The organism is Bradyrhizobium sp. WSM4872 (genome assembly GCF_055811715.1).
Map to the genome: position 1 here is coordinate 229,952 of NZ_JBVVPT010000008.1, position 55,477 is coordinate 285,428.

Consider the following 55,477-nt stretch of genomic DNA (forward strand, 5'->3'; position numbering starts at 1 on the left):
TCATCATTTTCGACACCACCCTGCGCGACGGCGAGCAGTGCCCCGGCGCCACCATGACCTTCGAGGAGAAGCTCGAGGTCGCCGAGATGCTGGATGATATGGGCGTCGACGTCATCGAGGCCGGCTTCCCGATTACCTCGGAAGGCGACTTCCAGGCGGTCAGTGAGATCGCTCGCCGCTCCAAGAACGCCGTCATCGCCGGTCTGTCGCGCGCCCATCCGGCCGACATCGACCGCTGCGCAGAGGCGGTGAAATTCGCCAAGCGTGGCCGCGTCCACACCGTGATCGCGACTTCGCCGCTGCATATGCGGGTGAAGCTGAACAAGACCCCGGAGCAGGTGCTCGACACCTCGGTTGCCATGGTCGCGCGCGCCCGCAACCAGATCGACGACGTCGAATGGTCGGCCGAAGACGGCACCCGCAGCGAGATGGACTATCTGTGCCGCATCGTCGAAGCCGTCATCAAGGCCGGCGCCACCACGGTGAATATTCCGGACACTGTCGGTTACACCACGCCCGACGAATACACCCAGTTCATGAAGACGCTGATCGAGCGCGTGCCGAACTCGGACAAGGCGGTGTTCTCCGTGCATTGCCATAACGACCTCGGCATGGCGGTGGCGAACTCGCTGGCCGGCGTCATTGGCGGCGCGCGCCAGGTCGAGTGCACCATCAACGGCATCGGCGAGCGTGCCGGCAACGCCGCGCTGGAAGAGATCGTGATGGCGATCAACGTCCGCAATGACAAATTCCCGTTCTGGAACAAGATCGACACCACGCAGCTGACCCGCGCCTCCAAGGTGGTGTCGGCGGCGACCTCGTTCCCGGTGCAGTACAACAAGGCGATCGTCGGCCGCAACGCGTTCGCGCATGAGAGCGGCATCCATCAGGACGGCGTGCTGAAGGACGCTTCCACCTACGAGATCATGCGGCCCGAGATGGTCGGCCTGAAGCAGTCCTCGCTGGTGCTGGGCAAGCATTCCGGCCGCCACGCCTTCGTGCACAAGCTGGAGGAGATGGGCTACAAGCTCGGCCCGAACCAGCTGGAAGATGCGTTCACCCGGATGAAGGCGCTGGCCGACCGCAAGAAGGACATCTACGACGAGGACATCGAGGCGCTGGTCGACGAGGAGATGGCGGCTTCGCACGACCGCATCAAGCTGACCTCGCTGACCGTGATCGCCGGCACCCATGGCCCGCAGCGCGCGACCATGAAGCTCGACGTCGACGGTCAGATCAAGATCGAGGAGGCTGAGGGCAACGGTCCGGTCGACGCGGTGTTCAACTGCATCAAGCGCCTGGTGCCGCACGAAGCCAAGCTCGAGCTGTACCAGGTCCACGCAGTGACGCAGGGCACCGACGCGCAGGCCGAAGTCTCGGTGCGGCTGTCGCATGAGGGACGTGCGATGACCGCGCGCGCGGCGGATCCTGATACGCTGGTGGCCTCGGCAAAGGCCTATCTCGGCGCGCTCAACAAGATCGTCATGAAACGCCAGCGCGACACCGTGACGACCGCGGCGGCGAGCTGACTTAACTTCGCCTCTCCCGCTTGGGGGAGAGGGCGACACGCCTGGGTGATGCGACGCATCGTCCCAGGCGTTGCCGGTGAGAGTTCTCTCCACGCGGGGCGTGTCCCGACCTGGAGGTACCGTTGGCCTCATCCCTCTCCCGCAAGCGGGCGAGGCAGCGCAGCGGTATTCATGATGAATACCTGCCCTGCTAAGGGCCAATAGCGGCTCCGCCTCCCAGCCGCTATTGATGCAACCGGCATAAGGATCGGCCACCCGCGCGAGGAGTGGCCCAAATAACAAAGGGAGAGATTATGCGCACCTTCGCGATCGCTGCGTCCATGGCGGTCCTGGCTCTTGGCTTGACCGGGCCGGCATCGGCCCAAGCGCCCATCATCATCAAGTTCAGCCACGTTGTGGCTACCGACACGCCGAAGGGCAAGGCGTCGGAGAAATTCAAGGAGCTCGCCGAGAAGTACACCGGCGGCAAGGTCAAGGTTGAGATCTATCCGAACTCGACGCTCTACAAGGACAAGGAAGAACTCGAGGCGCTCCAGCTCGGCAGCGTGCAAATGCTGGCGCCGTCCAACTCCAAGTTCGGCCCGCTCGGCATCCGTGAGTTCGAGGTATTCGATCTCCCCTACATCCTCCCTGATCTGAAGACGCTGCGGAAGGTGACGGAAGGTCCGCTCGGCGCGAGGCTGCTCAAGCTGCTCGAACCGAAGGGCATCACCGGCCTTGCTTATTGGGACAACGGCTTCAAGGAGATGAGCGCCAACAAGAAGCTGGTGACGCCGGCCGACTATCAGGGCGTCAAGTTCCGCATCCAGTCCTCGCGCGTGCTCCAGGCCCAGTTCAAGGCGCTTGGCTCGCTGCCGCAGGTGATGGCGTTCGGCGAAGTCTACCAGGCGCTGCAGACCGGCGTCGTCGACGGGCAGGAGAACACCTGGTCGAACATCTATACCCAGAAGATGCACGAGGTGCAGAAGTACATCACCGAGAGCAACCACGGCTACATCGGCTACGTCGTGATCGTGAACAAGAAGTTCTGGGACGATTTGCCGGCCGACATCCGCGACCAGCTGACGAAGGCGATGAAGGAAGCGACCGACTTCAACAATACGCAGTCGCAGAAGGAGAACGAGGACGCGCTCGCCGAGATCAGGAAGAGCGGCAAGAGCGAGATCATCAAGCTCACGCCGGAGCAGGACGAGGCGATGCGCAAGGCCATGGAGCCGGTCTACAAGGACGCCGCAGGCCGCATCGGCCAACCGTTGATCGACGAGTTCCAAAAGGAAGCGAAGAGCACGACGAACTGATTTGAACGGACGATGAATGGGGGCTTCCGTGCCGGGCGCGGAGCCCCTTTTGTTGCGAATGATTTCCGATTGCGACTGAATGAAAATTCAGGAGCGTTATATCTTCGAAAGAAGGCGCTCCCTGTCCAACTTGTAAGTTGCACGTAAGCTGCGCTGCGCCCATCCTCACGGCATCCTTCCAGAGGAGAGTTCGCATGAGGAAGTTCACCATCGCCGCCATCGCCGTGCTCAGCATCGCCGGCTCGGGCGCGGTCTATGCCCACTATCATCGCCCGTGGATGCACGAGCACATGCGCCACATCCGGATGAACCCGGAAGATCGCGCCGCCATGGTCGACGCGCGGATCGCCGCCGTCCATGCCGGGCTGAAGCTCAACGCCGACCAGGAAAAGCTGTGGCCGCCGGTCGAGGCCGCCGTGCGCGACTTCGCCAAGCTGCGCATCGACCGCGCCAATGCGCGGATGAATGCCGGTCCCGGCGATGCCGGCAGGGACGCGAATAGAGACGCCAACAAGGATGCCGACAGGCCGGAGGATCCGGTCGCCCGCCTACGCCAGCGCGCCGAGGACATGGGGGCGACGTCGGCGGCCCTAAAGAAGATCGCCGATGCCGCCGATCCGCTCTACAAGACCCTGGACGAGGGCCAGAAGCGGCGCCTCGCCGTGCTGACCCGCCACCGCGGCCCGTTCGGCGGCGGCGAAGACGGCCCGCGCCGCCACTTCATGGAGGGTGGCATGGACCGCATGATGGAGCGCGGCATGGACCATTTCCACCGTGACCGTTTCGACCGCGACGGCGGCCCGGACCGGGACCGCGAGGGCCGGCTCTGAGCCTGCAAGGATTGCTCCGGTCACCCTTGGCGAAGCCGCTGGAATCCAGCGGCTTTTCGCTTTTTTGGGGAGGTGGGCACGCCCTTGGCATACCCTTGTCATAGCCTTGGAAAACTTACGTGCCATCGCTTGCCAGACCCGGATCGCTTTGCTAAACGACCGGCCTCGCAAGGCTTTAACCGCCTTTCGGGCGCATAGCTCAGTTGGTAGAGCAGCTGACTCTTAATCAGCGGGTCCCAGGTTCGAGCCCTGGTGCGCCCACCATTTAAATCAAGACCTTAGCGAGAGAAACCGTTCGAGAAGGCCGAACTAAAACGGTTTTTCAAGCGGCCGGGCGGCGACTCTCGGCATTGTGATGTGCTCTCCTCGTCTCCGCGGAGGCCAAAGGCGTCTCGAAGGCCGCCCGACAGAACTGCTCCATCAATGTTGTGCATCTGGGGCAGAGCCGCCCGACATGGTCGGCATCTTCCCACTTCCTTTCAATGTCATCGGCGGCGCATCGGGGCAGCTGCGCCGCGCTCCCATCGAAGTAGTGGTTGAAGTCGACGTGGACCCTCATGTTGTCCGGGCGGTAGGCCGCCATGCGATCGTAGAGAAGAACGGACGCTGCTCCGAACGCCGATAGACCGATTTGTGCATCGGTGATCTCGAGTCTTCCGTCTCCGGGTCGATCGGCAGGTCACGAACCCCGGCCTTGAGGAAGCCTCCCGCCTGCTCATGTGCACCCGCGGGATTGGGCGACAGCCGTAGCATACTGCCGTCGTGTTTCAGGCAGGAGGGATGAGCGAAGCTCCTGCGAGCAACCAGTTGAGCGCGACGAAATTCGCCCCTCCTTTGCTTTGGCGTTGCGTTCGGCAGCATACTCTCGGCACTGTTCTGCGCTTGGCACTGCTGTTGCTCCTGTCAAGAAGCTTAGCTTACGTCCGATAGCCAGAAGAGAATTGAAGCAGATCAAGCAGGCAGCTCGCAAATCGATTTTTGCCATTACCTGTTACATTAGGCCAGTTACCGCCGGCGAATGAGAACAGATCGCAATTGTCGTCGCATCGTGAGAAAAGCCGCTCCCTGGGCGGTGGACAGAGCCACCGCGCAAGGACAAACGCGGCCTAGCGCGGCATGCTTATGTTTAGCAAAGCCCCTTGCAAAACCGACCGCCAAGTCAATGTCCGATCGGCAAATATCAATGAGCGACCTGCACATGCTGCGGGGACCCGCTGGCAGGGAGCACACCGAAGCACAGCATTGCAACGTGTTTGGCAAGACGGGATTCCACGTGACATCAGTCACAACGGTGACACGATTTGCAGTTTATCGCGTCCCGCGCAGCGGGCTGACTCTCCTCGTTACCTGGTAGGTTGATCTAGATCAAATCGAGCACTTGCCACTATGGTGACTACTCTCGGGAGCCGCGGGATGCCGGTCCTGTGAAAGCAAATCGCGATTAGTCTGTCGGTCACTCGTTACGGGAGTCATCACAATGAGGTGCAGGTTCAGTATCGTTACGTTCGTCCTAATCGCCTCAGCGTTCGCCACTGAGGCGCTTGCCACGACGGCCGATATTCGCAGCATCACCTGTAGTGAATATCTCGCCATGCCGGCTACGCCGTCGAGCAAATTTTCGGCTTGGATGACCGGCTGGTTTAGTTATGAAAGTCGGAGGACGTTTGTAGATTTTGACCTGCATCGGGCAAATGTCACAAACGTAAGAGGGTGGTGCCAGTCCAACCCGAATGCCAGCGTGATGGTAGGACTGGAAAAATCGATAGGCGTAACTGCGGTGCCTAACGCTACGCTGGATTTTAACAAGATCACCTGCGGAACTTGGTTGGCATACGGTCCGGCGGATCAAGATTTTGTAAGATACTTCATGAGCGGCTACTATAACGCAGCAGCAAGCAACAGTGTATTGGACTACGAGCGCCTGCAGAGGAACTCCAGCGCGGTCGTCGCATATTGCAAGAAGAACAAATCCCGCACTCTACCAACGGCCATTCAGAATAGAGCTAGTTAGCTGGGCCAGTCTCCCGCCGCTTGCGAGCAACAGAGCGCGCCCTGTATTGGTTTGGCTCCTGTTGATGGCCGTCAGCCGAGTAGCGGCGCATTTCATCGAGGTTCGCTCAGTGACGCATGTCGGACAAGATTTGCGAAGGTTGGAGTTCTTCGCAGTTTCTCTCCTTTGATACTTCGACCGACCGCAGCCGACCTTCCAGTTCGGAAGAGGTTTATCTCACAACCAAATGCTTCCTGGGCGCGACGGCGGCAGGCGCGGACGGGGAAATAGTGAACGTCAGCCAGGTGTTCCATCCCGACGGACGGTTGGCTGCACCAAATTCGCCGTATCCCCTTAGACCAAGAGAGCCCTGCATATCTCCGATCGGGAAGCTGTACCCGATTTGCGGACCGAGGCCGAAAACGCGTGATCTAAAGCCACCGAGGATCGGGTTTTGGCCGGAGTCGTCGGTGATTTGCTGATAGGCGTATCCAGCAAGGCCGACGAAAAGCTGCTTGGTGAGGTAGTGCGATGCGCCCCAGTCGAAGTGGAAATTGATGCCGCTCTGGTACTGGGTGTCCGGATTCCTGAAATTGTAGGTGAGGCCGACGACGCCCGAGATTTCGTTTCCTGCCGCCGGGTTGAAGTAGGTATAGGCGCCTCCAATGTCGATCGCGCCATGACCGAGCCCGGTATTAGGGATCCGCGTCAGATCGTAATCGCCGACGGGAATATTGCCTGTGACGTAAGCCATGTAATTGTGGACGCCATCGTTCCAAAACACCTCCGCGAATGGCGCGAGGTCGCCGTATGAGACAAGCGAGCCTTCGAGCGTCCCAGTGCGCGTCACCACAATCGGTCCAGCCATCGCTGTCAGTGTTCCAGCGAGACTGGCGGCGGCTCTGCCGTATTGGCCGGACATGCCCACGACCAACTGACCGCCAAGCACCGTCGCCGCGAAAGTATACGATGGCGCGAGGGCGACTAGATCAGTCCGTCCGCTCAGACCCAGATTCAAACTGACGTTGACATTGGCGGGGATTCTGCTGGCTTGGATCTGTTTGGCCACAGCAGCGCTCCCCGAGGCGGCGACGCTGGAATGGTAATCGATGACACTGAGCGCCCAGCCCGGTGTCTGCTGCACGGCGGCGAGACTTGCAAACTGGCCCGGAAACCAGAATGAGCTACCCCCCTGGTCGGCATACGAAACATCAGTGCAAAGCACGAGTACAGCAATCGCGGCCGCATGGTTGATGACACAGTCTTCCGGTTTGTTTGATCTCATTTGCAAACTCTGGGCAGACGGCATTCACTACTAGGCACAAGCAACGTCCAAATGCGCGACAGAATGGTAACAGCTCGGGACATTTGCCTTAGGACGATGACGCAGTCGCAGCCCTCTCAAGGTGCTTGCGCTGGAGATGTTCGGCTTCTTGAGCGCCAAGATTTCATAAGCACAAAAAAGCCCCGGCATGCCGGGGCTTTGGTTTGGCAGGGTGAGTGCATTAATATCTGGCCGCGACCGGTGCGCCGTATCCACCGAAACGGTAATTCAACCGAAGCGTGACCATGTCCACATCCTGGCTGACCCCGCTGCCGGTGAGGACGAACCCTCCGGGAGTGACTACGCCTGCGAAGCCGGCATTATCACGCCCCATCCAGAGATGGTCGTATTCGATACCGAACGACCAATTGGGCGTGAAGCCGTACTCCCAGCCGACGCCAAGGGCGCCGCCCCAGCGTGTGTGCCCTGCCGATGCCAAGCCGACCCCGGTGACGTTGTTGAATATGTCGAACCGATTGCGCGTCACGGCGGCGCCGCCCTTCACGTAGAACAACGAGGCGTTCCATGCCCAGCCGAGCTGCGCCGTGAAGAGTCCGATGGCGTCAATCTTACCGGTTGTCGAAATCAGCGGGTCGATCAGACTGACGCGCGTATTCTTGATTTCTGCCCAATCTCCCTGCGCTTCCAGGCCGAGCACAAACTGATTGGTTTGCCAGCGGTACCCGATCTGTCCGCCAGCGAGGCCGCCGGAGCGATCGGCGCAACCACCTGCGACCGTCCCTGCTGGCGTGACGAAATCCACACAGCCGTGGCTTTGTCCCCAACCGCCGTTGGCGCCGATGTAGAACCCGGTCCAATCATAGATCGGCGCGATCACCGGGGGCGGGGCCTTGACGTAAGGTTTCGCAGCCAGATCAGCCGCTGACGCGGGTGCCGCCATGCTCACCGCCAGCAAGGCGATGCCACTCAACCAAATCTTCTTCATTCTTTTTGCTCCATCCACGTTTCACCCTAACGATGCCGGCTCTTTTCTTGGCAGTCCGGCATTCCATCTCGAAGCTAGCTGAGCCGACTGGAATTCGGTGTGCTTGCGCGGCAACAGCTGGGAAAATTGAGCAATTTGCTCGCTTCAGTTGTGTCAGGAATATTGACCAGTCAACTGGCCGCCTGAAATTTTCCGCGATGGGGCAAGGGCGCTTGGTCTCATCCCCGCACCCTTATCCTGACATCCTAGGCCCCGCGCCAGACGTGCAACACGCCTTCGCGGAAGCCGCCGACGAACTGATCAGATGCGTCCGCTGGCAGAATTTCGCCGAGATCGTCAAACGAGCCGCTCACCATGGTGGCAAGCTCGTGCGCCGAAGCATGCTCTGCCCAGCGGCGACCCAACTCCAACCCTCGTTGCCGTTCTGCCTCTGTGTCCATAGTCCTGGACCATCCCCGCGTCCGTGGCCCCGGCGAAGCTGATGCCGCGCCGGGGCCTGTACGATCTCGCCAATCCTGGAAGCTTGGGGGCTAGAAAGAATCGGCAAGGCGCGCTCTAGACAAGCAGATGCGCAGCGCTTGGCCAGTGCACTTTGTGCCAATGGGTGAATGCCCCGGCCGGCAATAGCTTTTCGGGCTGTCGGGATAACAGGCTGATCAAGGCTCGTTATCCGAAACAGCCAGTGCGATTCAATGTGCCTGAGAGCCACAGAGGTGTTCGCGGCGGCGGGCTCGTCGAGCCATCTGCAGACTTCGATCGAGGTTGCCTGGTAGCGTCTGGTCTTTGAAGCACGGAGTTAGGTTCGTTGTCGGGATGGCTCTCTCAGTCATTAATGGCGGCGCGTCCAACTTGGCATTGGGGCGGACAAGCCGCGCAAATCCGACCAGACGCCTCGCGCGTGATCAACCAGCTCCTCGGGCAGACGAACTGCCCGCTTCCACGAGCGCTAGTGTCCGCTTGAGAGCCTTAGTAGCCGTTCGGGCAAATCCAGTTTCCGTAGGCATCGTATCCGCAGCCGCCTCTGTAGTACGCGCCCGCTGCAGCGGCGCCGACTGCCGCAGCGCCTACAGCGGCTGCGCCGTAGCGGTAGCCTCGGTAGGCGCCGTAGCCGCCTCGATAGCCATAGCGTCCGCCGCGCACAGCAACTGCACCGCCTCGATAGCCTCGAACGGCCACGGCTCCGCCGCGGTAGCCGCCCGCTCGCATCGCGCCGCCGCCGTGATAGCCTCCGGCTCGCACGCCTCCACCACCACGACGGGCGAAGGCTTCGTCAGAATGCAAACTAGCTACAAGCAGCGCGGTCGCGGCTGAAGCTGCAATAAGGACTTGGCGGAGCATGGCATTCTCCTTCTGGAGCAAGAGCCGCAGCGCGCTGATGCGGCCGCGACCTTCCTGAAGTGCAATGCAGATGGCACCATCGCCGATTGACGCAGATCAAACATCTCTGTTCATCTATGTTAACTCGAGCGTTCTGGCAGGATGCAAGAGCGCTCAGGGAACACATCCACTTACGAGTGCAGACCCGAGCCTAGAAATCTATAGATCCACAAGGCGCGGAGGAATTCCGGCAACAAGTTGCCGCAACAAGTGCTGCGCTTCCTGCCAAGACCGAGGCCATGCGTAATTGTCTGGGAGTTCGCTTCCGATGGGCCAGCACCATCGGCCGAACTAGTCATTCGGCAGCGAGCGTCTAACAAGTTCAATCGCTAATACTTGCAAGCCAGCCGGAGCACACGCCGGGGAAACCACCATCTCAACCCGACATCGGGTGCAGCGCGCGCTAGTCCCCACGATCTCGCATGCTGGGTCAGCTGGCACGATGCCCCGGCAGCACTTCGGGCACGTATATCCCGCGATCTTTGGCATGAAGTCATACTCCGGACCAACATAGGCGCAGATCATGTGGTGGAATACTGGAAACAATTCTAGCGCGGAGGAGCCGCAAGCCGGGCAACCCGTTTGGTTCGCTTCGACCTGCATGCTGCACCTCGCTCCCTCTCACAACTCATCGAGCCCGAATAGTCGCACCAGCATGGAAGCGATCCGCGCGCTCAGTTGTGTGTAGTGCATGTGAACGTCGACGGCCGAGTTCAGCGCCGGGGGATGCGCGCCTGGGCTGAACCGAATTCGCGCGATTTGCGAGGCGGTACGCTCGCGCGCCGCCGACGAGCCCGCTCCGGGGTATACATCTGACACCGGCAGGATTTCAATGATCTCGCCCAGAATTCGCCGGTTGCCGAACAGCACAAAGACTTCGTTGCCGACTTTTGGATCGGACAGGCGTTCGTTAGGAACGTACCAGTCGACAAAGACATCCGTGGGGTCGAGAATTTCTGCAATCGGAGTGCCCGCCACGAGGGATTGACCGGCGCGCGCAGGATTGTTCGCGACGATGCCAGCTATGGGCGCGAAGACTCTCCCGTCTGCAAAGCTGCTTTCAACCTTTTCGAGGCGATCACCGAGTTGCCGGCTGAATTCGTCGAGAGCGGCCAACTGAGTGCTGGCTTCAGCGGCTTCCGCCTCCTGCGAGACCACGGCTTTGTTCGCCAGGGCGCGCTCCCGGGACATGTCTATGCGGTAATTCAGGCTCGCGGCCGACGAGTTTGCGATAAGTTCGACAGCTTCCTCTGCAAGCCGCAGATGTGAGCGCGCCGCGTCGAGAGATTCGCGCGCAACCCGGGCCTTGACACGCAAGTCCGCTCTGCGGCCGGCGATGTCCGCGAGCGAGCGCATATAGGTGGCGACAATTTCATCGTGCTGCGGAGACCGAACCCTTCCGATTTCTTCGCCGGCCTTGACCGACGCACCTCTCAGCACGGTGATGCTGTTGATCTGCACGATGTAAGGCAGTGAAATCAAATATCTCGGTGAGGACACGCTGCCCGGGCCGCCGAGATAAAGAATTGGCCTCCCGAAATAGACGACAAAGAATGCGAGTATGCCGAATACGATCGTCGCATAGGCGGCGCGGACAGCCCGTCCGGCCGCGCGCCGACGGCTCTCGATGGGGTCGGGGATATGGGGATCGAGCCGTGTTAGGGTGATGGTCATTTGGCCACTTCCTTCGTCCGATCGCCGAACAGTGCGCGGCGAACGCGCGGCGGCACGAAATCATCGTTCCGCGACGAGGCAAAGATGATTTCCGAAGAGTAGGAAAAGAACCGGGCGCACTTCAGATAGACACCCTGGTAAAAGGGAAAGATCAGAGCCATCTTCCAGCCAAACGTTCCGACGGATCGATGGAAGAGGGCGAACACAAGTGCCGTATTGAAGACCGAGATCCAGAGGAGCAGCACGTAGATCGCCGAGAGAAACAACACGGCATCCGAGCCGAACAACAGCACAATGTAGGCCAAGTAGAACGGCAGGCTGAGCGTCGGAACGAGATCGAAGACGATGAAATCCAGCCGTTGGATTGTGTCCGGTAAACGTTCCAGCGGATGGCGAAAACTCAGCTCGCCATACATCATGAAGCGGATGCGCAGAGCATCGCGATCCCAGCGCGCGCGCTGGCGCAACAGACTTATGCCGCTTGCGGGGCCGGCTGTTTCCGCCCAGGCGTCGGACACGAACCGAATGACATAGCCGAGTCTGCGGAGCCGCAAGGTGTACTCCATATCCTCTCCCGGGCCGACGTCGAGCCCGCCCTGCCGCGCAAAAATATCCCGGCGATACATGGAACAGGCGCCGGACAGACACGCTATCGCATCGACCGCGTCGAGGATCGACCGCCCCGCGGTGATCGACACCAGGTATTCGACGCTTTGAAGCCCTGTCCATATCGAGTCGCGTTCGTTGCTGATCGCGATGCTGCAACTTGCGCCGGCGACGAGCGGGTCGCCGAACGCAGCCGCGAGGCGCTCAACCGCGTTTGGTTCGAAGACAGTGTCGGCATCTACGGTCAAGAGTAGATCGCCGCGGGCAAACCGTGCTGCAGCGTTGATGGCAGCGCTGCGGCCGCAGCGGGTCCCATGGCAGATGACCATGTCAACCAGGCCCTGCGCTCTCGCCCGCTCCGCGACCGCGCGTGTCGCGTCCGTGGAGCCGTCGTCGACGACGATGATTTCGACAGGTCGCAGGGTTTGCCGGCGCAGCGAGTTGATCGAAGGAGCAAGCCCGGAGCCGCCGTTGAATGTCGGGATAATCACGCTTACCGTCGCTTGGCAAACCGTCCCACTGGCGCTTCGCCGCTTCGAGCTGAACAGAGCAAGAGACACCAGCGATAAGGTGTAGCGGGGGATGTCGAATATCAGCAGCGAGAAGGCGAGTAGAAATAGACTCGTTCCGGCGAGCACTTCCACCATTTCGGACATGCCGGCCACCTCCGCTACGACAGGACCACTCCGAGCATCCGACCAAACAAGGCGCGCAAGGCAATTATCAGACGGGAAAATGAAGACGATCGCGTTGATGGTCGAGTGGTAAATTGCGTAAACATTTGCGTTTTGTGTCTGCGTTATTCACCTGCATCGTCGGCTTCGGCAGTTGACGATAACCGGCTCTCGAAGGCTGATTGTTGGCGTGCCGGCATCAGTGTTGCGGTTGGAGTTGTTCCCGGTTCGATAAATCCCACAAGGCGACCGGTCCGTCCAACCTTTCAGGCGCAAGACGGCCCCAGTCTGGAAAGACTGAGGCCGGTGGGGGGCGTCGATGTACCGTTGGGGTCGGTACTCTAGAATTCTAATCGCGACACACCAATTTGCGTATTGTCCTTGAGGACAACCAATCAGCACGTCGTCCCTCTCACACATCTGCGGACCGCCCGACGGGTATGCCGGACGGTCGTCCGTGCCACGCACACGCCGTTGATACGTGTCCTACCGACGCCGCAGGCAGCAGCGACTTCCGTAATCAGGCTTTCGGGCTGTGCAATCGGGGCAGGCGTCATCGCCTGAGCCGATACTGCGAAGAAGAAGGCGAACGTGGCAATTCCGAGCGACTTGATCATATCGAGCTCCCTGGAAGCGCCCAACCGCCCGGCCGGCGCGGCGGAGCGATGGACGCGACTCCCTCAAACTGATACCCGCTCCTGTCAGAGAATTGAGATAGATCAAAGCGACTTCAGTGACTTGCCATGCGGCCATCGCTGCAGGCCGAGACGCGGGCTTAGGACTATGACCGGAAGAAGACTGCAGAGTCCAAATAGCAGCGCGCAAATATCGTCTGTAACTGCGCACCGCGAAGGAAGATTGTGTGGGGCGACAAACCACCTCGGCCTGAGATCCAACTCCGAACTGGAGCCGGGTACATCGAATAGATCATCCGTGTAGCTTCTCGATTTGTAATATGGCGTCCGCCGACGCCGAGATCCCAAGCTGCGTGGAAAGCAAGGTTTGCCCGTTCCGTCACGCAAACTCTATCTGATGGGATCTTTGCTAACACGATCGTGCAGGCGGACGCGCAGAGGCCATCGATAATCACAGTCTGGCCAGTCTCATTCAACTCGTCATATCGATCAAGGTAACGTTGAATCAAGCCACCACGGTCGTTGGCAATTCTCACGACTGCGTGGCTCTCGCCAGCGCATGCAAACATACAGGCCGAAGCGAGTAGCAGAGTAAAGGGTTTCATAATGTGCCTCTTCGACTGCGACATCAGCAAGGTTCATGACCGCCCGTGCGCGAGAGAACCCGCGGCTTGGCGATGCGCGAGACCGTGTTTTGTGGTGGTAAGTCCGGTATTCTCGGACCCGCCTTAAAGCAACACGTTGCTCGTGCGGGCGGCCCACGCTTTCCGTAACGCCGACGGATGCATCTCGCGGCATGATCCTGCTGGAGTTCTTGTGGTCTCTGAACCAGCGTTGAGTTTGAGCGCGGGCCCGAACCATGTACCGCTCATCGATCACCGCCCCTCTTTGCCCAGGCGTAGCGCCAAATGCATCGTCTGGGGGTCGCGGTTCCCGTCCGGCTTAAAGCCGAACTTGCCGAGCACCGCCAGCATCGACTTGTTCTCGGGCAGGACCTCTGCCGTGAATTCACGCAATCCGGCGTTGCAGCCGATCTCGCCAAGATGGCGCATTAAGATGGAGCCGATGCCTCGGCCCTGCCAAGCGTCGATGACGACGAAGGCCAACTCGGCTCGTCCGGGCTCAAACACGAGGTATCGAGCGCCTCCGACAATCATTGTCCGCTCGGGCTGCCCGACTTCGCACACCAGCGCGACGTGATTCATGAAGTCGACATCCATGAAGAACGCGCGCTCCTTGTCCGAGAAATGACGCTTGATCCCAAAAAAACGGCGCTGCAACGACTGCTTGCTGGTCTGATCCAGCGCGTCGAGGACAGCCGTCTCGTCGGCCGGCCGCAACGCTCGGATTTCGGCCGTGCTGCCGTCCCGCAAGTGTTCCGTCACGCTGTATTTGGCGATGTCCGACATGCGGATCTCGGCTCGGCGGCCGGAAAACACGTCGGCCTGAGGCTCGTCTATGAATGGGGCGGTCGGTTGCCCGTTTGATTTGAATCAAGGGGCCCCGCAAAAAAAGCGGGCGGCCTGAATCTCGGCGGTCAGCTCGACACATTCCGGCGGGATGATCGACGTGACACGAATGGGTCGGCGTACTCGCCGTCCAGCATTGACCTATATCAATGGCCTGCTGTTGCGGCGGGCCTTGGATGCATTCATACGACATTGAGGTCGGAGCATGCAGATGGAAGTGCCTGGATCGCCCGGTGGTCCGATGTCCGGCCTCGTCGCCTCCGCGGTTGAATACATGGTCGACGCGGGACAACGGAGCATACTCTTTCTCGATGTGATGCGCCGGCGCGGCGACCAATATCGGGAGCACGTCGCCCAAACCGCGCCACACGTTCTGCAATATGCGGCCGAACTGATCATCGATGGCCGCAAGCTGGACGAACCCGTCAATTACGCGCTTGTCCGCATCGTCCCGCCAGCCGGCGTCGAGATCGATCCCACGCGGCGGCCGTTCATCGTGATTGATCCACGCGCCGGGCACGGTCCAGGCATCGGCGGGTTCAAGGCCGACAGCGAGATCGGCGTCGCGATGAAGGCGGGACATCCCTGTTACTTCATCGGCTTCCTTCCGGAGCCCGTGCCGGGTCAGACTATCGAGCGCATCGCGCGTGCCGAGGCGCTGTTCATCGAGAAGGTGATCAGCCGTCATCCGGAAGCTGACGGGAAACCCTGCGTCATAGGCAATTGCCAAGCCGGCTGGGCGGTCATGATCCTGGCTTCGGTTCGGCCCGAACTGTTCGGCCCACTGATCATCGCAGGAGCCCCGCTCGCGTACTGGGCGGGCGTGCATGGCCAAAACCCGATGCGATATTCGGGCGGCCTGCTGGGCGGAAGCTGGCTAACTGCGCTCGTTAGCGATCTCGGCGGCGGGAAGTTCGATGGTGCCTGGCTGGTCCAGAACTTCGAAGGCCAAAACCCGTCGAACACGCTCTGGACCAAGCAGTACAATGTCTATTCGAAGGTCGATACCGAAGCCGATCGCTACCTGGAGTTCGAGCGCTGGTGGGGTGGGCACGTCAATCTCAACGCCGAGGAGATTCAGTTCATTGTCGACGAACTCTTCGTTGGCAACAACTTGGCCGCCGGCAATATCACCCTGGCCGACGGGCAGAAGGTAGACCTGCGCAACATCACTTCGCCGATCGTGGTGTTCTGCTCCAAGGGCGACAACATCACTCCACCACAGCAGGCGCTGGGTTGGATCCTCGAATGCTACGCCGACGTGGACGATATCAGGGCCTATGGGCAGACGATCGTCTATACGGTTCACGAGAGCGTCGGCCATCTAGGCATCTTCGTCTCGGGCGGCGTCGCCAAGAAGGAGCACTCCGAATTTTCCACCAACATCGATCTGATTGATGTACTACCGCCCGGCCTTTACGAAGCGACGTTCGAAGCCAAGGACGAGGAAACCACCAGTTCCGATCTCGTTGTTGGCCAATGGGTGATGCGCTGCGAGGCCCGAACGCTAGAGGATATTCGTGCCATGGGCGGCAATTCGCCTGAGGACGAGCGGCGCTTTGCCGCGGCCAAACGCGTGTCCGAGCTTAATCTTGCCGCCTACCGCAAGTTCGTGCAGCCCTGGATCAAGGGCATGGTGGCGCCGCAGACGGCGGAGATGATGCGCAATCTGCATCCGCTACGGACGCAGTATGAGGCGTTCAGCAGCCAAAATCCGTGGATGAAAGCCGTGAAGTCGGCAGCGGAAGGGCTGGAAGAGAACCGCAAGCCGGTTTCGAACGACAATCCGTTCCTGGCGTTTCAGGAGCAGGTCTCCGAGCAGATCGTTCATGCGCTGGACAGCTGGCGCGATTCGCAGGAAGCGATGAGCGAGGCGATCTTCCTCAACCTCTACGGCTCGCCGGCGCTACAGGCGGCGGTCGGCATAGATCCGAAAGCTGAACCGTCGCGCCGGCGCGAGATGCCGGCCGAACGCCGTGCGATGCTCGACAAACGGATCGCCGAGCTCCGATCCAGGATTGGCGAAGGCGGGCTTCGCGAGGCGGCCATCCGTGCCCTGCTTTATGTCGGCTCGGCGAGAGGAATGGTGGACGAGCGCAGCATCGAGGCGCTACGACAGGCTCGTCGCGACGACAGCGGAGCGCGATTAACGCTTGCCGAATTCAAGATGCTGGTTCGCGAGCAGTTCTTCATGCTGTTGCTCGATCGCGAGGCGGCGCTGGCCGTTATCCCGAAGATGCTTCCCGAAGATGTCAATCTACGCCGCGCGGCTTTCACGAAGATGAGCGAGGTGCTGTCGGCCAGCGAGGACATCACAGGCGAGCGCGCCAGCCGCCTGCAGCGTGTCGCACAGCTGTTCGGTCTCGACGCCGAAACGTCGGGGAGGGCGTCGAATGTTGCCCCTTTCGACCCCAAGGCGAAGGCCTCGTAACACTGTCTGGAAGGAACCGGCTCATGTCAGCCGACACGTCGCAGGCGCAGTCCCCGAGCAAGTACGACCGTCTGATCGCGGCCGCGCAGGCCGTGCCTGCGGCCCCAACTATCGTCGTGCATCCCTGCGATGAAAGCTCATTGCGCGGCGCTGTCGATAGTGCACAGGCCGGCATTATCCGGCCGCTCCTGGTCGGACCTGAAGGGAAGATCCGGGATACGGCCGCCAGGCACGGTCTCGACATCGCGGGCTTCGAGCTTGTTGACGCAGCACATAGCGATGAAGCCGCTGCAAAGGCGGTAGAGCTGATCCACGCCGGCCGAGGTGAGCTGTTAATGAAAGGCAGCTTGCACACCGACGAATTGATGCGCGCCGTCACCGCGAAGGCCGGGGGCTTGCGTACCGATCGGCGTATCAGCCATGTCTTCGTGATGGACGTGCCGGCCTATGCCGAGACCATCTTCGTGACGGACGCGGCCATCAACATCTTCCCTGATCTGGACGCCAAACGCGACATCATCCAGAACGCGATCGATCTGTACGTGGAAGCTGGATTCGGCAGGTCGCCGCGCGTGGCAATCCTGTCAGCAGTTGAAACTGTGACCTCGAAAATTCCGTCTACGATCGAGGCGGCAGCACTCTGCAAGATGGCGGACCGCGGGCAGATCACCGGAGGGATTCTCGATGGACCGCTGGCTTTCGACAACGCCATCGACGTGGAGGCGGCGCGCATCAAGGGGATCAAGTCCGAGGTCGCCGGTCGCGCTCAGATCCTCGTCGTTCCGGACCTGGAGGCCGGGAACATGCTGGCAAAGAATCTCGCCTATTTCGCCAAGGCGGACGGCGCGGGCATCGTGCTCGGAGCCCGGGTCCCGGTCGTCCTGACCTCACGCGCGGATTCGGCGCGTGCGCGGATGGCCTCGTGCGCGGTCGCAGCGCTGTATGCCCATGCCCGGCGCCGGCGTGCTCCAACGATTGCCGCGTGAACGCCATGGACACCATCCTTGTGGTCAACGCCGGCTCCTCCAGCGTCAAGTTCCAAGTCTACTCGATCGAGGGCGAAGGAATACTGCGGCGACAGCTGAAAGGGCAGATGGATGGGATCGGCAGCCGCCCGCGTTTGCGCGCGAGTGGCTCCACCGGCGATTCGGTGGCGGATCGGGCCTATCCGATCGAGGCGGTGCCGGATGTTCCAGCCGCGATGGACATTGCCGGCGCCTGGTTGCGGGACGAGCAACGCATTCATCCGATCGCGGTCGGTCATCGCGTCGTTCACGGCGGCCCGGACTACGATCGGCCGATCCAGCTCGATCATGGTGTCGTGACCCGGCTGGAGCGGTTCATCGCGCTCGCGCCGCTGCATCAACCCCATAATCTGGCGCCGATCCGCTCGATTCTCGGCAATTTCCCGGAGCTTCCGCAGGTCGCCTGTTTCGATACTGCATTTCACCGAACGCATAGCGCGGTGGCCGATCATTATGCGATCCCGCATCAGCTTTATGCCGAGGGCGTGCGCCGCTACGGTTTTCACGGTCTCTCCTACGAATACATTGCGAGGACCTTGCCAAAGGTCGCGCCGAAAATCGCGAATGGGCGCGTGATCGTTGCTCACCTTGGAAGCGGCGCCTCGATGTGCGCTCTCAGCGCGGGACGAAGCGTCGAAAGCACCATGGGCTTCACCGCTCTCGACGGGCTTCCGATGGGAACCCGCCCTGGTCAGATCGACCCCGGGGTGGTGCTCTATCTCATTTCGGAGAAGGGGATGTCAGCCTCCAACATCCAGAATTTCCTTTACCGCGATTGCGGCTTGAAGGGGCTATCCGGCGTCAGCAACGATATGCGGGAGCTGGAGGGCAGTGAGGATCCGAGAGCCAGACTGGCGATCGAATATTTCAGCTATCGCATAGGCCTCAATGCGGGGATGCTTGCCGCAGCGCTGCAGGGGCTGGACGCGTTTGTGTTCACAGCCGGCATCGGCGAAAATTCCGCAACAATTCGCGCGCATGTCGCCGGCCAGCTCGCGTGGCTGGGCGTCACCCTCAATCAAGCCGAGAATACGCGCCACTCACAGCTGATCTCGGGTCCCGACAGTCGCATTCCAGTCTATGTGGTGCCGACCGACGAGGAGCTGATGATCGCGCAGCACACTTTGTCAGTGCTGATGAACAGAACATCGACCAATCAACGACAGGAGAGGGCATCATGATTCCCGTATTTCCGGATACCAAGATTGCCCTGAAGGGGAAAAAAGGCCTCGTCGTGGGCATCGCCAACGACCAGTCGATCGCATGGGGATGCGCCAAGGCCTTTCGTGCGCTTGGTGCCGATCTAGCCGTCACTTACCTGAACGACCGCGCGAAGAAGCACGTCGAGCCTCTTGCCCAGGCACTTGAGGCGTCTATTTTCATGCCACTCGATGTCATGACGGAGGGGCAGACCGAAGAAGTATTTGCCCGGGTCGAGAGGGACTGGGGCCAGCTCGATTTCCTGCTGCACTCGATCGCGTTCTCACCGAAGGAAGCCTTGCACGGACGTGTGGTGGACGTCGGTCGCGACGGCTTCCTGAAGACGATGGAGGTCTCCTGCTGGTCCTTCATGCGCATGGCGCATCTGGCCGAGCCGCTGATGAAGAACGGCGGCACCATGTTCACGATGACCTATTACGGCAGCCAGATGGTGGTGGAGAATTACAACGTGATGGGTGTAGCCAAGGCTGCGCTCGAGGCCTCGGTGCGCTACATCGCCGCCGAGCTTGGCCCAAAGGGTATCCGCGTGCACGCCATTTCGCCCGGACCGCTGGCCACGCGCGCGGCATCAGGCATTCCCGAATTCGACGAACTGATGGACAAGGCGCAATCCAAGGCGCCCTCGCGCAGTCTCGTCAGCATTGACGACGTCGGCAATGCCACGGCATTTCTCGCGCTCGACGGGGCCAAGCTCATTACGGGAAGCGTTCTCTATATTGATGGCGGTTATCACATCATCGACTGAGGAGGACGGGACGCGGCTCAGCGATAGTGCAGGGCGATCAACTCGGCGACGCAGGCCGGTCGTTTGCCGCCTTCGATCTCGATGACCAGATGATAGTTCACGCGCAGCCCATCGGGAGGCACGTCCTCCGTCTCAGCAACACTGACGCGGCCGCGCAGCTTCGAACCCGCCGGGACCGGTGAAAGGTACCTGATCCTGTCGGCGCCGTAGTTCAGGGTATTGCGGAGGCCTTTCAACCCCATTACAGAGCGGATGAACATCGGCGCCAACGCCAGAGACAACATACCGTGGGCGATCGTGGTGCCGCCGGGCATTTCCGTCCTTGCGCGCTCCTGGTCGACATGGATCCACTGCCCATCGCAGGTCGCCTCCGCAAACTTGTTGATCCGGTCCTGCGTGACCTCGATCCAGTCGCTGGCGCCGATTTCGGTGCCGACCGCGGATCTTATCTCATCGAAATCGCCGAATATCCGCATGTCCATCACCTTCAGATCATCATCTCCGGGACATGGTCGCCGACGAGCAGGTCGGCTTCCGTCGCAGCCATCACTTCGCCGATCGTGACGCCCGGCGCGGTCTCAAGAAGCGTCGCCCTGCCGTCGGCAAAGCCGATCACAGCCAAGTCGGTGACGACCAGATTCACCGGCCGCGCCGAGGTCAGCGGCAAGCTGCATTTCGCAACAATCTTCGACTTGCCCTTTGCTGCGTGCTGCATGGCGACGATGACCCGCTTCGCGCCGCTGACGAGATCCATGGCGCCGCCCATGCCAGGAACCATCTTGCCCGGGATCATCCAGTTGGCGAGATGGCCATGGGAATCGACCTGAAGGCCGCCAAGCACCGTGACGTCGACATGGCCGCCGCGGATCAATCCGAACGACATCGCGCTGTCGAAGGTCGAGGCCCCGGGCAGCGCGCTGATCGGGCGCCCCCCTGCGTCCGTGAGCGTCGGATGCGCCAGGCCTTGCTCGGGGATAGGCCCTGTTCCGATCAGGCCGTTTTCCGACTGGAAGAATACCTTCAGGTCCGCTGGAACGTAGTTCGCGACCAGCGTCGGGATGCCGATGCCGAGATTGACGAGGTCGCCGCTCCGAAGCTCCTTGGCGACGCGCCGGGCGATGATGATTTGCGGATCCATGTCGTCACCCGTTTGTAATGAGGTAGTCGACGAGCGGCGCCGGGGTCACGACGTGGTCGGGCGCGATCACGCCGACTGGCACAATGTTCTCCGCCGTGACGATCACGGTGTCGGCGGCCATTGCCATGACTGGATTGAAGTTGCGCGAAGTCAGTGCGTACGCCAAGTTGCCGAGGTAGTCGGCAAGGAAGGCGTGCACCAGCGCGAACTGTGCACGCAAGGCTGTCTCAAGCAAAAAAGGCTTTCCGTCGACTTCGATCTCGCGCTTGCCCTGCGCAACCAGCGTGCCGACGCCGGTTGGCGTCAAAATTCCACCCAGCCCGCATCCCCCCGCACGAATGCGCTCGACGAAGGTTCCCTGGGGTACTAGGTCAACGTCGATCTGGCTTGCGAGCATCTGTTGCTGTGCCTTCGCATTGAGACCGATATGCGTTGCGGTCAATCGCGCGACCAGCGCAGCATCGAACAGCTTGCCGACGCCCTTGCCGGGGATCGCCGCGTCATTGCAGATCAGCGACAGGCCGCCCTTCTTCTGCCGCACCACCTCGTCGAGCAGGCGCTCCGGTGTTCCGACACCCATGAATCCGCCGACCATGACGCTCGCGCCGACCGGGATCATTGCGACGGCTTCTTCGAGGGAAATGGCCTTCATGAGGGAGAACTCCGGTCGGCGGGTGCAGGCGGTCAATGAATGCTGGAGGGCGGAAGTCGCGCTGCTTTGATCTGCGTCAAGGCTCTCCATCATTCGCGGACGATTCCCACGCTCGCGAGCGTGTCGTGCCAGAGCTTGCGCAGTTCGGTGTGTCGGCTTTCCAGGACTGTGCTGACGGTGCCTCGGAAGGGAAACAGGTCGGGACCTTTCAGGAATAGGATCTGCGCCTGCAACAGACGCCCGCTCTCGAACTCGATGCGGCGCAACGCCATCACGAAGGGGTCATTCGGGTTTGCCTCAAGCGGTAGTAACGCCGCTGGCCGGATCCCGGCGTGAACGGCATGCGCGAGCGTGGCGAGGTGGACTGCTTGCCAAAGAGAGCGATCGGCGATGCCTTCGTTCGGCGTCGGAAGCCAGGCGGCCTCCCAAGATATGGCCATATAGCCCAGAGCGAGATCCGGCACCCATGTGGTTGCGCGCATCAGAAGTGAGACTATCTCGCTCTCTCGGTAGAACTGAGCATTCAATTCTGTTTGCCAGCCGGCTTCGAACTTCGCCGGCAGGGCGAGGGCGAATTGCCTTGCGAGAGCGCCATGGGCCGAGATCAGGAAAGCGGCGACGCGGGTCTGCTGGCCGTGCGGCACGCGGCCTTCGGAGTCGAGTGGTCCGAGAAGTCCACTCATGCCCGGGTCCTCTGGACGGGGATGGCACGCAGATGGTCGTAGCCGGCGGGAAATGGAGTGAGCTCACCACCAGGATCTTCGGGCGCAATCCAGACCGCCTTGTTGCCTTGCCAGCGTCCGGCCAGCACGTCATCGGCGAAGCGCGCGAGCAGGTCGGCTGTGAGCGCGCCCTTCTCCAACGTGAAAGCGTGATAGGCCCCCGGGATGATTACGAGCGCGCTGTTGGGAATTTCGACCCGCAGGGTCTCGTGTAGGGCACGCGGCGTTAGGAAGTCGAACTCTCCGTTCAGGATCATGGTCGGAACGGCGATCGAGGCGAGTTGCGGCGTCAGCGGCTGGAAGTCGAGGAACGACTCCATCAGGTTCTGCAGCGCGTAGAGGTCATTGACCAGCCAGCCCCGCCGCTTGACACCGTCGAGCTTATCCAACAGCGGCTTCAACCATTCATCGGACAGATTCATCGGCAGCAGCAGATCCTGGAGATAGCCAGTTCCACCCAGAATTAGGCCGGTGCGTAATGCGCTGCCGATCAGGAGAAGTTGAGGCGAAAGCTCGGCAAAACAACTCATTGGCACCAGACCTGAGAGGCGCGCCCCATGCTCGATCGCGTAGCGCAGCGCGATCAGGCCGCCGAAGCTAATTCCACTGAGGAAGACTGGACCTTCGCCGAGCATCTCGATCAGGCGATGCAGCGCAAGGACATGGTCGTCCTGGTTGATGAAAAGCGTAGGCTTGTCGGAGGCGCCCTGGCCGAGCAGATCGAATGTCGCAACGCGAAATCCCCGTGCGACGAGCGCGTCGCGATAAGCGGTCCACAGTTCGGAATATTGAGTCAGTCCGTTGACCAACACGTAGGCCGGGGCCGTCACAGGACCGTCGAGCTCATACCGGATCCGGTAGGAGCCGTGGGTGAGGAATGGCATCGTGGCGACCCGGCATGCAATTCGGTGCCAAGACACTCGCGCGGGCAGTGCGAATTCCCTTGCGCTAGATCAAAGGTCGCGCCGCCTCCGCTCCTAGCGTTTGGCAAAATCAAAGCCCGCCGGAGGAATTCGCCATGATCGGGAGACAAGTCATGCGGCGATATCTCATCAGCCTGCTGTTGCTATTGATCGGGACATCGCTCGCGGTTGCGCAGCCCTTCACGCGCCGCTCGTCGCAGATGCAGCATGACGGGCTGAAGAAGACCTATGAGATCGCGAATTTCCGACTTGGCGGCAAGTACGATCTCGCCGATCCCTCGAAGTGGGAGAATGGCGGCGAGGGCGGCGTCACGCTCGAATCGCTCGGCGCCGGGAAATTGCACACCGCCTATATCGCGGTCGGTACGCCGCGGCGCAACGCCGCCGGCGAGATCACCAATGCCGTCGTCATCAACTCGTATTATTCCGGCGACGCCACCGACATGTACGAGCAGTGGGTCAAAGGAGCTGCCTTGTCAGGCACCGTGCCAATTATTGGCCCGGGCCGGCCGATCGATACGGACCGCTACTATGTCATCATGGTCGATCCGCTCGGAACCTGGGGCGCCAGCAAACCGTCGGATGGTCTCGGCGTAAGGTTTCCGCAGTACAGCTACTATGACATGGTTCAGGCCAATTACCGGATGCTGCGCGACGGGCTGAAGGTCGCGCGCGTTGCGCTGGTGTCAGGCGTTTCCATGGGCGGCACGCAGACCTATGTCTGGGGCGTGATGCATCCCGAATATATCGGCGCACTGATGCCGATCGGTGGCACCACGCAGTCGGATGGGGAAGATCCCGTCGGCAACTGGACATTCCAGATGATGACCGCGGCGATCGAATCCGATGCGGTGTGGCAGGAAACGAAAGGTGATTATTACAAGCTGCCCAAGGAGAAGCATCCGATGCCGGGCGTGGCGTTCGGCTGGTCGATCCTCGGCATGACCGGCTATGACTTTGCGTTCCGTACGACCCAGAATTGGGGCGCCGTCCAGCCCGAAATCTTTTATTGGGACCCCCCGAACGAAAAGGCGGCCTTGAACGTCGTCAACCGTGCCAAGCTTTACGATGCGGTCGACCTGGTCTGGCGCAACCGTGTCGGCGAAACGCATAACATCAACCCCTATCTCGGCCGCATTCAAGCGCGAACGCTGGTGATGCACATCACGAATGACCTGTGGCTGAACTTCAAGTTGGCTCAGAAGGCAGTCGATCGCGTGCCTGGTGCGGACCTTATTGCTCAGGAAAGCCCGGTCGCCCATTATGGTGTGTTTCCGATCATCAACCAGCGCAAGAATGACCCGAAGTTCGTTGCCTTCATGGATGATGTGGCGAGCCTCGACCGCGCGCAGAAATTCGTTGACAAGAATTATCGCGTGCCCGGCGTCGCCGAGAGCATCGACCCTAAGAAATCGTTCTGGAAAGAGTTCGTGACGTATCCCTATCCGGTCAAGTACGCCAATGCCAAAGACAAGGGCGGCAATTCCTGGCAGATCGGCTACATGGATGAATATGCCGGCACGGAGAAGGATCCGAAGATCCTTGTGATCGTCCATGGCAAAGGCGCGTTCGGCGGGCACTACGGCAACATCATGCAATATGCGCTGCGTAGCGGCTTGCGCGTGATCGTGCCCGACCTGCCGCACTACGGTATGTCCGGACCCGGCAATCTCGAGAAGAGTCCGGCGCGCACCATGCAGGACATGCGCGAGGTCATCTACGATCTCGTCGTCAACCAGCTCGGCGTCAAGAAGGCGTATTATCTCGGCCATTCGCTCGGCGGGCAGTTCGTGATGGGTTATGCCCTGACCTGGCCGGATGCAGTGCAGGGCCTCGCGCTGGAGGCGCCGTCCGGCCTCGAAGAATATCCGCGTGAGATCACCATCGCCAAGGGCAAGAAGGCACCGCTGTTTGATCCGGCCTTCGATCATGACTTCGACAAGTGGAAGGCGACCTGGGATCAGACCGGCATTCTGGCGGCCGAGAAGGCACGCGACGAGCAAAACATCCGCGACTTCTTCTATTTCAAGAAACGCGACCCTGAGACAGGTGCGGTCTCTGCGGCGAAGAGTGGCTATTTCTTCAGCGACAGTGAATACGCCCGGCTCCACACAGAGCAGCGCGTCGGACTGACCAAGGGCAATCCGAAGGAGCTCGAGCAGTGGTGCAACGTGTTCATCTACGACGTCTACACGATCGGAGCGGAGCTCCAGCAGGATGATCCGAAGAACCTGTACGAGCGGCTCACGCAGATCAAGGCTCCGATCTTCCTCGCCTTCGGCGACAAGGAGCCGTTCATCCCGACGCCCGCATTCAATGGGCTGACGGATCTCGGACGCGATGCCATCACGCCCTTCATGACACGCATGACCAATGCGGGCAATCGGCCGATCCTCAAGATTTATCCGGAGACCGGGCACTTTATCCACACGGACAACCCGGTTGAATACCCGGTAGATGTCGTGGATTTCGTGACGCGCGGAAGCGTCGACACGTCATCGCCGGTCGGGACCGATCGTATGATCAAGGGCTCGGTGGTTTCTGCTTTGCCGGTGGCACCGACGCCGGCCGGCGCCGCGCCCACTGCCGGCCTGAACAAGTAGGACCGGTCCATGCCGAGGGTGCAGGCGGGCGAAGTCGAGCTGGGCTGGCGAGAGTGGGGACGAGGCGACGTCACTGTCGTCTTCATCCACGGCAATCTCGCCAGCAAGGACTGGATCGAGCTCGCCGCCCCGCTGTTTCCTTCTGGTCTTCGCGTCATCGGCATCGACTGGCGCGGTTGCGGCGACAGCGACCGGCCGAAGCCTGCGGTCGATTACACCAACTACACGATGCTGCAGCACGCAAAGGACATGCTGGCTGCGCTCGACACTCTGGATATCAACTATTGCCATCTTGCAACGCATTCGACCGGCGGCATCATTGCGGCCCGTATGCTGCTGATGCAACCGCGCCGTTTCGGACGGGTGTTCGCGCTTGATCCGGTTACGCCGCTGGGCATGGCCTTCAATACCGATCAGATCGGACTGTTTCGGGCCATGATGGCGAGCAAAGAGTTGACCCGTTCGGTGATGGCGACCGCGGCCTCATCCCTGTTTATCCCAGAGAGCATGGCGCCGAATAAGGTCCCGCAATTCCGTCCAGGGGGCGCGGACATCCAGGCGCTGTTCGAGCGGATCATCGAACAAAGCTTCGGCGTCTCCGAAGGCATCTGGATCGGGACACCCGTCAATCTCACGCGCGAGCGGGAGAGCCGGGAATTGGAGAGCCGCATGCCCGAGATCGGGCATTCGCATCTGGTATTGTGGGGGGAACGGGACGGCTGGATCCCCCCCGCCGATCTTCATGCGATGGCCGCGGCAATGCCAGACTGTCGCCTCGTCGTGGTGCCCGGCATCGGACATTCGATGAACCTTGAAATGCCCGCGCTCTACGCCGGCTATTTTGGTGCGTGGTTCGGGGGACTTGCTGCGTAACAAGGAGGAATGACACCATGGCCGATAGCAATCCATCCGCAGCGGGTATCCGCACCATGCTCGCCGAGACGCTTCTTCGCCTGCGCAAGGCCAACGCCGAGTATTTCGAGCAGCTGGAAATGGGCTTAAGTGCCTCGAAGCTGCCGATTGCAAGCGGCGCTAAGGAGTTCTGCGGCTACATGCAGCGCAACGTCACCGCGACGTTCGACCTCGGCGACAAGCTCATGCAGGCCAAGGACATGAAGGACGCCCTCGAGATTCAATCTGATTTCTTTCAGGCGCAAATGAGATTGCTCACCGAGCAAACCAAAAGCATGGGCGAGTCTGCCATGAAGGCGGCGACCGAAGCGTTTGCACCGAAGAATTGAGCCACGCCCGTTGCGTTGGCTGCGACCGGGAATCCCAGGCGCAGGCCAGCAGGCGTTCGGGGATGCGCTCTTGGCCAAGCACAAATTCGTCGTGATCCCAGGTGTGGTGTCCAATCACAGCTGGAATTTAATCTTCGATCCGACCAGGGCGAAAGGCGCGTACCAGCTGCACCTTCAGGAAGCGTTCGCGCTCGATACGCGCCTTCATCCTACGACATCACCGCCCTAATCGGCCCCGTAGCAGCGACTGACCGCGTCTAGAGAGGCAGAACTACGAGTGCCAACCTTCGGAGGTCTGGCGGACCTCGACAGCGAGTAAAAACCGTCAATCCCACCAAACGGAATACTGGACGTCTCTAACTTTAGGCTAACCGGATTGCGGGAATGTTTCGATTCGGCCGTATATGCGGCAATTGATCCGAGAGACACCGCGCTGGCCGGCGGCTGAGCCCACCATCTGCTGCAGAATCAAACCGGATTGTTCGGCAGGGGTTCGATTCGCTCCCGCGCTACTACGGACCGTGATTTCATACGCCGAGCTACGATCGTCTACGATTTGGCACTCCAGATGGTAGCCCACTGAACATTCGCGTGAATTGGTCGGCAGCAACGACGCTGGGGGTAGCCTTACGTCTGCGACCAAGCGCGGCGCAAAGCGGGCGTCTAGCTTCGGTCATTTGGCCAGGAGGCCGAAAGCCGACCTCAGCAAGGGCTCCATTACGACTGCAAATCGCGAGGCTCTCGTTTCTTTGGTCGACCGGAACGATATAGACCCCGTACTTCCTGCTGTTGGAAAAGGTCGGCGCAGACGCCACGCAGCCATTGGCTTGCGGGGTCGTGATGGAAGCGGGCGTGCCAATATTGCTTCACCGTAAATCCGGCGATTGCCAGCGGGCAGTCGAGCACGCGCAGTCCGTAATAGTGAGCCAGCGTTTCACCAATGTGCCTTGGAAGGGTGGCGATCAGGTCAGTCGTCCCGACGATTGCAGGCAATCCCAAAAAGCCGGGTAGCTCCAGCCCAACGTCTAGGACTATTTTCTGCTCCTGCAGCGCGGCGGCGAGCAACTGATGCCCGGTGCCGGAGCGAATGAGGACGTGTGCCTCACGCCTGAAATCCTTTGCCGCGATGCGGTCGCGGATCCGAGCATGTTTCGCGTTCGCCAGGCAGACCCAATCCTGCGGAAACAGTGCCTGTTGGAAGTGTCCCGCGTCGAGATCCGAGATGTAGCCGAGCGCCAGATCGGCCTTGCCGGACTGCAGCATTCTTGGGGTGTCAGGGCCGATCTGTGTCGCCTCGATACGAACGCCGGGCGCAACGCGACGGACCTGAGCGAGAATGGAGGGAAGCAGCGTGACGTGACTTCCATCCGTCATGCAAATGGCGAAACGGCGTTTCGCGGTTGTCGGATCGAAGTCGCTGCGAAGCTCGGCCAGACGACGCAGCATCTCCAGCGCCTGCCTCGCGGTGCCGATCAGAGCCTCTGCGCGCGGCGTCGGCAGCATGCCGTCTGCTGACCGGACGAAGAGCGGATCGTCCAATTCCTTTCGCAGACGCGCCAGCCAGATCGAAATGGTCGGCTGACTTTGACCGAGCTTCTCGGCTGCCTTGGTGACGCTACCCGTTGCGAACAATGCGTCGAACAGCCTGAGCAGGCGCGGGTCCAGCAGGTTGGCCTCGATAGGATCCTGGTGCTTCATTGCGATTCACAATAACTGCTATAAAGTTCATAATATATCTAAATATCGAGCGGCCGGCTACCGTGCTTTCAACGCAGAGAAAGGCGCGGGAGAAGCGTTCGGATGAGGATCTGCTTTATCGGAGCGGGAGCCTTGGGCTCGACCATCGGCGGTACGCTGGCGCGCGGCGGGGCCGAGGTCTGGCTGATCGATCCGTTCCAGGCTCATGTCGACGCTATCAATGTCGATGGCCTACGGTTGCTCGAAGCGGGCGCCGAGACCGTTGTGAAGGTCACTGCGTGCAGTTCCGCGACCCAGGTTGGCGTAGAGGCGGACCTCGTCATTGTCCTCGTCAAATCCTACCACACGCGGGATGCCATCCGTGCCGCGGCGCCGATCATCGGGCCGCGGACGGTCGTGATGTCGCTTCAGAACGGTCTTGGTCACGAGGACATCCTGTCGGAGGAGGTTGGTCGTGACCGGGTCATGGCGGGCAAGACTTACGTCGGCGGCGTGCTGCTCGGCCCTGGTCATGTTCGTTCCGGGGTCATCGGCAAGGAGACCATCATCGGCGAGCTTGATGGTCGCTTGACGGAACGTGCGCATCGAATTTCCGAGACTTTTAATCGTGCCGGCATCCTCACCCTGCTCAGCGACAACATCTTGGGCACGATGTGGGACAAGTTGTTCATCAACGTCGCCGGAGGAGGAATTACCGCCGTTACCGGGCTGACCTATGGCGGCCTCTATTCGCTATCGATTCTGGAAGATTGTGCGCTTGCCGCAATCTCAGAGAGCATCGCGGTTGCGCAATCTGCTGGCGTGAAGATCTCGATTACCGACCCGCGACGCGCCTGGACGATGGCATCCGCTGGCCTGCCGCCCGAGTTCAAGACATCGATGCTGCAGAGCTTGCAGTCCGGCAATCTGACCGAGGTTGACTACATCCACGGCTCCGTCGTGCGTTGGGGCGCCAGGCTCAACGTGCCTACCCCGGTCAATTCCACCCTCGTCGCGCTGGTCAAGGGCATCGAATACGCCCGCAGCGACTATCCTGGAAAGTCCTGAGACGATGTCGTTGCCCCGCGCCTATGTCGAGCACGTCGCGATCCGTGTGCCGGACGTTGATCGTCACGTCGCCTTCTTTCGTGAGGTGCTTGGTCTCGCCATTCGCGACGAGCAACCCGCCGACGGTGCACGCCCGCGCCAGGTTTGGGTGGTCGGAAGCGTGCAACTCATCGAGGATCCAAATTTCGTCGGACCTGAGGGCCGTCTCGCCCATCTCGGCATCATGGTCGACGATTACGAAGGTGTGCTCACCCGTGCTGCCGCTTGGGGCGCCAAGGCGTTGCCCGCTGGGGCGAACTGGCTCGAACTGCCGGGCGGGCTCAACGTCGAGATCTTGCAAGCCAGCGCAGGCGCTGTGGAAGGCGCCTTGGCAATCAATCCACGGGCCTAAGGAAACGCGACATGACCGATGAGCGCTACTGGGACGATGCCAAGGTCGGTGACGAATGCGTCACGCCCTCGGTGACGGTCACCGAAGCAATGGTGAATGCCTACGCCGAACTGACGGGCGATTTCACGCCGGTCCATGTCGACGAGGAGTACGCGAAGACAACGCCGTTCGGCACCCGCGTCGCGCACGGGTTGTTTGGTCTGTCGCTGGCCGACGGTTTGAAGACCCGTGCCGACTACCGCTTCCTTCCGGGAATGTCGCTGGGCTGGACGTGGGATTTCAAGCTGCCGATCAAGCTCGGCGACACCGTGCACGTGAATTTCCGCGTCGGTTCAATGCGCACCACAAAGCGGGCCGGGTGGGGCATCGTTGTGCTGCCCTCGGAGCTGATTAATCAGCGCGGCGAAGTGGTGCAGCTCGGTGAGCATCGGCTGATGATTCCGATGCGCCCGAAGACCGCCGTCGCGGGAGAGCGCGCATGACCGCGCAAGATCTGCCGCTCAAAGGCATTCGCGTCATCGACTACAGTCATTTCCTGGCCGGCCCGTTCATGGGCCGTTGCCTCGCCGCGATGGGCGCGGAGGTCATCAAGGTGGAGCGTCCGAAGGGCGGCGACGCAGGCCGGGCTCATGGATATTTCAAGGACGGACAATCCGGCTATTTCCTGCAGCAGAATATGGGGAAGCAGGGACTTTGCATCGACCTGCGCGACGAGCGTGGTCTCGATATGATGATGAAGCTGGTCGACACAGCCGATGTTTTCATCGAGAATTACCGACCCGGCGCACTCGAACGTCTCGGGCTTGGTTACAAAGCGCTATCGGCCCGGAATCCGAAGTTGATCTATTGCTCGGTCTCCGCCTATGGTCACACCGGTCCCTATGCCGATCGTCCGGGCTTCGGCCTGATCGCAGAGGCGATGTCGGGGGCCCTGGCGCAATTGGGCAATCCCGGCGAAGCGCCGCCACTGCTGCGGATGCCGCTGGCCGACATGTATACCGGCATTCACGGGGTGGCTGCGATCAATGCGGCGCTAGTTGGCCGCGCGTCGTCCGGGCGCGGCCAACATATCGATCTGGCGCTGTACGATTGCATGGTCTCGATGCACGACTATGCGGTTCAGCGTTACTTCCTCTCCGGCGGCGCCGACCTGCCGAAGCAGACCGGCAGCGGACAGCCGGATTCGACGGTCTACGGCGTCTTTCCGGCCAAGGACGGCAATCTCGTCATTGCTGCGCAAGTCGATGATGCGTGGCGACGATTGGCGAGCTTGATTGGAGGGGACACGCTGGCGTCGGACGAGCGCTTCGCCAAGCCCGCTGCACGGAACGCCCATTATGCTGAAGCCATGGAGATTGTGCGCAATTGGACGCTATTGCAGCCGTCTCGAGATGCGTGTCTTGCGGCACTCGAGGAAGCAGGTGTGCCGTCCGCTCCCGTGCAGACCATCGAAGAGGTCGTCAATGATCCACAGGTCCACGCGCGCGGCATGCTGGTCGAACAGGAGCATCCGGTCCTCGGCAAGGTGACGCTGCCGAATCTGCCGTTCCGGTTCTCCGACTGCGACACCACGGTGCGCGCTCCGGCACCACTGCTTGGGCAGGACAATCGCCGCATCGCGGCATCGCTGGGACTGTCGGCCGAAGCCGTCGACGCGATGGTGCGCGACGGCGTGCTCTACAACGAAGCTGCCGTGCAGGAGTGAGCGATGAGCGATCGTTATGCGGTGATTGGCAATCCGATCGGCTTCAGCAAGTCACCTTTCATCCATGGCAATTTCGCGAAAATGACGGGACAGGATCTCGTCTATGAGGCGATCGAGGGGCCCATCGATGGCTTCAGCGTACGGGTGGATCAATTCCGGACGGAGGGCGCCAAGGGGCTGAACATCACCGCCCCGTTCAAGCTTGATGCCTTCGCTTACGCAAATGAGCTCTCAGAGAGCGCCAAACGCGCAGGTGCCGCAAACTGCCTGAAATTCGACGGCGATCGGATCATCGCCGAGAATTTCGACGGAATCGGCCTGGTGCGCGACGTCACTGCCAATCTCGGCGTCAAAATAGCCGGCCGGCGCGTCCTGATGCTCGGCGCTGGGGGAGCGGCACGAGGCGCGCTGCTGCCTTTCCTGCGCCAGCAACCGTCCGAGCTGGTTCTTGTCAATCGAACGCTGTCCAAAGCCGTGGCATTGGCCGAAGAGTCAGCCGGCTGTGGTCCCCTGATCGTGAGCGGCTACGCTGAACTGGCCGACCTTGCCGAGGGCTATGACGTCGTGGTCAACGCGACCTCTGCCAGCCTGCGAGGTGAAATGCCGCCGCTTCCGGGCAACGTCTTCCAGGGCGCGGAGCTGGCGTACGAACTCGCCTATGGCAAAGGATTGACTCCCTTTCTGCAAGCGGCCCGCGCCGAAGGCGTGGCCAAACTGGCTGACGGCGTCGGCATGCTGGTCGAGCAGGCGGCGGAGGCCTTTGTCTGGTGGCGTGGCGTCCGACCGAGCACGGCCCAGATCATCGCGCAATTGACTGTCCCATTGAGCTGACGGGCGACGCCGACAATGCATCCCAAACCCAGCTTTCTCGTCGGCCTGATCGGCAGCGGCATCTCGGCGTCTCGGACGCCGCCCATGCACGAAGCGGCCGCCGACGCCGCCGGCATCCGCTATCTCTACAAGAAGATCGATCTGACCGAGTTGAACCTCGGCGTCGAAGCGTTGCCGGAATTGCTCACGGCCGCAAGGCGGATGGGCTTTGACGGATTGAACGTGACCCATCCCTGCAAGCAGGCGATCCTTCCACTGCTGGACGAGCTTTCGCCCGACGCGGAGGCGCTTGGCGCCGTGAACACCGTGGTCGTCAGGAACGGCCGAATGACCGGCCATAACACCGACTGGTTCGGCTTTGCCGAAAATTTCCGCCGCAACATGCAAGGTGCACCACTCGGTCGCGTCGTGCAATTCGGCGCAGGCGGCGCGGGCGCGGCGGTTGCTTTCGCGCTCATGAAGCTTGGCGTGCAGGAACTGATCATCATAGACGTCGACCTGGCCAAGGCGCAGAGCGTGGTCGACGGCTTGTCCTCTCGATTTGTGAAAGGGCGCTTGAGGGTCGGCCAGGATGTAGCGGCGGCCGTGGCTGCCGCGGACGGAATTGTAAACGCGACGCCGATCGGCATGGACAAATATCCGGGAACGCCGCTGCCGCTGGCGATGCTGTGTTCCGGGCTCTGGGTCGCTGAGATCATCTACTTTCCCCTGGAGACCGCGCTGCTGCGCGCGGCGCGTGTCCTCGGCTGCCGCACCGTCGATGGTAGCGGAATGGCGATCTTCCAGGGCACCGAAGCGTTCCGCCTGTTCACGGGCGTCTCGCCTGATCCGGACGTTTTCTTCGCAACTTTCGCGTCCTTGGGAGGGTGACACCCGGCCGATGGGCGAGCGGCACGCACAACGCCCGAGAGGAAACGCAAGATGGGCTACACGCTCGATTTCTCGGTGGTTTGGCACGCAATGCCCGCGCTGTTGTGGGGATGCGTGGGGACGGTGGGTTTGGCGCTTGCTGGCATGACCCTCGCAATGATCATCGGCGTTGCGGGCGTTGCGGCCCGCGATGCGAAGGCGGCCTGGGTGCGAGTCATCGTGATCGGCTTCGTCGAGATCGTGCGCAATACGCCCTTCCTGGTGCAGATCTTCTTTCTGTTCTTTGCATTGCCGCTCGTCGGGGTGAAGCTCAATCCGACCGCCACCGCCATTATCGCACTCGGTGTGAACGGAGGCGCGTACGCTATCGAGATCATCCGCGGCGGCGTGCAATCGATTCACAAAGGGCAAATCGAGGCCGGCTACGCACTCGGACTGCACAAAGGGCAGGTATTCCGTTCCATCGTACTCAAGCCCGCGCTTCGCGCGATCTATCCCTCGCTCACGGGGCAGTTCATCATGCTGACGCTGACCTCGTCGATCTGTTCGGCTGTGTCCGCCTATGAACTGACGTCGGTTGCGCAGCGCATTGAAAGCGACACATTCCGCAGCTTCGAGGTCTATTTCTTCGTCACCTTCCTCTACCTCGCGATCTCCTGGCTTCTGATGTCGGGCTTCGCAATCATCTCCCACCGCTTCTTCTCATATCCGACGCGCTGAGGAGCACAGATCATGACACCGCATTTCGGTCTTCCCGAGTTCGGCTTCCTTCTGCGTGGTCTGCAATGGACGGTGCTGCTGACGTTGGTTGCATTCGTCGGGGGCTGTACGGCCGGCCTGATCGTCGCATTGTTGCGCACCTGCGGTCGCACGACTGTGGAATGGATGGTCCGGATCTATATCGGAATCTTCCAGGGGACACCGCTGTTGCTGCAACTGTTCGTGGTGTACTACGGCTTGGCGCTCCTCGGATTGAAGCTGTCGGCATTCGTTGCGGTCGCGATCGGGTTCACCGTCAACGCCTCAGCTTTTCTGGGCGAGATCTGGCGCGGCGCAATCCAGGCCGTGCCGCGCGGTCAGAACGAAGCGGCCATGGCGCTCGGTCTGCATTATTCCTCGCGCATGCGCGACATCGTGCTGCCGCAAGCCATTCGCATCGCGCTGCCGGCGACCATCGGCTATCTCGTGCAGCTCATCAAGGGCACCTCGCTCGCTGCCATCGTCGGCTTCATCGAACTCGCCCGCGCCGGTCAAATCGTATCGAACCAGACCTACCAGCCGTTGCTCGTCTTCGGTGTGGTCGGTGCGATGTATTTCATCCTCTGCTGGCCACTCTCATGGTGGGGCAGTCGGGTGGAGGCCAGGCTCGCCCTGGCCGGTCAAAGGTAGGTTCGGCGCACCTACTCAATCAAACACAGCCATCACCAGGAGGAGATACTCATGTTGTTTTTGCTCAATCGCCGCCATTTCGGCATTGCACTGTTGACGCTGTCGGCCATCGTTGTCGCAGGCGGCTCGCAGGCGGGCACTCTGCAGGACGTGAAGAAGAAGGGCGTCGTCGTCATCGGCATCCAGGGCGACAATCCGCCCTGGGGCTATGTCGACAGCTCAGGAAAGCAGGACGGGATCGACGCCGACATGGGGCGCGCCTTCGCTGAATATCTCGGCGTGAAGGCCGAGTTCGTCCCGCTGGCGGTGGCCAATCGTATTCCGGCGCTGACCACAGGCCGCGTAGACATTCTGTTCGCGACCATGGCCATGTTGCCCGAGCGCGCGAAGGCGGTACAATATTCCAGGCCATATGTTGCCAATGAGATTACACTTGTCGCTGCCCAGGCAACGCCGATCAACAGTAATGCCGATATGGGGAAGTACGTTATTGGCGTCCCACGCTCCTCCACGCAGGACACCCAGGTAACCAATAATGCTCCAGCGGGCGCCGAAATCCGCAGGTTTGATGACGACGCGGCCACGATCCAGGCGCTGCTCTCGGGTCAGGTGCAGGCGGTCGGCGCAAACAGTTTCTACCCGCAGCGTCTGAACGCTGCAAAGCCGGAACTTGGATTCGAGCCCAAGCTTCACTTCACCGCCTTGTACAACGGGGCCTGCACGCGCCTGCAAGAGAAGGAGTGGAACGAGACGGCAAACAAATTCATCGACGAGATCAAGTCCAATGGCAAATTGGCCGGCTTCTACGCCAAGTGGATGAAGGCGCCCGTGCCAATCTTCCCCGACTCAGTCCCCGGCGTTCCGTTCACTGTTCAATAGTCACTGCAAGCGGCCGACGCGCTGGGAGCGTTGGCCGCCGTCCGATAACGGAGGCCGAATCCATGCAGGACCAGATCCTGATCGAAATGAAGGGCGTGCAGAAATGGTACGGCGGGTACCAGGCTCTCCGCAACGTTGATCTCATTGTGCGCCGAGGCGAAAAGATCGTGCTCTGCGGTCCGTCCGGTTCGGGCAAGTCGACGCTGATCCGCTGTATCAACCGCCTGGAGGCGATCCAGCAGGGCAGTATCGTGGTGAACGGTCATCGGTTGGACGACAGCATCAAGGCCATCGACGTCGTACGTCAGGACGTCGGCATGGTCTTTCAGAGCTTCAACCTTTTTCCGCACATGACGGTCTTGCAGAACTGCATGCTCGCGCCCATTCGCGCACGCCGCATCAGCAAGGCCGAAGCGGAGGCGACCGCGCGAAAATATCTCGAGCGGGTGCGCATTGGTGAGCAGGCCGAGAAGTATCCGGCTCAACTCTCGGGCGGTCAGCAGCAACGCGTCGCGATCGCGCGTGCTCTCTGCATGCAGCCCAAGGTCATGCTGTTTGATGAACCGACCTCGGCTCTCGATCCGGAAATGGTCAAGGAAGTGCTCGACACGATGATCGGCCTCGCCAACGACGGCATGACCATGATTTGCGTCACCCATGAAATGGGTTTTGCCCGCCAGGTTGCCGACCGCGTCATCTTCATGGCTGAAGGGCAGATCATCGAAGAAAGTGTGCCCGACGCTTTCTTTCGCAATCCGCAGCACGCTCGCACCAAGCAGTTCCTTGGCGAGATCCTCGCCCATCACTGAACGGAGTTATTCCATGAGTCGTCTTGTCTACGTCCTCAACGGGCCAAATCTCAATTTGCTTGGCAAGCGCCAGCCCCACATCTATGGCCACGAGACGCTTGCGGATGTGGAGCGGGATTGTCGGGGGCTGGCCATCGAGCTCGGTCTGGAGATGCGCTTTCACCAGTCGAACAGAGAATACGAGCTGATCGACTGGATCCACGAGGCGCGCGAGACGGCTGTCGGCATCGTGATGAATCCCGCGGCTTTCACCCATACGTCGGTCGCCATCCTGGACGCCCTGAACACGTTTGACGGTACAGTGATCGAGGTGCACATTTCCAACGTGCACAAGCGCGAGGAATTCCGTCACCACTCGTTCGTCTCCAAACGAGCTGATGGGGTCATCGCCGGCTTCGGTACTCAGGGCTATCTGCTCGGCTTGCGTCGTGTGGCAAAGCTTCTTGATGAGAAGAAGGGATAGCATTGCATGAGCGCACCCGTCCGCCTGACGGTCATGGGAGCAGGTCTCATCGGTAAGCGACACATTGAACACATTCTCGCGCGGCCGGAAGCGGTGCTGTCGTCGATCGTCGATCCGACGCCGGCGGCGCGAGAGTTGGCGGTTTCGCTGAACGTGAACTGGTTTCCGTCCTTTCAGGACTTGCTCTCCGAAGATCGGCCAGACGGGGTGGTTGTCGCCACGCCTAATCAGGTGCACGTGGCCAACGGCATGGATTGTATCGCTGCGGGCATCCCGGCGCTGATCGAGAAGCCGTTAGCGGATGATATCGTGGCGGCACAGACGTTGGTCGAAGCCTCCGAGCGGGCGGGCGTGCCGCTGCTAACCGGCCACCACCGCCGCCACAACCCGATGATCCAGCGCGCCAAGGCGGAGATCGACAGCGGCAGGCTCGGCCAGATCGTATCGGTGCATGGCATGTTCTGGCTGATCAAGCCGGACGATTATTTTGAGGTGTCCTGGCGCCGCGAGAAAGGGGCGGGGCCCGTTTTCCTGAACCTCATCCACGATGTCGACCTGTTGCGGTATCTGTGCGGGGATATCGTCGCGGTACAGGCTGCCAAATCCAATCAGCTGCGTGGAAATGCGGTCGAAGAGACCGCGGTGATCATCCTGCACTTCGCTTCCGGCGCGCTGGGAACGGTCAATGTCTCCGATACCATCCAGTCGCCTTGGAGCTGGGAATTCACCACCGGAGAGAATCCGGCCTATAGCCATACGCTGGAGACTTGCTACCAGATCGGCGGCACCAGGGCATCGCTGGCGATTCCGCAACTCGATCTGTGGCATCACCCGAGCAAGGCCAGCTGGTGGACGCCGATCGAGCCCGAGCGGCTGAAGTACGAGAAGGAAGACCCGCTTGGTCTGCAAATCGCAAATTTCTGTGGGGTTATCCGCGGTACGGCCGAGCCTGTAGTGAGCGGGCGCGAAGGGCTCAAAACCCTCAAAGTAGTCGGCGCAATAAAGCGCGCAGCGGAAACCGGAGATCTCGTGTCGTTTTGATACCGGAGAGCACAGGTGTCTCAGCCGCGAGGTTTGGCACAGAAAACAGCGACGTTTGGCGGACTATCAAGGTGCCGCTGATGGCAATGCAACGAAGCACTATGATGTTTCGACGAATGCCCATTTTCGGCCGGATATGCCCAGCGATGCGACCAGTAAGTTATTGATTGTTCTCTACCCGTCGCTATCTCTAAATCAACGGGTCCCAGGTTCGAGCCTGGTGCGCCCACCATTGCAAGAATCGGTGCTTTCCTGATCTGGGCTCGTCGTGCGCTATTCGCCTCTATCCGACGCTCGACCTGAACAGCACATCCTGCAAGATCATCCTCCTGCAGGATGCGGTGCTCAAACTGGCAACAACAGCCATCAGCGGCAGACGTAGCTACCATTGACCAGAACGCGGACACACGCCGTGCCGACCGCGGCCGCACCAACTGCCGCGCCGCCCACGACCGCACGCCTGGTGGTGCGCCGTGCAACGCCGGCCACTGACACGGGTGTCAAGGGGCGTCCGACCCGTGCTTCTGCCCGGCCGAGCGAGAGCGAAAGGCCTTCGTCGGCCGACCAGTCGATTGAGCCGGACACGCCGAGGGCGATCACGGCACCTGCGAGTGATAATCTTGTGAGCATGCCACGCTTCATGATGGTCTCCGTCCTGTGAGAGTGAATTTGGATCGCTCCATGGTTCACTGCGCGGACCATTGATCAATGTCAAGGAATCGCAAGAAAACGACGCAGCTGCTAAGCGCGGGCAACACGCGAAGACGCTTCCAGCAGAATGGGAGCGGGAGCGACAGCTTTACTTCTGCACGCAGAGTGGTCTCAGCGTCTCGTCGCTGCTGCGCGCTTTCGCGTATTCCATCAGCGCCGTCCGGGCTGCTTCGCAACGCTCCGCGCTTGAAAACTCTTGTGTCGATATGACGGCGCCATTCGCGACGCCGAGCCAGCTGACGACGACCAGAACATAGGTCATGGTATCCTCCCCCTCAGCCGTCGATCTCCTGAGCGCAGATTGGCGCGAGAGGCGGCTTAATGAGCGCCGCCCATCGCGCCATCATCAAGCTCTATTGGCACACATACATGATGCCATCGCCGCCCTTCACCAGCGAGCCTGGGACGCACCCGATGCCGTTGCGCGCCGCATAGTCGGTCCAGCCGCTATAGCCGTAGCTCCACGGTCCGCCGAAGTAATAGGCTCGCACGGCGTACCAGGGCAGACCCTCGTTGGTGTAGTAGTGTCCGCGATAATAGGGAGTGACGTACAACCTCGTCGCCGCTTGCGCCTTGTCGAGCCCCAGCGAAACTCCACCTTGGTCGGTCCAGCCGATGGACAGCGTCGTGCCACATACGAGCGCGGCGACGGCAACGGCAATCTTCCTTGCGCTTATCGACTTCATGGACGTTCTCCAAAAATGAACTTCAACGCCACAATACCAACGCAGCACCGGGGCGGCGGCTTGCTTTAGATCAAGGGATTCAAACAAATCGCATCCGCTTCGTCTTCGAGTTTGCCGGATCAAGTTCGAATCAAGTTAAGTGAATCCGGATGACGACGCTCTGCCGTCCGATATGTGCATCGCGCGGGGACGCATCGGAAGCGCGCTGTCACGTGGGATCTCGGCCCCTCTCTCCACTGGAGCCAGGTATGTAATCGAGCGAACGCTTCTCGCGGGAATGCGTCATGCAGTCGGCGACAAGCTCCGAGACGGCATGATGCCTCTTGATCCGCTCTTCATCATCTCTGCCGGTTCGTTCGTGGGCTCGTGTTGCGCCTCGATCAATCTGGTGAACGCGAAGAACAGTCGGGCGGTGATGCCACCTTTCAATCGGTGCTCATCATGAAGCCTCTCGGCCGCCAAGCGTGACCAGCTTCTTGCCTCGGCCATCCAGACGGTTTGGTTTGCCGGATCCTGCCTTGCAAGCCTCCGACAAAGGGCCGCGCGCGAACTCAGCTCGAATTGACTCATCATCGGCCCTCCCTGCCAGAAGCTCGATGTACGCGGTGAGAATTCTGCGTTGCGTGCCACACCTCTGCAATTGCCCTTCCGGTCATTGTACCAAGGGGCAGGTCACAGCCACTGACCAAGCCGTGCGATACGACGCGAGGCGGTGTTGCGAAAAATCAATTCGTTGATCTGGCTCAAGCGACGCCGCGTTCGGACACGGTGAACATTGGCCTGCTGCAGCTTGCGTGGCGCTTACCAGTGAAGCGCCGCCCATGCCGCGGCAAGTGCTCACCAGGGGCGTCGCGGCGGAAGCAACGGCGGCTCGATTTAGGCAGCCGTGCCATGCAGGTTGCATTGCTTCGCCAATTCTGCCGCCGTGGCCCGTTGCTTGCCAGACGAAGATCTGCGGCGGCAATGGCGCCGACAATGCCCATCTCACGATATCTGTTCTATGTCGGCAGTACGTTGCTCGCGATGCTCTTCCTTGTGGACGCACTGGTGCCGGATCGGCCTGCCATCCACGGTGGAGCCGCGCGCTCCGCGACCATCCGCATCCATTCCGATTGGAAATTGCCCGAGCGGGTCGTTCTCGACACTAGCGTGCCGACGTTTGTCGCAACCGACATCGCCAGGGTCGAGCCTGGTGCCCTGCCGGGCGCCGACGTCTCACAGAGGCGCGCTCGCGAGGCCTTTGCTCAGCTAGGAGCAGCCGATGCTGAACGACCGCCAGCGCGTCCGTCGACAAAGGCTGATGTGAAGCCGCAGCGTCAAAACAAAAGTGCGAGGAGGCACATCGAGAAAAATATCCGGCTCGTCGCGCGGCCGCCGCAGTACGGCTGGTTTGGCAACCAGGTTTGGTGAGCGTCTCCGATCGTCGCATCTTTGGAGGGGGGCGCCCGCCATCGACACTATCAATGAGTGCACGTCGGGGCATTGCCCAATCAAAACGTCCTTCAAGATCGGGAGTAACTGACATGAGTGAAACGTCAAGGTCTGACGGAATCGATCGTCGCGGGGCTCTTTCATTGCTCGGTTGGGCCGCTGTATTCGGATTGGCGGCATCCGGCACGGTGCTGTTAGGAACAGAAGTGTCGGCGCAGACGATCGGCATGGAGCGACGCCAGGAGAGGCGGGGAGCCCGCCACGAACGGCGTCAGGAACGGCGCACGGGCCGGACTGAACGCCGCCAGGAAAGGCGTACAGGGCGCACGGAGCGCCGTGAAGAGCGGCGCAACTAGGACGCCGACATGATCTCACCGATTATCGTTCGCCGGCAGATGTCTGCTTGATCGCGATCCGGAAGCTGGCGGATGCCGCAGACCTGGTATGTCACATTCGAGGTGCAGAAGCGTGGGACCTTGCCGAAGCGGCGAAGTCCACGGGAGACACGCACATTCGAAAGCGAAGCCGAGGCGCGGGCTTTCGCGCGAGAGAAGTTCAATGAAGGATTGATCGTGTTTGCAGGCACGCTCAATCCCTTCTTGCCGCGACGGCTGATTCCCTCGAGCGACATTCCGTCCTGGATAGAGCAAGACCGAGGCGACGAAGTTGCCGGCCACGAAGCCAAAGGCGACCCGGAGAAATAGGCCGCATGTCTTGGTGCTTCATGCCGATGTTGCGTTCGAAATGTCTTGGGTGTTGCCATTATGGCACGTGGAGTTGGTGCCGTCGCCCGTAGAGTTTCAGCTGGAAGTTGGGGGATGATTGCAGTGCAACAAGCCGCCGTTCGGGCAATCAAAAAGCGGCCGGCAAGGAGAGAGCATGATGAGAAGACTTCTATTAGCAACCGTTGGTCTGGTGGCGCTGTGCACGGCGGGGACCGCCATGGCTGCCGATATGGCCGTAAAGGCGCCGCCACCGGCACCGATCATTCCGATCTACAATTGGACGGGGTTCTACATCGGCGGCAATGGTGGCTGGGCGCAGAACCACAACTGCGTCGATTTCCTTGACGCGGCTGGCGTCGCCGTCGCCTCCGGCTGCCGCGATCGATCAGGTGGCGTTATCGGTGGCCAGCTCGGTTATCGCTGGCAGGCCAGCCAGTGGGTGTTTGGTCTGGAGGCTCAGGGCGATTGGGCGGATCTCAGCAACCAGCGCGTGAGCCTGTTCGATCCGACGCTCTCCACACGCGCCAAAACGAGCGCCATCGGCCTCTTCACCGGCCAGATCGGCTACGCCTGGAATGCGTCACTGTTCTACGTGAAGGGCGGCGCTGCGGTAACAGACAATCGTCTCAGCGTGCTTGATACTGCGACCGGCGCCGAGCTCGCGGCGCAAAGCGCAACCCGCTGGGGTGGTGTCATCGGTGTCGGATTCGAGTATGGCTTCACCCCGAACTGGTCGGTGGGTCTCGAATACGATCATCTGTTCATGGGGCACCGGAATAATTCGTTCACGGTCGCCGATCCGCGACTTGCTGCTTTCGTGAACGACCGGATCACCCAGGACGTGGATATGCTCACCGTGCGCTTCAATTACCGCTTCGGAGGGGCCAACCCGGTCGTCGCGAGGTACTGAGCTCTCCAGAGTCTGACGTCTTCAGGGGGCCGGCAGTCATGTCGGCCCTCATTTTTGTGGTCTTGTCGCGCAAGCCAGTCAGCGTCTGCCGGCGCGATCGACCGGACCGCCGCGGTTGGCCGGAGTGCCGGGCCGCACCGCTTCTCGTGCGGCAGCGCGCGCGACGGGACGCACCCCCAAGACCACGCCCGGTCTTGCGACGCAATGCGTGGGGTAGTTCACGTATTGGCAGTATACGCGACGGCGCTGGCGCTTTCAGGGCTCGCGAAGACGAGCCCGGGCACCAAGAGCGCGTGCTCAGGAGAATCCGAGGCAGATCTACCAGCCGGAATAGTAGCTCCGCCTCGCGTAGTAACCGCCATAACCGCCATAGCTACCGTAGGCGCTGTAGGCACTGGGCGGGCAATATTCATAGCCGTATCCTCCGCCGTAAGAGGAGTATCCGCCGCCGTAGGAGGGATATGCACCATAGTAGCCGGAACTTGCGATCGCGCCGCCGACCACAGCGCCCGCGATCACTGCACCGGAGCCCCAGCCGCGGTAGCCTCTATATCCGTAACCTCTGTAGCCATATCCGACGCCGCGATATCCCAAACCACGATAGCCCAATCCCGCTCCGCGGTAGCCTCCGGCCCATCCGCCGCGATAACCCCAGCCTCCGTAGCGCACCTTCACCAGGTCACTATCGAGCGTGGCTCTCATGGCTCCGACGTTGGTCGGCAAGGGCGCTGCTTCGCTTCCGGCTACAGAAATCATGGTGGTCGCGACAGTAAGAATTGCTGCAAATGCTCCTTTGATGAACGTCATCATATCCTCCACTGGTTTAAATCTCGACTGACCGGCGAGAGAAGAATTCCGTCACGCCGGCGGCACGACCGTGCACATGATGTTTGCGGTCGTTACCGGCTTGGCCTTGATTTGAATCAACGAGCGAGCTTGGAGGTCGTGAGCGGCTCCGGCCGGTCGCGGGTCCGCTTGCCCGAGGCGCGGCACCAGATGGATCGTCCTTAGGTCGCAGAGCGCGGCGGGCTTGAAGAACCTGCGAATATCGCGAACATTAATCGCAACGGCTTGATCTGCATCGTCGACAATACCATAGCGGAGAGACCTGATGATCACAGTTCCGGAACTGGTGTCGCAAGCTCTGGGCGCGTTTCTGACGATGGAAACCAAGGACCGGTTCGGTGCCTCCCATGCCGGACTGACCGAACTGCTTCCGTTCGCGGCCAAGCTCACCATGGAGTGCATCGGCAACAGCGATGCTCTCTATCATAACATCGAGCATACGTTGCTCGTGACCCTTGCCGGGCACGATATCCTGACGGGGCGCGCGCTGCTCCGGCCCACCACGGCAAACGACTATGCGAATTTCATTCTGGCGTGCCTTGCCCACGACATCGGATACGTCCGCGGCGTCGTTCAGGGTGATGAGGACGATCTGTTCATCGCGGACGTGACCGGCAAAACGGTTCGTCTGCCGCGAGGATCGTCCGATGCAGCTCTCGCGCCATATCATGTGGATCGCTCGAAGCTGTTCGTGCTGGAACGGCTGGATTCCGTCGAGCAGGTGGACGCTGACCGGGTCGCTCGGGCGATCGAATATACCCGGTTTCCTTACACGATGTCTTCGAATGACAGCCTCATTGAAGAGGAGGGATTGCTGTTACGGGCCGCCGATCTCATCGGTCAGCTCGGCGATCCCAACTATCTGAAGAAGTCCAACGCGCTGTTCTACGAGTTCGAGGAGATCGGCCTCAACAAGACCCTGGGCTACGCGACGCCAGCGGACATCGTTTACAAATATCCACAATTCTATTGGAGTAACGTAGCTCCCCAGATCCAGCCGGCGATACGTTATCTCAACGTGACGTCTCGAGGCCGGCAATGGATAGCGAGTCTCTACGGTAACGTATTTCGGGCCGAGCGTGAGCTGACTCTCTCTGGACCACAGCCCTAGACCGGACCACAGCCCCAGAAGAGGCGCGACGCTTGATCTGGATCAAGCGTGCGGCGTGAGAGCAGGGGCTAGTTCACCTCAGCATGCGCGGCATGGCTGAAGGCGCGTCCGTGAAAACACTCCGTCAGATATTCTCCGGAGACGAGATCATCCAGCTTCTGATCCGGCTCGGATTGCTGGGGCTGCTGCTCGTCTGGGCGCTCCTCCTGGTCCGTCCATTCATCCCCATTTTGGCCTGGAGTGTCGTGCTTGCTGCTGCGCTGAACCCGGTGTTTCGGCGCCTTTGCGACATTCTCGGTGGCCGGCCGAAGCTTGCGGCGACGATCCTCACGCTCGTCAACCTGGCTGTGGTGATCGGACCGGCGACCTGGCTGGGCATGGGCGCGGTCGACGGGATCACCGATCTTGCCGCCCAGGTGACGGCTGGTGAATTGCATGTGCCTTCGCCGCCGCAGTCGCTCAAGGAGTGGCCAGTCATCGGGCCTCAGCTGTTCGATCTCTGGGATCAGGCGACGACCAACCTACGGTCGCTCTTGCGCGCGGTCGTGCCCTATTTGAAGCCATTTGCGAGCACTTTGCTTGGGTTTGCCGGCAATGCCGGTGTGGGAACTGTCAAGTTTCTGCTGTCGGTGGCGGTGGCCGGCGTGCTGTTTCCGTATGGACCTCAGCTCGTGGCCGCAGGGCGCAGCTTTCTGTCGCGCATCGTGCCGGACCAAAGCGAGCATTTTCTGGACTTGGCGGGAGCCACGATCCGTGCGGTGGCTCAAGGCGTGATCGGCGTTGCCATCATCCAGGCCTTGCTGGCGGGAATAGGTTTCAAGCTCGCCGGCATCGCCAGCGCGGGCCTTCTTGCCTTCATCGTGCTGTTGCTGTCGATCGTGCAGATCGGCGGGGCGATCGTCATCCTGCCGGTTATCATCTGGATCTGGACCGATAAGGAATTTCCGATCGCGCTCCTGCTGACGGTGTTTCTCGTGATCGTGTCGGTGCTCGACAATATCCTGAAACCGCTTGTCATGGGGCGCGGCCTGACCACGCCGGCGCTGGTCATCCTGATCGGAGTGATCGGCGGAACTCTCTTCCACGGAATCATCGGCCTCTTCATCGGACCGATCATTCTGTCTGTCGTCTGGGAGCTGACAGTCGCCTGGATCCGCGCTGAACGTGCTGCGCCCGCACAGCTGGCAATCGAGCGTTGACCTCCATGAGCTTGATGGAAGCTCTCGGGTGAAGATACGACGACCGGTCGGAGATGGTGGTGGAAATGCCTGGCTCGCCCCCTGACGTCGCTCGGACCGCCGGAGTCGATGCCGCGGGTCGGCATGCTGCAACATTTGCGGTGTGAGTGCCATGGACACCATTCTTGTCATCAATGCCGGCTCCTCTGATCTCCGATTCCAGATCTACTCTGTCGAAGGAGACGGCAGGCTACGGCAACGGCTCAAGGGGCAAATGGACGGCATCGGGCGCTGTCCGCGCCTGCGGGCGAGCAAGGCTGGCGGTGGTCCGCTGGCCAATCGCGCTTACCTAGTCGAAGCAGTGCCGGATGTTGCGGCTGCGATGGACATCACCGGCACCTGGTTGCGGGACGAGCTTCATATAAATCCGATTGCAGTCGGGCACCGCGTCATTCACGGTTGTACAGAGCATGACCGGCCGGTCCTCATCGATCACGAAGTCCTAGCGTGCCTGGAGCGGTTGACCGCGTTGGCGCCGTTTGATCTACCGCATAATCTGGCGCCAATCCGTTCGATCCTGGCAAATTTCCTGGCGCTACCGCAGGTCGCCTGCTTCGACACCGCATTTCACCGAACGCGTGCCGCGGTCGCCGACGATTGTGCCATTCCCCGTCACCTCTATGCCGAGGGCGTGCGACGCTACGGCTCTCATGGTCTCACTTACGAATATATTGCGAAGGCCTTGCCCAGGATTGCGCCGGAAATCGCGATGGGACGGGTGATAGTCGCGCGTCTCGGGAGCGAGGCATCGATGTGCGCGCTCAGCGGTGGACTGAGCGTAGAGAGCACAATGGCCTTCACCGCGCTCGACGAATTGCCGATGGGAGTGCGAGCGGGGCAAATCGATCCGAAAGTCGCGGCCCGCGGTGAGAGGCGTCAGCTCGAAGCAAGTAAGGACGCGAGCGCGAAGTTCGCCATCGATCATTTCGTTTATCGAATCGGTCTCAACGCGGGCATGCTCGCAGCTGCGTTGCAGGGCCTTGACGCGTTCGTCTTCACGGCAGAGCTCGGCGACAACTCCGCATTGCTCCGTTCGCGCGTGGCGCAGCAGCTCGCATGGCTCGGTGTCAAGCTCGATGCACAAGAGAACGCTCTGCAATCGCGGCTGATATCGTCTCCAGCGAGCCGCATCCCGGTCTACGTCGTGCCCTCCGACGAGGATCTTATGATCGCCAGGCACACGCTGGCACTGCTGATGAACGGTAGCCCCGGAGCGCCAAGCTGAGCGTCATGATCGGGCTCCTTGGTGGCCGGGGTGCGGGCAATGGGCGTACACGCCCGCGGCACGTTGATCTGCATCAAACGCCCGCATCGTACCGCGGGCCGGATGGCAGTGCTGACCAACCAAACCGCACCAGTCTGGGAGCTCGCGATGGCCGTCCAATTTCTGCTCGGCACTTTCATCAGCGTGATCAACATCATGGTTCATGCGCTGGTGACCGTCGCAGCGATCGACATCGCCCGTAGAGCGGGATTGAAGCATACAATGCGGCCCCGATCTCACCTGATGGCGGTAATGGTCGCGATAGCTGTCATTTTGATGGTTGCACACACGGTCGAGGTTCTTGTCTGGGCGCTGGCGTACGCTCTGGTTGGTGCGGCGCCCGAGGGGAGCGAGTTGCTGTATTTCACCTTCGTGAACTACACCACGCTGGGCTACGGCGATGTCACGCCAGTGCAGGGTTGGCGGCTGACGGGGCCGATGACTGCCATGAACGGCATTCTGATGTTCGGCTGGTCGACCGCGGTCCTGTTCGAGGTGTTGCGCAAGACCCTTGAACATCTCTCGGCAATCGCGGCGCCCGGCTTCAATTCTGGAGATCATCAAGGGCTGCGAGCTGATGCCGGTCCAGGAGCATGATCTGCCGCTGGGTATTGCCGATGAAGCCGAGGATGCCGAGGTCGTGGAGGCGGGACAGGGCGCGGGATACGGTCTCCAGGGTCAATCCGAGGTAGTCCGCGATGTCGCGCCGCGACATTGGCAGGGCCAGGATCCCCGCGGCGGTTAGCCGCGTATCCATCTCGAGCAGGAAGGCCGCAACCCGCTCCAGCGAGGTCTTGCGGCCGAGCAGCAGCATGTGGTCTTCCGCATGCTGAAGGTTGTTGGTGGTCATGCTGAGCAGGTTTCGGGCAACCATGGCATCGCCTTCTGCGACGAGTTCGAGGCTCTGCCGCTTAACCAGACGCACGGTCGTGTCGACGATCGCTTCCGTTGTGAATCTATGCTCGCTGCCGTTTTCGAGCCCGAAGATGTCGCCAACCAGGTGGAAGGCGCCGATCTGACGGCGCCCGTCTGAGAGGAGCTTGTAGCTTCGCACGGCGCCTGATTTGACCTGGTAGACGTATTCGGCGGGCTCTTTCTCGCCGTAGATTTCGGTGCCTTTTTTATAGGTAAATTCGTTTAAACTGATGATCGGATTTGAACTGGTATTCAGGCCAAGCTCGCGGAGTGAATGATGCCGCGAGGAAGCGTCGGCAGCGTTGCGAACCAGCATGGCCAACTCCCGAACTGGTGCTGACGCGACAACCGCGCGCAGCTATTTCAATCACCGGGAATACGGAGCCGCCGATCATCGCCCTTCCCGCGAAGGTTGTTTAAGCTAAAAGCAGGCTTTGCAACCATTGTCTGTAGGTGCATTGTACCAAAGTACAGGGACGGCGATGGTACGCCGGATGAGAAATCTGTCAGAACATCTGTCGGATTGCGCGGCTTAGGCTTACGTCGCACATTCCGCCTGAGGTCGTGCCACTGCGGGCGGGCTGCTTTCGTTGATGTTGACCGCGGGGGGCGAGGCGCCTTGAATTGCTTCTAAGGCTTGCGCGGGCGGTTCGGCGTTCTGCTTGCAAGAACAGGTCGGGAGGAAAACATTGCCTGGCTTCGTCTACGTGGTCGACGACGACCCATCGTTTCGCACTGCCATCCAGCGTCGGCTCAAGCTTGCCGGCTATGAGGTTGTGACCTACGCATCGGCGCAACAACTGCTCGAGGATCCCCCTGGCTCCGAACATCCGGGCTGCATTCTGCTCGACGTGCAGATTCCGGGCCTGAGCGGCCCTGAGTTGCAAGCGTGCCTCGCCCAACGGCCTTCGCCGTTGCCGATCGTATTCCTGACGGGGCATGCGGATACCGCAACGACTGTTCGCGCGATCAAGGCCGGCGCCGAAGATTTTCTGACCAAACCCGTATCTTCGGAGGAGTTGATCGGCGCAATCGAGCGCGCACTGGCTCGACAAGAGGCGGTGCGCGGCCAACAGGGCAAACTGGAGTCGTTTCGTGCTCGTTTGACATCTCTGACGCGACGCGAGCGACAGGTCTTCGACCTCATCGTGCGCGGGAAGATCAACAAGCAAATCGCCTACGAGCTTGGAACCACGGAGCGCACCGTAAAGGCGCATCGGCACCAGGTGATGACAAAGATGCAGGTGCCGTCGTTGGCCGAGCTGGTCTCCGTCGCAGAGCGGCTCGGACTTCTGAGCACGCAGCCGGCGTGAACCGTCGGACCGTTTGCGGCGGCTAGCGCCAATCTCGCGATGAGACCTGTACGATAGGACAATATGGAATGTTATTGACAGATTCTGGCAACGACTGCCTAGTTGGCTCCTGAATTTGCGCAGGAACATTTGCGGCGCGTCGTCGTTGCGAGGCGAGTGCAGAGTCTCCGATGAGAAAGCTCACCCGTTGTTTGCACGCAGGTCAATATACGTCGTGGATGACGATTTGTCGATGCGGCGAAGCATGGAGCGGTTGCTGCGGAACCACGGCTTTACCGCAGTTGTTTTCGCCTCCGCCGCTGCATTGCTTCGTCATGGCCGTCTCGAAGACGCGGGCTGCCTCGTGCTGGACATCAATCTGAACGGCGAGTCCGGTATCGCTCTGCGGCGGAAGCTGGCAAATGATGGTGCTACGGTTCCTGTCATCTACATCACGGGCAACGACAGCCAGGCAAACCAGGCAGCCGCGATCGAGTCCGGCTGTGCGGCCTATTTGAGCAAGCCCTTCGCGGCCAGCGAGCTGATCGCAACGGTTGAACGCGCCTGCGCCAAGAGCGCCTGATCGTTCTCACCTGCTCACTCCTCGATGTCCTGCTCCAGGATCTGTGCGGGCGCGCCTTTGTGAGCCGAGCCGAACTGTGCCAGCGGCAACGATGTCGTCAGAGACAGAAGGTTGGAATCGGTGAGTTCGAGCACGAGGACCTCGCCACGATCCATGTCGTCGATGAACTTGGGATCCGCGGCGTCGGCCGCAATGCAGGCATTGGTCAGGCACCAGGTGTAGGGCAATGACTGGACGTTGGCCCCGTCGACCGTCAGCTTGGCGGGCCTCTGCAGATACATGCCGACGGGAACAAACACTTGCAGTCGCGCGATGGGGTCACCGTCACGCTCGATCAGGTCCACGCGGATTGCCATCTGCCCCGTAGCAAACCGCCCCGTGATTGAGGTCCGGCATAGCGTCGGCGTTCCTCCAGGCTTCACGCAAAGCTTTTTCCAGTCGCCATAGGTGATGTCCTTGGCTTCGCGCTGCCCGCGAGGTGCGATTTCGGCGGACTTTACCTCTGGAGCCGGCTTTGGCGCGGCTTTATTCTGCGCCGAAGCTGGTCCGGCAAGGGCCGCGGCGAACAATACCAACATGCAGACCAGCGCACGCCCAGGCGAAAACACTGAAGTTGCGTCAATCATGTTCTGCCTCCACGCCAGCCCCTGCGGCTATTTCTGCGCGTCAAGGAATCGTTCAACGAGCGGCGACCACATCGGGATCGCGTCGGGCGAGCCGATAAAGAAATGTCCTTCGCTGCCGAAGGGCGGCATCAGATGATATTCGGCCCTGCCGCCGGCCCCGGTGAAGGCCTCATGCATGCGCTTCGACAGGGCAGGGCCGAAGAACGTGTCGTTCTCGATATAGAACCACAGCATTGGCACCCGCGACGTCCGGCCGAAATCGGCAGTCGCTTCGACGAGCTTGTCCGGCGCGCAATTGTTATTCGGCTTGCCGTCGACGCGGCCGCCGCGTCCAGCCGCGAAGGTGATGATTGCCTTGACCTGCGGCGGGTTTGCGCCCGAGAGCGCAATGGAGGCCCAGCCGCCGGCGGACTGGCCGATCACCACGACGTCCGTTGGCAGAACTCGCTTCTCGGCCACCATGTAGTCGATGATCCAGAGATCGACCTGCGCCACCGCACGTCCGGCATCGTGGAAGTTCGGATTGCTGCAGTTTCCGACCTTGGAGAAGAAGGGGCCGTAAAGACCGTGCTCGGGGATGTCGATGGCGGCCGCGCCGTAGCCGGTGCCGACCGGCGCTACGACGAAATAGCCGCGCTTGGCAAACCACTTCGCGGCGTCACGGAACTCCACCAGCGGGAAGAAGCTGCGGTCAACCGGTTTGAGCGAGACGCCATGGTTCATGATCGCCAGCGGGAAGGGGCCGTCGCCGACAGGCCGCACCACATAGGCGAACATCGGCAGCGGCAACGGCAGGGCCCATACCTCCTCCTGGATTCGGATGTTGTCGTCGGCGCGCCCGGGAGCCAGAGAGGAGGCCAGGATGCTCAACGCTGCCGCTAGGCACCATGCGATCGAAGGATAGCGGAGCTTCAAACAAGCCTCCTCAACCGGCGAAAGTGCTGGCTACGATGATCGGGCCAAGCACGGTCAACACAACATTTCCGACAGCATAGGGCACGGCGACGCCGAGTACCGGCGTCTGGCTTTCTGCAACTTCGCAGGCGCCGGTCACGGCGGCATCGACCGTCATGGCGCCGGCCAGCGCTCCGCAGATGATGACCGGGTTCATGCGGAGCACGCGATGGGCAAACAGGGTCGTCACGATCAGCGGCACCAGTGTGACGACCAAGCCCATGCCGACAAGCAGCATGCCGTGTGACTGGATCGCGACCCAGGCCGCGTGGCCGTTGCCGAGCCCGATCGCGGCGATGAAGCCGCCAAGGCCGAGATCGCTCAGCGTCTGCTGCGCTGCAGGCGGCATTGCGCCCATGGTCGGCCGCCGCGACCGCAGCCAGCCGCAGAAGAGCCCCGCAATCAGGGCGCCGCCGCCACCTCCCAACGTCAGGGGCACAGACCCGATCTTGACGCTCGCGAGACCGGCAAGCAGACCTACGGCAATACCCGCGGCAAGAAATGCGATGTCGGTGCGGTCCTCGGAGCTCAGAATCTGTCCAACCTGCGAGGCGGCGCGCTCGATGTTGCGGGTGCTGCCGACCAAGGTCATGACGTCACCGACATAGACGCGGGTATCGGCGCTCAGGGGGACCTCGCGTCCCATCCGCGTCAAGGTGCGCAGGAACACGCCGCGCGCGGCGTCGCCGACGCGGTCGGCCATGTCCTTGACGGAGCGGCCGTGGAGCTTGCGATTGTCAACGAGGACGTCGACCACATTGCCCGGAAGAGCCTTCAGGATCTCATCGGCGTCGATTTCAGTGCCAACAATCGGCTTTGCTGCGACTATGGCCGCCGTGCGACCCGCGATGACGACGTCGTCGCTCGCTTCAAGCACCGTGTCGCGATGCGGCTCGACGTCAGCTCCCCGCCGTACGATCCGCTCGATCACGCTCCGGCTGCCGATCTCGTCTTCGACGGCGCCGACGGTTCGGCCGGCCGCGGTCGATACCCGGTACGCGCGGGCCTGGAATTTCCGATAATGCAGATTCTCAGTTTGTGGCGGGTTGCCGCCCGAAAGCTCCGCCTCGAGCTTTGCAGCTTCCGCTTTCAGATCGATCCGCATCAATTTCGGCGCGACGAACGGCACGTACAGGAGCGTGAGGATATAGCCGAGCACGTAGGTGACGGCGTAGCCGGCCGCGATATTGGCGTCCTGCTGCTGCAGCAACTCTTTGGGCAGTCCGAGCTGGGCTAGTGCGCCAGACGCGGTGCCGATGACTGACGACTGTGTCAGGGCTCCCGCAGCAAGACCGGAAGCGGTGCCGGGACCGAGCGCGAATACATGGGCAAATATGAGAACGATGACGAGGCCGGTGCCACCAAGCACGAGCGCGAGGGCGACCTGAGCCAGAGTCCGGATGCTCAGCGAGGCAAAGAACTCGGGTCCCGATCGGTAGCCGATCGTGAACACGAACAGGCTGAAGAGGATGACCCTGAGCAAGGACGGAAACGTGAAGGTGCCGAGCTGCCCGATCAGGACGGCAACGATGAGCGTGCAGGCCGTGGTGCCGATCGAAAAACCGCGGATTCTGACGCGCCCAAGAATGGTGCCGAGCGCGACCGACAGCAGCAGAAAGATTTCCGGGGCGGCGGAGATGATCCATCTGACCGTGCTCATTGCGCGTGCCCTCCAGCGATTGCGCTAAATCTGGTTCGTCAAATCCGGCGATGCTTGATTCAGATCAACCCCTGCCCGGGTTAAGCCGCTCCCTGTTGAGCCGGAGGATTTGACGTGGGGACATGAGCACGATGGATACCGCCGTTGCTTCGTCGATACGCCGCGACGAAACGGTGCGAGTCGCGCTGCTGCTGGCCTTCGCGGGCGGCTATCTCGACGCCTATACGTGGATCATCCACGGCGTGATGGCCAATGCCCAGACGGCAAATCTTGTGCTGCTGTGGGTCTATGGCTCGATCGGCGACTGGACGAAAGCGCTCCACTTCGTCCCACCGATCCTTGCGTTCGCGGTCGGTATCGTCGTCGCGTCATGGCTGCGTCGCGTAACCGGAAAGCGCGCTAGCGCGATCAGCACGCTGGTCGAAATCCTCCTACTGGTCGCTATCGCCGTCCTGCACAATCGCTTGCCGGATCTTGCGGGAACGCTTGGCATTTCCTTCGTCGCCGCCGTGCAGAGCGCCGTCTTCACGAGGGTCGAAGGTGTGGTCTACAGCTCCGTCATGATCACGGGTAACATGCGGCAGGCGATCGAAGGCCTGTTCACTGCGGCCTCCGGTAATGGGTCGCTCCGTCCCCCCGGCATTTTCGCCAACTTGTGCGTCACGTTCGGCCTCGGAGCGGCTGTGGGCGCGTTCGCGACCAAGCAGATCCCGAATCTGGCGCTCGGTCTCCCCGTGATCGCACTGCTGGTCGTGCTGTTGCTCTGCGAAGCCTCAAGCGAGGAGGGCAGGCTCTGATGTCTTCCGGGCGGAAATGGCGCTGGCTCTTCCTGTTTCCGCCCGCAACCTGGCTGGCGCAGTATCACCGCGCCTGGCTGCGTTCGGACGCCATTGCCGGCATCACGCTTGCGGCTTACGCCATTCCGGTGTCGCTGGCCTATGCCACGCTGGCGGGCCTGCCGCCCCAAATCGGCATCTACGGCTACATGCTCGGCGGCATCGGCTACGCGCTGCTGGGGTCGTCGCGCCAGCTTGCAATCGGTCCGACTTCCGCGATCTCACTGATGATTGCGGCTACTGTCGGAGCACTGGCCGGCGGAGACGCGGCCAAATATGCCGAGATCGCGAGCCTGGCCGCCTGCGCAGTAGCGCTGCTTTGTCTGATTGCCTGGTTGTTCAAGCTCAGCGTTCTCGTCCGCCTGGTGAGCGACAGTATCCTGGTCGGCTTCAAGGCCGGCGCGGGGCTCACGATCATGATGAGCCAGTTGCCGAGCCTGTTCGGCGTCCCCGGAGGCGGTCACAATTTCTTCGATCGCGCCATCAAGCTCGCCGGACAGTTCGGCGGCATCAATTGGCTGGTTCTCGCGATCGGAGCCATCGCGCTCTTGGCCCTCCTCGTGGGAGAGCGGCGGCTGCCGGGAAGGCCGGTCGGGCTCACGATCATGGCGCTCTCGATCATGCTGGCGACACTGCTCGGCTTTCCGTCGCTTGGCGTGCCGGTGACTGGCAAAATTCCGGAGGGGTTGCCGGCGTTGGGATTACCCAGCTTTGGTCTGTTGGAGCCCGACGAGCTCTTCCCCTTGGCCGCGGGATGCGTGCTGTTGGCCTATATCGAAGGTGTGTCCGCCGCGCGCAGCTTTGCTGCCAAGCATGGCTATGCCCTTGATGTCCGGCAGGAGTTTTTGGGGCTCGGCGCGGCGAACCTCGTCGCCGCACTTGGCCACGGCTATCCCGTGGCCGGCGGGCTGTCGCAATCTGCGGTCAACGACAATGCAGGGGCGCGGACGCCACTGGCGCTGATGATCTGTTCGGTGGTGCTGGCGCTGTGCCTGCTGTTCTTCACGGGAGCCCTGACGAATCTGCCCAAGGCGGTGCTTGCGGCGATCGTCTTTGCCGCCGTCTACAGGCTGGTGGATATCCGCGCGCTGTTGCGGATGTGGCAAGTCAGCCGCATCGACTTTTACGCTGCGACAATTGCCCTCGTATCCGTGTTGCTCCTGGGGATCTTGCAAGGCGTCCTGCTGGCGGCGGTTGCCTCGATTGTCCTGCTCCTGGCGCGGGCCTCACGTCCGAATGTCGCTTTCCTCGGCCAGCTTCCGGGTACCGGCCGTTACTCCGACGATGCGAGGCACGAAGGCGTCGAGCCATTGGTCGGCATCATCGCCTTTCGACCGGAAGCCTCACTGCTTTACATCAATGCCGAAACCATCCTGGAAACAGTTTCGGACGTCTTGCTGAAGTCAGCCGATGTCAGGCTGGTGGTCTGCGATCTCTCCGCGTCACCCTATATCGATCTGGCCGGGGCGCGCATGTTGCACGACCTTTACGACAAACTCGCCTCGGCGCATAT

Annotated in this window: 58 protein-coding genes, 1 tRNA gene and 1 pseudogene (2 of these 60 cut by a window edge); 36 read left to right on the plus strand and 24 right to left on the minus strand. The window is 61.1% G+C overall.

What is annotated here, in order from left to right; translation table 11 throughout:
* From AC0L3C_RS14320 to AC0L3C_RS14340, 5 genes are all read left to right on the plus strand, one after another.
* A protein-coding gene (locus tag AC0L3C_RS14320; RefSeq protein WP_473408283.1) for a 2-isopropylmalate synthase crosses the window boundary here: on the plus strand, positions 1-1,529 show its 3' portion. The gene continues 34 nt to the left of window position 1, outside the view; only the last 1,529 of its 1,563 coding nucleotides appear in the window; its start codon lies off the left edge, out of view; its stop codon occupies positions 1,527-1,529.
* Positions 1,530-1,822: 293 nt separating this feature from the next.
* Positions 1,823-2,827 (plus strand): TRAP transporter substrate-binding protein, encoded by a 1,005-nt coding sequence (locus AC0L3C_RS14325; RefSeq protein WP_354128132.1) that lies wholly within the window; start codon positions 1,823-1,825, stop codon positions 2,825-2,827.
* Positions 2,828-3,021: 194 nt separating this feature from the next.
* Entirely contained in the window at positions 3,022-3,657 is a 636-nt protein-coding gene (locus AC0L3C_RS14330) for a Spy/CpxP family protein refolding chaperone (protein WP_473260400.1), read from the plus strand.
* A gap of 188 nt (positions 3,658-3,845) precedes the next feature.
* Positions 3,846-3,921: transfer RNA gene (locus AC0L3C_RS14335), tRNA-Lys, on the plus strand.
* Positions 3,922-5,134: 1,213 nt separating this feature from the next.
* Positions 5,135-5,668, plus strand: a complete 534-nt coding sequence (locus tag AC0L3C_RS14340) for an HdeA/HdeB family chaperone (RefSeq protein WP_473260396.1) — start codon at positions 5,135-5,137, stop codon at positions 5,666-5,668.
* A gap of 211 nt (positions 5,669-5,879) precedes the next feature.
* On the opposite strand, the gene AC0L3C_RS14345 is transcribed toward AC0L3C_RS14340, so the two are convergent.
* The 9 genes from AC0L3C_RS14345 to AC0L3C_RS14385 form a co-directional block, all read right to left on the minus strand.
* Positions 5,880-6,932: a SphA family protein gene (locus AC0L3C_RS14345; RefSeq protein WP_473408284.1), complete on the minus strand. Its 1,053-nt coding sequence runs from the start codon at positions 6,930-6,932 to the stop codon at positions 5,880-5,882.
* Between the two features lie 220 nt (positions 6,933-7,152).
* A complete protein-coding gene (locus AC0L3C_RS14350; protein WP_473408285.1) occupies positions 7,153-7,917 on the minus strand; it encodes an outer membrane protein in 765 nt (254 codons plus the stop codon).
* Between the two features lie 245 nt (positions 7,918-8,162).
* Complete coding sequence (locus AC0L3C_RS14355) at positions 8,163-8,357, minus strand: hypothetical protein (RefSeq protein WP_473260390.1); 195 nt, start codon at positions 8,355-8,357, stop codon at positions 8,163-8,165.
* 526 nt (positions 8,358-8,883) lie between these two features.
* The gene (locus AC0L3C_RS14360) at positions 8,884-9,255 is read right to left on the minus strand and encodes a hypothetical protein (protein ID WP_473260387.1); all 372 of its coding nucleotides are present in this window, start codon (positions 9,253-9,255) and stop codon (positions 8,884-8,886) included.
* 330 nt (positions 9,256-9,585) lie between these two features.
* The gene (locus tag AC0L3C_RS14365; RefSeq protein WP_473260385.1) at positions 9,586-9,897 is read right to left on the minus strand and encodes a TackOD1 domain-containing metal-binding protein; all 312 of its coding nucleotides are present in this window, start codon (positions 9,895-9,897) and stop codon (positions 9,586-9,588) included.
* A gap of 18 nt (positions 9,898-9,915) precedes the next feature.
* Entirely contained in the window at positions 9,916-10,968 is a 1,053-nt protein-coding gene (locus AC0L3C_RS14370) for an HlyD family secretion protein (RefSeq protein WP_473260383.1), read from the minus strand.
* A complete protein-coding gene (locus tag AC0L3C_RS14375) occupies positions 10,965-12,230 on the minus strand; it encodes a glycosyltransferase family 2 protein (protein WP_473408286.1) in 1,266 nt (421 codons plus the stop codon). The genes AC0L3C_RS14370 and AC0L3C_RS14375 overlap by 4 nt, the downstream gene beginning before the upstream one ends.
* Before the next feature lie 799 nt (positions 12,231-13,029).
* The gene (locus AC0L3C_RS14380; RefSeq protein WP_473279896.1) at positions 13,030-13,488 is read right to left on the minus strand and encodes a hypothetical protein; all 459 of its coding nucleotides are present in this window, start codon (positions 13,486-13,488) and stop codon (positions 13,030-13,032) included.
* Positions 13,489-13,758: 270 nt separating this feature from the next.
* Positions 13,759-14,292 carry a GNAT family N-acetyltransferase gene (locus AC0L3C_RS14385; RefSeq protein WP_473408287.1) on the minus strand — a complete coding sequence of 178 codons (534 nt, stop codon included), beginning with the start codon at positions 14,290-14,292 and terminating at the stop codon, positions 13,759-13,761.
* Between the two features lie 265 nt (positions 14,293-14,557).
* Here AC0L3C_RS14385 and AC0L3C_RS14390 point away from each other — a divergent pair, with 265 nt between their 5' ends.
* The 4 genes from AC0L3C_RS14390 to fabI are packed head-to-tail and all read left to right on the plus strand — an operon-like array spanning position 14,558 to position 19,774.
* On the plus strand, positions 14,558-16,783 hold the full coding sequence (locus AC0L3C_RS14390; RefSeq protein WP_473279900.1) for a DUF3141 domain-containing protein: 2,226 nt from the start codon (positions 14,558-14,560) through the stop codon (positions 16,781-16,783).
* Between the two features lie 23 nt (positions 16,784-16,806).
* On the plus strand, positions 16,807-17,769 hold the full coding sequence (locus tag AC0L3C_RS14395; RefSeq protein WP_473408288.1) for a phosphate acetyltransferase: 963 nt from the start codon (positions 16,807-16,809) through the stop codon (positions 17,767-17,769).
* A gap of 5 nt (positions 17,770-17,774) precedes the next feature.
* Positions 17,775-18,989 (plus strand): acetate/propionate family kinase, encoded by a 1,215-nt coding sequence (locus AC0L3C_RS14400; protein ID WP_473260370.1) that lies wholly within the window; start codon positions 17,775-17,777, stop codon positions 18,987-18,989.
* Positions 18,986-19,774 carry an enoyl-ACP reductase FabI gene (gene fabI / locus AC0L3C_RS14405; RefSeq protein ID WP_473279904.1) on the plus strand — a complete coding sequence of 263 codons (789 nt, stop codon included), beginning with the start codon at positions 18,986-18,988 and terminating at the stop codon, positions 19,772-19,774. The genes AC0L3C_RS14400 and fabI overlap by 4 nt, the downstream gene beginning before the upstream one ends.
* Before the next feature lie 17 nt (positions 19,775-19,791).
* On the opposite strand, the gene AC0L3C_RS14410 is transcribed toward fabI, so the two are convergent.
* The 5 genes from AC0L3C_RS14410 to AC0L3C_RS14430 form a co-directional block, all read right to left on the minus strand.
* Positions 19,792-20,250 (minus strand): MaoC family dehydratase, encoded by a 459-nt coding sequence (locus AC0L3C_RS14410; RefSeq protein ID WP_473279906.1) that lies wholly within the window; start codon positions 20,248-20,250, stop codon positions 19,792-19,794.
* An 11-nt stretch (positions 20,251-20,261) separates the two neighbouring features.
* Positions 20,262-20,912 carry a 3-oxoacid CoA-transferase subunit B gene (locus tag AC0L3C_RS14415; RefSeq protein WP_473260363.1) on the minus strand — a complete coding sequence of 217 codons (651 nt, stop codon included), beginning with the start codon at positions 20,910-20,912 and terminating at the stop codon, positions 20,262-20,264.
* A gap of 4 nt (positions 20,913-20,916) precedes the next feature.
* Positions 20,917-21,564, minus strand: coding sequence for a CoA transferase subunit A (locus AC0L3C_RS14420; RefSeq protein ID WP_473260361.1), 648 nt, complete (start codon positions 21,562-21,564; stop codon positions 20,917-20,919).
* Positions 21,565-21,653: 89 nt separating this feature from the next.
* The gene (locus AC0L3C_RS14425; RefSeq protein WP_473279908.1) at positions 21,654-22,247 is read right to left on the minus strand and encodes a hypothetical protein; all 594 of its coding nucleotides are present in this window, start codon (positions 22,245-22,247) and stop codon (positions 21,654-21,656) included.
* A complete protein-coding gene (locus AC0L3C_RS14430) occupies positions 22,244-23,170 on the minus strand; it encodes an alpha/beta fold hydrolase (RefSeq protein WP_473408289.1) in 927 nt (308 codons plus the stop codon). Before AC0L3C_RS14430 ends, AC0L3C_RS14425 begins: the two co-directional genes overlap by 4 nt.
* 134 nt (positions 23,171-23,304) lie before the next feature.
* On the opposite strand from AC0L3C_RS14430, the gene AC0L3C_RS14435 reads away from it, so the two are divergent.
* The 4 genes and pseudogenes from AC0L3C_RS14435 to AC0L3C_RS14450 all read left to right on the plus strand — a co-directional run.
* A complete protein-coding gene (locus AC0L3C_RS14435) occupies positions 23,305-25,812 on the plus strand; it encodes an alpha/beta hydrolase (protein WP_473408290.1) in 2,508 nt (835 codons plus the stop codon).
* Positions 25,813-25,821: 9 nt separating this feature from the next.
* Complete coding sequence (locus tag AC0L3C_RS14440; RefSeq protein ID WP_473260352.1) at positions 25,822-26,685, plus strand: alpha/beta fold hydrolase; 864 nt, start codon at positions 25,822-25,824, stop codon at positions 26,683-26,685.
* A gap of 17 nt (positions 26,686-26,702) precedes the next feature.
* Positions 26,703-27,053: a phasin gene (locus AC0L3C_RS14445; protein WP_473260350.1), complete on the plus strand. Its 351-nt coding sequence runs from the start codon at positions 26,703-26,705 to the stop codon at positions 27,051-27,053.
* A 1-nt stretch (position 27,054) separates the two neighbouring features.
* Positions 27,055-27,282 (plus strand): annotated as a pseudogene (locus tag AC0L3C_RS14450) (RES domain-containing protein); the annotation flags it as partial.
* A 488-nt stretch (positions 27,283-27,770) separates the two neighbouring features.
* On the opposite strand, the gene AC0L3C_RS14455 reads toward AC0L3C_RS14450, so the two are convergent.
* A complete protein-coding gene (locus AC0L3C_RS14455; RefSeq protein WP_473279914.1) occupies positions 27,771-28,751 on the minus strand; it encodes a LysR family transcriptional regulator in 981 nt (326 codons plus the stop codon).
* A 102-nt stretch (positions 28,752-28,853) separates the two neighbouring features.
* Between AC0L3C_RS14455 and AC0L3C_RS14460 the strand changes: the two genes are divergently transcribed.
* The 12 genes from AC0L3C_RS14460 (at position 28,854) to AC0L3C_RS14515 (ending at position 38,176) form a co-directional block, all read left to right on the plus strand.
* Positions 28,854-29,798, plus strand: a complete 945-nt coding sequence (locus AC0L3C_RS14460; protein ID WP_473260345.1) for a ketopantoate reductase family protein — start codon at positions 28,854-28,856, stop codon at positions 29,796-29,798.
* A gap of 4 nt (positions 29,799-29,802) precedes the next feature.
* A complete protein-coding gene (locus AC0L3C_RS14465; protein WP_473279918.1) occupies positions 29,803-30,189 on the plus strand; it encodes a VOC family protein in 387 nt (128 codons plus the stop codon).
* 11 nt (positions 30,190-30,200) lie between these two features.
* Positions 30,201-30,671: a MaoC family dehydratase gene (locus AC0L3C_RS14470; protein WP_473408291.1), complete on the plus strand. Its 471-nt coding sequence runs from the start codon at positions 30,201-30,203 to the stop codon at positions 30,669-30,671.
* Entirely contained in the window at positions 30,668-31,894 is a 1,227-nt protein-coding gene (locus AC0L3C_RS14475) for a CaiB/BaiF CoA transferase family protein (protein WP_473408292.1), read from the plus strand. The genes AC0L3C_RS14470 and AC0L3C_RS14475 overlap by 4 nt, the downstream gene beginning before the upstream one ends.
* 3 nt (positions 31,895-31,897) lie before the next feature.
* Positions 31,898-32,725 (plus strand): shikimate dehydrogenase, encoded by an 828-nt coding sequence (gene aroE / locus AC0L3C_RS14480; protein WP_473408293.1) that lies wholly within the window; start codon positions 31,898-31,900, stop codon positions 32,723-32,725.
* A 15-nt stretch (positions 32,726-32,740) separates the two neighbouring features.
* Complete coding sequence (locus tag AC0L3C_RS14485; RefSeq protein ID WP_473408294.1) at positions 32,741-33,595, plus strand: shikimate dehydrogenase; 855 nt, start codon at positions 32,741-32,743, stop codon at positions 33,593-33,595.
* Positions 33,596-33,646: 51 nt separating this feature from the next.
* Positions 33,647-34,315, plus strand: a complete 669-nt coding sequence (locus AC0L3C_RS14490) for an amino acid ABC transporter permease (protein WP_473408295.1) — start codon at positions 33,647-33,649, stop codon at positions 34,313-34,315.
* 12 nt (positions 34,316-34,327) lie between these two features.
* Positions 34,328-34,984, plus strand: a complete 657-nt coding sequence (locus tag AC0L3C_RS14495; protein WP_473260330.1) for an amino acid ABC transporter permease — start codon at positions 34,328-34,330, stop codon at positions 34,982-34,984.
* Positions 34,985-35,035: 51 nt separating this feature from the next.
* A complete protein-coding gene (locus AC0L3C_RS14500; RefSeq protein ID WP_473408296.1) occupies positions 35,036-35,863 on the plus strand; it encodes a transporter substrate-binding domain-containing protein in 828 nt (275 codons plus the stop codon).
* A 62-nt stretch (positions 35,864-35,925) separates the two neighbouring features.
* Positions 35,926-36,672, plus strand: coding sequence for an amino acid ABC transporter ATP-binding protein (locus tag AC0L3C_RS14505; RefSeq protein WP_473408307.1), 747 nt, complete (start codon positions 35,926-35,928; stop codon positions 36,670-36,672).
* 13 nt (positions 36,673-36,685) lie between these two features.
* Positions 36,686-37,135 (plus strand): type II 3-dehydroquinate dehydratase, encoded by a 450-nt coding sequence (gene aroQ / locus AC0L3C_RS14510; RefSeq protein WP_473260323.1) that lies wholly within the window; start codon positions 36,686-36,688, stop codon positions 37,133-37,135.
* Between the two features lie 6 nt (positions 37,136-37,141).
* Positions 37,142-38,176: a Gfo/Idh/MocA family protein gene (locus tag AC0L3C_RS14515; RefSeq protein ID WP_473408297.1), complete on the plus strand. Its 1,035-nt coding sequence runs from the start codon at positions 37,142-37,144 to the stop codon at positions 38,174-38,176.
* 366 nt (positions 38,177-38,542) lie between these two features.
* Here AC0L3C_RS14515 and AC0L3C_RS14520 read toward each other — a convergent pair whose 3' ends face one another.
* From AC0L3C_RS14520 to AC0L3C_RS14535, 4 genes are all read right to left on the minus strand, one after another.
* On the minus strand, positions 38,543-38,818 hold the full coding sequence (locus tag AC0L3C_RS14520) for a hypothetical protein (protein ID WP_085351254.1): 276 nt from the start codon (positions 38,816-38,818) through the stop codon (positions 38,543-38,545).
* A gap of 157 nt (positions 38,819-38,975) precedes the next feature.
* A complete protein-coding gene (locus tag AC0L3C_RS14525; RefSeq protein ID WP_473260317.1) occupies positions 38,976-39,149 on the minus strand; it encodes a hypothetical protein in 174 nt (57 codons plus the stop codon).
* Between the two features lie 91 nt (positions 39,150-39,240).
* Positions 39,241-39,573 carry a hypothetical protein gene (locus tag AC0L3C_RS14530; RefSeq protein WP_007592996.1) on the minus strand — a complete coding sequence of 111 codons (333 nt, stop codon included), beginning with the start codon at positions 39,571-39,573 and terminating at the stop codon, positions 39,241-39,243.
* Between the two features lie 282 nt (positions 39,574-39,855).
* Positions 39,856-40,146, minus strand: a complete 291-nt coding sequence (locus AC0L3C_RS14535; protein WP_473260315.1) for a hypothetical protein — start codon at positions 40,144-40,146, stop codon at positions 39,856-39,858.
* A 318-nt stretch (positions 40,147-40,464) separates the two neighbouring features.
* Between AC0L3C_RS14535 and AC0L3C_RS14540 the strand changes: the two genes are divergently transcribed.
* The 3 genes from AC0L3C_RS14540 to AC0L3C_RS14550 all read left to right on the plus strand — a co-directional run bounded on the left by AC0L3C_RS14540 (position 40,465) and on the right by AC0L3C_RS14550 (position 42,639).
* Positions 40,465-40,983 carry a hypothetical protein gene (locus AC0L3C_RS14540; protein WP_473260313.1) on the plus strand — a complete coding sequence of 173 codons (519 nt, stop codon included), beginning with the start codon at positions 40,465-40,467 and terminating at the stop codon, positions 40,981-40,983.
* A gap of 449 nt (positions 40,984-41,432) precedes the next feature.
* Positions 41,433-41,708, plus strand: coding sequence for a hypothetical protein (locus tag AC0L3C_RS14545; protein WP_473260311.1), 276 nt, complete (start codon positions 41,433-41,435; stop codon positions 41,706-41,708).
* A gap of 175 nt (positions 41,709-41,883) precedes the next feature.
* Positions 41,884-42,639 (plus strand): outer membrane protein, encoded by a 756-nt coding sequence (locus AC0L3C_RS14550; protein WP_473260672.1) that lies wholly within the window; start codon positions 41,884-41,886, stop codon positions 42,637-42,639.
* 318 nt (positions 42,640-42,957) lie between these two features.
* On the opposite strand, the gene AC0L3C_RS14555 is transcribed toward AC0L3C_RS14550, so the two are convergent.
* Positions 42,958-43,395: a hypothetical protein gene (locus AC0L3C_RS14555; RefSeq protein WP_473260309.1), complete on the minus strand. Its 438-nt coding sequence runs from the start codon at positions 43,393-43,395 to the stop codon at positions 42,958-42,960.
* Between the two features lie 355 nt (positions 43,396-43,750).
* Between AC0L3C_RS14555 and AC0L3C_RS14560 the strand changes: the two genes are divergently transcribed.
* From AC0L3C_RS14560 to AC0L3C_RS14575, 4 genes are all read left to right on the plus strand, one after another.
* Positions 43,751-44,596, plus strand: a complete 846-nt coding sequence (locus AC0L3C_RS14560) for an HD domain-containing protein (RefSeq protein ID WP_473260307.1) — start codon at positions 43,751-43,753, stop codon at positions 44,594-44,596.
* 83 nt (positions 44,597-44,679) lie between these two features.
* A complete protein-coding gene (locus AC0L3C_RS14565) occupies positions 44,680-45,795 on the plus strand; it encodes an AI-2E family transporter (RefSeq protein ID WP_473260303.1) in 1,116 nt (371 codons plus the stop codon).
* A 151-nt stretch (positions 45,796-45,946) separates the two neighbouring features.
* Positions 45,947-47,059 (plus strand): acetate/propionate family kinase, encoded by a 1,113-nt coding sequence (locus AC0L3C_RS14570; protein WP_473408298.1) that lies wholly within the window; start codon positions 45,947-45,949, stop codon positions 47,057-47,059.
* A 147-nt stretch (positions 47,060-47,206) separates the two neighbouring features.
* Positions 47,207-47,695, plus strand: a complete 489-nt coding sequence (locus AC0L3C_RS14575) for a potassium channel family protein (protein WP_473408308.1) — start codon at positions 47,207-47,209, stop codon at positions 47,693-47,695.
* Here the strand turns inward: AC0L3C_RS14575 and AC0L3C_RS14580 are convergent.
* Positions 47,643-48,329, minus strand: a complete 687-nt coding sequence (locus tag AC0L3C_RS14580; protein ID WP_247362263.1) for a helix-turn-helix domain-containing protein — start codon at positions 48,327-48,329, stop codon at positions 47,643-47,645. The two genes, AC0L3C_RS14575 and AC0L3C_RS14580, sit on opposite strands and share 53 nt — an antisense overlap.
* 373 nt (positions 48,330-48,702) lie before the next feature.
* Here AC0L3C_RS14580 and AC0L3C_RS14585 point away from each other — a divergent pair, with 373 nt between their 5' ends.
* The gene (locus AC0L3C_RS14585; protein ID WP_473280059.1) at positions 48,703-49,326 is read left to right on the plus strand and encodes a response regulator transcription factor; all 624 of its coding nucleotides are present in this window, start codon (positions 48,703-48,705) and stop codon (positions 49,324-49,326) included.
* 214 nt (positions 49,327-49,540) lie between these two features.
* Positions 49,541-49,888, plus strand: coding sequence for a response regulator transcription factor (locus AC0L3C_RS14590; protein ID WP_473408299.1), 348 nt, complete (start codon positions 49,541-49,543; stop codon positions 49,886-49,888).
* 14 nt (positions 49,889-49,902) lie between these two features.
* On the opposite strand, the gene AC0L3C_RS14595 is transcribed toward AC0L3C_RS14590, so the two are convergent.
* From AC0L3C_RS14595 to aspT, 3 genes are read right to left on the minus strand one after another with little or no spacing between them, the layout of a single operon-like run.
* Positions 49,903-50,514, minus strand: coding sequence for an invasion associated locus B family protein (locus AC0L3C_RS14595; RefSeq protein WP_473408300.1), 612 nt, complete (start codon positions 50,512-50,514; stop codon positions 49,903-49,905).
* A gap of 27 nt (positions 50,515-50,541) precedes the next feature.
* Positions 50,542-51,429 (minus strand): alpha/beta hydrolase family protein, encoded by an 888-nt coding sequence (locus tag AC0L3C_RS14600; protein WP_473279936.1) that lies wholly within the window; start codon positions 51,427-51,429, stop codon positions 50,542-50,544.
* A 10-nt stretch (positions 51,430-51,439) separates the two neighbouring features.
* Entirely contained in the window at positions 51,440-53,128 is a 1,689-nt protein-coding gene (gene aspT / locus AC0L3C_RS14605) for an aspartate-alanine antiporter (RefSeq protein WP_473260295.1), read from the minus strand.
* Between the two features lie 122 nt (positions 53,129-53,250).
* Between aspT and AC0L3C_RS14610 the strand changes: the two genes are divergently transcribed.
* Both AC0L3C_RS14610 and AC0L3C_RS14615 read left to right on the plus strand, forming a co-directional pair.
* Positions 53,251-53,925: a YoaK family protein gene (locus AC0L3C_RS14610; RefSeq protein WP_473260292.1), complete on the plus strand. Its 675-nt coding sequence runs from the start codon at positions 53,251-53,253 to the stop codon at positions 53,923-53,925.
* Positions 53,925-55,477: the 5' portion of a SulP family inorganic anion transporter gene (locus tag AC0L3C_RS14615; RefSeq protein WP_473408301.1), read on the plus strand. 166 nt of this gene lie beyond the right edge of the window; 1,553 of the gene's 1,719 nt are visible here — the first part of the coding sequence; it begins with the start codon at positions 53,925-53,927; its stop codon lies beyond the right edge, outside the window. Before AC0L3C_RS14610 ends, AC0L3C_RS14615 begins: the two co-directional genes overlap by 1 nt.

Bases quoted from the DNA above. Each gene is read 5' to 3' on its own strand.
- AC0L3C_RS14325 (WP_354128132.1), top strand. From the start codon at position 1,823: ATGCGCACCTTCGCGATCGCTGCGTCCATGGCGGTCCTGGCTCTTGGC.
- AC0L3C_RS14330 (WP_473260400.1), top strand. From the start codon at position 3,022: ATGAGGAAGTTCACCATCGCCGCCATCGCCGTGCTCAGCATCGCCGGC.
- AC0L3C_RS14340 (WP_473260396.1), top strand. From the start codon at position 5,135: ATGAGGTGCAGGTTCAGTATCGTTACGTTCGTCCTAATCGCCTCAGCG.
- AC0L3C_RS14345 (WP_473408284.1), bottom strand. From the start codon at position 6,932: ATGAGATCAAACAAACCGGAAGACTGTGTCATCAACCATGCGGCCGCG.
- AC0L3C_RS14350 (WP_473408285.1), bottom strand. From the start codon at position 7,917: ATGAAGAAGATTTGGTTGAGTGGCATCGCCTTGCTGGCGGTGAGCATG.
- AC0L3C_RS14355 (WP_473260390.1), bottom strand. From the start codon at position 8,357: ATGGACACAGAGGCAGAACGGCAACGAGGGTTGGAGTTGGGTCGCCGC.
- AC0L3C_RS14360 (WP_473260387.1), bottom strand. From the start codon at position 9,255: ATGCTCCGCCAAGTCCTTATTGCAGCTTCAGCCGCGACCGCGCTGCTT.
- AC0L3C_RS14365 (WP_473260385.1), bottom strand. From the start codon at position 9,897: ATGCAGGTCGAAGCGAACCAAACGGGTTGCCCGGCTTGCGGCTCCTCC.
- AC0L3C_RS14370 (WP_473260383.1), bottom strand. From the start codon at position 10,968: ATGACCATCACCCTAACACGGCTCGATCCCCATATCCCCGACCCCATC.
- AC0L3C_RS14375 (WP_473408286.1), bottom strand. From the start codon at position 12,230: ATGTCCGAAATGGTGGAAGTGCTCGCCGGAACGAGTCTATTTCTACTC.
- AC0L3C_RS14380 (WP_473279896.1), bottom strand. From the start codon at position 13,488: ATGAAACCCTTTACTCTGCTACTCGCTTCGGCCTGTATGTTTGCATGC.
- AC0L3C_RS14385 (WP_473408287.1), bottom strand. From the start codon at position 14,292: ATGTCGGACATCGCCAAATACAGCGTGACGGAACACTTGCGGGACGGC.
- AC0L3C_RS14390 (WP_473279900.1), top strand. From the start codon at position 14,558: ATGCAGATGGAAGTGCCTGGATCGCCCGGTGGTCCGATGTCCGGCCTC.
- AC0L3C_RS14395 (WP_473408288.1), top strand. From the start codon at position 16,807: ATGTCAGCCGACACGTCGCAGGCGCAGTCCCCGAGCAAGTACGACCGT.
- AC0L3C_RS14400 (WP_473260370.1), top strand. From the start codon at position 17,775: ATGGACACCATCCTTGTGGTCAACGCCGGCTCCTCCAGCGTCAAGTTC.
- fabI (WP_473279904.1), top strand. From the start codon at position 18,986: ATGATTCCCGTATTTCCGGATACCAAGATTGCCCTGAAGGGGAAAAAA.
- AC0L3C_RS14410 (WP_473279906.1), bottom strand. From the start codon at position 20,250: ATGCGGATATTCGGCGATTTCGATGAGATAAGATCCGCGGTCGGCACC.
- AC0L3C_RS14415 (WP_473260363.1), bottom strand. From the start codon at position 20,912: ATGGATCCGCAAATCATCATCGCCCGGCGCGTCGCCAAGGAGCTTCGG.
- AC0L3C_RS14420 (WP_473260361.1), bottom strand. From the start codon at position 21,564: ATGAAGGCCATTTCCCTCGAAGAAGCCGTCGCAATGATCCCGGTCGGC.
- AC0L3C_RS14425 (WP_473279908.1), bottom strand. From the start codon at position 22,247: ATGAGTGGACTTCTCGGACCACTCGACTCCGAAGGCCGCGTGCCGCAC.
- AC0L3C_RS14430 (WP_473408289.1), bottom strand. From the start codon at position 23,170: ATGCCATTCCTCACCCACGGCTCCTACCGGATCCGGTATGAGCTCGAC.
- AC0L3C_RS14435 (WP_473408290.1), top strand. From the start codon at position 23,305: ATGATCGGGAGACAAGTCATGCGGCGATATCTCATCAGCCTGCTGTTG.
- AC0L3C_RS14440 (WP_473260352.1), top strand. From the start codon at position 25,822: ATGCCGAGGGTGCAGGCGGGCGAAGTCGAGCTGGGCTGGCGAGAGTGG.
- AC0L3C_RS14445 (WP_473260350.1), top strand. From the start codon at position 26,703: ATGGCCGATAGCAATCCATCCGCAGCGGGTATCCGCACCATGCTCGCC.
- AC0L3C_RS14455 (WP_473279914.1), bottom strand. From the start codon at position 28,751: ATGAAGCACCAGGATCCTATCGAGGCCAACCTGCTGGACCCGCGCCTG.
- AC0L3C_RS14460 (WP_473260345.1), top strand. From the start codon at position 28,854: ATGAGGATCTGCTTTATCGGAGCGGGAGCCTTGGGCTCGACCATCGGC.
- AC0L3C_RS14465 (WP_473279918.1), top strand. From the start codon at position 29,803: ATGTCGTTGCCCCGCGCCTATGTCGAGCACGTCGCGATCCGTGTGCCG.
- AC0L3C_RS14470 (WP_473408291.1), top strand. From the start codon at position 30,201: ATGACCGATGAGCGCTACTGGGACGATGCCAAGGTCGGTGACGAATGC.
- AC0L3C_RS14475 (WP_473408292.1), top strand. From the start codon at position 30,668: ATGACCGCGCAAGATCTGCCGCTCAAAGGCATTCGCGTCATCGACTAC.
- aroE (WP_473408293.1), top strand. From the start codon at position 31,898: ATGAGCGATCGTTATGCGGTGATTGGCAATCCGATCGGCTTCAGCAAG.
- AC0L3C_RS14485 (WP_473408294.1), top strand. From the start codon at position 32,741: ATGCATCCCAAACCCAGCTTTCTCGTCGGCCTGATCGGCAGCGGCATC.
- AC0L3C_RS14490 (WP_473408295.1), top strand. From the start codon at position 33,647: ATGGGCTACACGCTCGATTTCTCGGTGGTTTGGCACGCAATGCCCGCG.
- AC0L3C_RS14495 (WP_473260330.1), top strand. From the start codon at position 34,328: ATGACACCGCATTTCGGTCTTCCCGAGTTCGGCTTCCTTCTGCGTGGT.
- AC0L3C_RS14500 (WP_473408296.1), top strand. From the start codon at position 35,036: ATGTTGTTTTTGCTCAATCGCCGCCATTTCGGCATTGCACTGTTGACG.
- AC0L3C_RS14505 (WP_473408307.1), top strand. From the start codon at position 35,926: ATGCAGGACCAGATCCTGATCGAAATGAAGGGCGTGCAGAAATGGTAC.
- aroQ (WP_473260323.1), top strand. From the start codon at position 36,686: ATGAGTCGTCTTGTCTACGTCCTCAACGGGCCAAATCTCAATTTGCTT.
- AC0L3C_RS14515 (WP_473408297.1), top strand. From the start codon at position 37,142: ATGAGCGCACCCGTCCGCCTGACGGTCATGGGAGCAGGTCTCATCGGT.
- AC0L3C_RS14520 (WP_085351254.1), bottom strand. From the start codon at position 38,818: ATGAAGCGTGGCATGCTCACAAGATTATCACTCGCAGGTGCCGTGATC.
- AC0L3C_RS14525 (WP_473260317.1), bottom strand. From the start codon at position 39,149: ATGACCTATGTTCTGGTCGTCGTCAGCTGGCTCGGCGTCGCGAATGGC.
- AC0L3C_RS14530 (WP_007592996.1), bottom strand. From the start codon at position 39,573: ATGAAGTCGATAAGCGCAAGGAAGATTGCCGTTGCCGTCGCCGCGCTC.
- AC0L3C_RS14535 (WP_473260315.1), bottom strand. From the start codon at position 40,146: ATGATGAGTCAATTCGAGCTGAGTTCGCGCGCGGCCCTTTGTCGGAGG.
- AC0L3C_RS14540 (WP_473260313.1), top strand. From the start codon at position 40,465: ATGCAGGTTGCATTGCTTCGCCAATTCTGCCGCCGTGGCCCGTTGCTT.
- AC0L3C_RS14545 (WP_473260311.1), top strand. From the start codon at position 41,433: ATGCCGCAGACCTGGTATGTCACATTCGAGGTGCAGAAGCGTGGGACC.
- AC0L3C_RS14550 (WP_473260672.1), top strand. From the start codon at position 41,884: ATGATGAGAAGACTTCTATTAGCAACCGTTGGTCTGGTGGCGCTGTGC.
- AC0L3C_RS14555 (WP_473260309.1), bottom strand. From the start codon at position 43,395: ATGATTTCTGTAGCCGGAAGCGAAGCAGCGCCCTTGCCGACCAACGTC.
- AC0L3C_RS14560 (WP_473260307.1), top strand. From the start codon at position 43,751: ATGATCACAGTTCCGGAACTGGTGTCGCAAGCTCTGGGCGCGTTTCTG.
- AC0L3C_RS14565 (WP_473260303.1), top strand. From the start codon at position 44,680: ATGCGCGGCATGGCTGAAGGCGCGTCCGTGAAAACACTCCGTCAGATA.
- AC0L3C_RS14570 (WP_473408298.1), top strand. From the start codon at position 45,947: ATGGACACCATTCTTGTCATCAATGCCGGCTCCTCTGATCTCCGATTC.
- AC0L3C_RS14575 (WP_473408308.1), top strand. From the start codon at position 47,207: ATGGCCGTCCAATTTCTGCTCGGCACTTTCATCAGCGTGATCAACATC.
- AC0L3C_RS14580 (WP_247362263.1), bottom strand. From the start codon at position 48,329: ATGCTGGTTCGCAACGCTGCCGACGCTTCCTCGCGGCATCATTCACTC.
- AC0L3C_RS14595 (WP_473408300.1), bottom strand. From the start codon at position 50,514: ATGATTGACGCAACTTCAGTGTTTTCGCCTGGGCGTGCGCTGGTCTGC.
- aspT (WP_473260295.1), bottom strand. From the start codon at position 53,128: ATGAGCACGGTCAGATGGATCATCTCCGCCGCCCCGGAAATCTTTCTG.
- AC0L3C_RS14610 (WP_473260292.1), top strand. From the start codon at position 53,251: ATGAGCACGATGGATACCGCCGTTGCTTCGTCGATACGCCGCGACGAA.